Origin of the sequence: Staphylococcus sp. HMSC13A10, from assembly GCF_001808005.1 — a bacterium.
Classification (GTDB): domain Bacteria; phylum Bacillota; class Bacilli; order Staphylococcales; family Staphylococcaceae; genus Staphylococcus; species Staphylococcus pasteuri.
The window spans coordinates 99,913-157,583 of sequence record NZ_KV791856.1; the positions used below are offsets into that span (position 1 = coordinate 99,913).

The following is a 57,671-nucleotide window of genomic DNA, read 5'->3' on the forward strand; positions in this document are numbered from 1 at the left end:
TTAACTTGCTCAACTATATAATTAGCCTCTTGTTCAGTACCAGTTAAATCACTATCTTCAGAACTCGCTTCAACCATTGTACGTAATTCTACATTATGATTAACATCGTCAAATGGCGCACCATAATATAATTGTGCCGCTTCATCATAAGAAATTTCTCCTACTTCTTCATCCATCATGTGTTTAAATAGATAGTTTGTCGTTGATAATACTTCTTTTCGAGATCGGAAGTTTTGAGACAAATCTATACGCATACCTGCTCCTTGTCCTTCGGTATTAAAACGGTTATATTTTTCGATAAATAAACTTGGATCGGCCTGTCTGAATTTATAAATCGATTGTTTAACGTCACCAACCATAAATAAATTCCCATTAGATTCTTCACCTGTTTTGATACAAGATAAAATCTTCTCTTGAACACGGTTGGTATCTTGGTATTCATCAACCAATATTTCAGAAAAATGTTGACGATACATTTCAGCAATTTGTGAAGGTGAACCATCTTCATTAGTTAAAATTTGTAAGGCAAAATGTTCATAATCCGCAAAGTCTAATACATTTCTTTGGCGTTTGTGTTTCCCAAATTCATTGATAACATCTTTCACAATATCCGATAAATATGAAACTCTTGGCGCTAACAATTGCATATCATGTTTCAAATCTTCTGCAGTTCTTGAGAAATAATCACTTTTAACTTTAGTAATCATATCTTTATATTTAGTGTACGCAGCTTTCGCATCTTCTAATGCATCTACCATCATGGCATTTTCTTCTTTGATTTTTGCTGTTATAGCTGGAAATCTACTTGCAAATTGATGATTTATAAGCGTTTCAATTTGTAATGTATCATTTTCAAATAATTGACTCATAAATCGTCGTTCTGATTCTATGACTTCTAACTGCTTATCTACACTTTCCATCATTGAAAATAACTCATAACTTTTATCAAGTGATTCTTGTGCAGCATTTATAAAAATCATTGCCAAATCATTTAATAATTTTAATAACTCATCTTGCTGTGATTCATCCATATATGGTGTTGAAAGTTGATTTAACCATTCTTGAGGATTCGGGTTAGCAATACTAAAGAAATAAAGTTGTTTAATAATACTTCTAAATTGTGTATCACTACGGTCATTAGATAATTGTTCAGTTAAATCAATAAATTCTGGTTTCAAATAATCATAATGTCGCTCTAACACTTCATCAATCGTTTGTTCTAAAAGTAAGATATTTTCTGCTTCACTACTCGTTCTAAAATTAGGATCAATATCTAGTACGTCATAATGTTGTTGAATTAATTTCAAACAAAAACTGTGTAAAGTGGAAATCTGAGCTTGATGTATTTTGATACGCTGATTTTTCAAGTGTTCATTATTTGGATCTTCAATCGAAGCTTGTTGAATACGTTGGTCAACTCGATGTTTCATTTCTCTTGCACTTAAATTAGTAAATGTCACTACTAGTAAACGGTCTACATCAATTTCATCTCTTAAAATACGTTGAATAATTCTTTCAACCAGTACAGCTGTTTTACCAGAACCAGCAGCTGCAGCTACTAAAATATCTTGACCTTTGGCATAAATACTGCGCCATTGTGCATCTGTCCAAATAACATCTTGTGGTTTCGTAGGTATCATTCAGTTCCACCTCCATTTTCTTCCATTTGTTGAATCGCTTCTATTGGATTAATAAACTCATCAACAGTGCGATATCTTTTACTATCTATCATGCCATCTACATGACAAACAGATTGGTAACTACAATATTGGCATGGCAATGTTTGTTTATATTTGAGTGGTGCTACTTCTGTATGTCCATCCATAATATGACTTGCCGTTTCAATAAAATTCTTTTTATTATGTTCTATAAATTTGTAAATAGTGTTTTCATCTGCAACCTGACTACTAGCTTTATTTATTGTTCCTTTAGCAGTTAAACCAACTGGCACAATATCAGATTTGAATTTAGGTTCTAATCTAATATCTAAAGCATCTAACACATTTTCATCACTATTAACTAATCCACTCATCTTAAATTTATTAATGTGCTCTTTTTCTAATTTTTCTTGATCAATTTCTAACCAATTTTTCAATTTGAGTCTTGGTTCATGAACATGGAAGTATAGTAAGCCACCTGGTTTAACGATATCTGTTAAGCCTAATCTTTCTTTGTTTTGTAATACGATGTCCATATAAGTCATCATTTGCATTTGTAAACCATAGTAAACTTTTGTTAAATCAAGTGTTGCACTATTTTTTGATGATTTATAGTCAATGATATTAACGTAACTTTGATTTTCTTTTGTATAAGTATCTATTCGGTCAATTTGACCACGTATATTAATAGGAACACCTTGTGTAGTTGTTAATGATTTAGCCATCAATTCTTCATCAGATTTAGGTGATTTACGGAAGCCCGTTTCAAATTGTTGTGGTTTGAATTTCGTATAGTCTCCTTGATATTTCAAAGCACTTAAAGTTGTTTCAACAATTGCGCCTATTCTTCTGGATAAATAACGATAATAAGCTGATGAATTTAATAGATTAAATTGAACTTTAGGTAAAATTTGTTCAAGCGCTTCTGATGTTAATGTTTTGATTTTTTTCTGATCAAGATGTTTAAAGTCTCCATCTATACGATCAGATATATATTTCAATACAGAATGGAAAATATCACCTAAATCAAAGTTTTGTAGTTCATATTTTGTTCGCTCATTTAATCTTAAACCATGTGAAGCAAAATGTTTAAATGGACATTGTTGATACCCTTCGAATCTAGATACACTCGCATTAATCGTTTTACCGTATAAATCCTGTGCCAGTGTTTCACTAAGCTGCTTCGTCTCATTATCGTAAGTTAACGAAGTGATTAAATAATCCAATCCCTCATTAAGACGCTCATCGTCACTCATTACTTGATATGCATCAAGCCATGTATCTGCTACAATTTCTTCATCTAACCAAGCTCTTAGTGACTCAAATAAATTAATTTTTGTTTGATGAACATGCTCAATTAATGAAATAGGATGTTCTTGATGCATTTGATGAATATTTATTACATCTAAATTGTCATAAATATCTTTTATTTGTGCTAAAAATGGACTCATTTCTTTTTCATCACCTGATGATCCCATCAAGCTATATGAAAATGTAACTCTATTTGTTGCACGAGTCATAGCAATATAGCATACAAATGCTTCATCCATTTGTAAGATATCTGACGTTGGGCTTAATTCTATTTGAGCATTTTGTTCGAATAATTTTTTCTCATCATCACTAATTAAGCTTGAAGAAGAAATAGGTTGAGGCATAGAACCATCATTCATACCGACAAGATAGATATGCTTTTTATTATCTACTTTAGCTAAATCCATCGTACCAATGCTTATTTGATCAAGTGTTTGAGGAATCATCACAAATTCTAATTGTTCTAATCCAATATCAAATACTTCTAAAAAGCGAGTTAATGTCATGCTTTCATGTTCAAACACAGTTACCAAATCATCTAGTATTTGAATTAAACCATTCCAAATTTGATCAATTTCTTCAGCTTCTTCATGGTAACCATCATTATCTAAAATATCTCGTTGTGTCATTAACTGATTGGGTAATTCAAAATATTCCATACTTTCATAAAATGCAGTAGCAAACTCACGAACTGTGTTACCTTCATTCATTGCTTGTTCAAAATGAAGAATTTTATCAATCACATCATTTTTTAATTTAACAACTTGTTCGAATGTCTCTCTTTCTTCTTGTGTAAGTTGATGTTCTTTACGACCCATTTTTCTAAAATTATCTACATTAAATAAATCGTCATCTAACCATCTTTTTCCATAAATACCACGTTCTATAGCAAAATTTTCTAATAAATCTATTAGGTGTGTACTATTTTTATATTGGTTAGTCAGCACATCTGTTTTCAATAAACGCATCATTGCATTGATATGCCAATTAGTTTGGATTACTTCGATTAGTGAACGAATCATTTCCATAATAGGATGATGTGTCATTGAACGTTTTGTATCTATGTTAAAAGGAATTTGATATAGCGGTAAAATAGATTCAAATAAATCGGCATATGATACGTCTCGATATAAGATTGCAATATCTTGAAATCTCAATTGGTTATCACGTGTATCTTTAAGAATTTGTCTTGCAATTTCATTAATTTCTTCTCTCATACTAGAAGATTCAAGAATATCGATATGCCCCTGATTTTGTTGAGGCGTTAGTTGTAATGCGTCGAATTGGGATTCTAAAGCTTTTAGATCATTGTGATTAAATCGATAGACTTCATTGAAAAGACGCTTTTGAAGTTGGATATGTAAATCTTGAGCAATCTCTTCTAAATGATTTAAAACTTCAGATGGCTTTCTAAATAAACTGAAAGCATCTTGATTACCATCAGTAGTTAATAATACCGTTACTTTTTTAGCATTTCTTACTAATGCTTGAATCATTTCGTATTCAAGAGTTGAAAAGTTATGGAAACCGTCTATGTATATTTCTGAGCGTTTTAGCCATTCAGATTTATCCATTTGTTCGATAAATTTTCGTAACGAATCTTCAACTGTAATAAAATTGCCGTGAGTTCGAGACTCAAATTGTTTGTATATTAAAGAAATATCTTCTAATTTATGTTTAGTTCTGGTTTGAATATCGTGTGTATTTAGAAATTCATCAATATGTTCAGGTAAGACAGAATATTTTTTAAAATCTTGAATTTGTTCGGCTAATTTCTCACTAAACCCAAAGTATTTGGCTTGTGATTTATATAATTTCATATCTGATTGATATTGTTGTACTAAATGATAAATCATCATTTCAGTTGCCGCTTTAGATAATCGTTGTTCCGTAAATCCCCCAACTTCTTGGAACACTCTATGGCTTAATCTTTCAAAGTGAAGTACCTCTGTTCTCAAACTTCCATTTAATGTTGAATCATTAACAAATGCTTGTTCAAATTGAAAAGTACTTTGAGTTGGAGCGATTAAAATAATTGGATCACCAAGTGGGTCAGTTTTCATTTTATCTTTGATTTCATTAACCATAGCTGTAGACTTCCCTGTCCCAGCTCTCCCTATATATGCATTTAATTCCATAACAACCCTCACTCCTTTGACAACATTTTAACATGGGAGCGGGACAGAAATAACATTTTTACAAAATTTATTTCGTTGTCCCGCCCCGCCAAGGTTGACTAAGTTAGTAAAGTATCACTACTATTTATAATAGTTTAGTGATACTTACACATTAGCTTTAGCTAAGGTGTTCCACTAAGGATTACATGAGTTAACACTCATGCATAAGTAATTCTAATTTCTAAAGAAAAAGAATTACTTTATCAGTCAACTACTGCCAATTTGTAACTTATTTCTATTTTTTAAGTTCACTTCATTTTCACAGAATTACATTATTGAACCTAATAGCTATCACTATTAGGTAAGTCATACTAATTTGTTTTACAAAAAGTATGACTTTCCGTTATACATATTTATTCATTAATATATCTACACAATTTTACACACAAAAAGCGATAGACTTAGCGTCTATCGCTTTCAAAATTAATTTTTAGTATTATCTGGATTAAAGTTAGCTTTAAATTCATTTAATGGCCAGAATCTGAATGAAACTTTACCAACAATTTGATCTTTATTAATCAAACCAAATGAACGACTATCTTTACTTACTTCACGATTGTCCCCTAATACTAAGTATTTACCTTTAGGGATGACATTTGATTTAGGGTTAGCATTAGGTAAATCTTTCACTTGGAAAGTACCAGTAATATATTCAATCTGTTTTCGTTTCTCATTATAATTTAAATAAGGTTCATCCTGTTTCTTACCATTTATATATAATTGGTCTTTTTTATATTCTACCTTATCTCCTGGAGTACCAATAACACGTTTAACGTAGTCATCTTTTTTATTAGCATGGAAAACAATAACGTTACCTTTTTTCACATCGCCAATTTTATAACCCATAATGTTTACGCCAACACGTTCCCCATCTTTTAATGTTGGATCCATTGAGTCACCTTTAATTGTATAAGGTTGACCAACAAAATCCTTTATAAACCATACAAGCAAAACTGCTATTGCGATGGCGACAATCCATTCTATAATTTCCTTTTTCAAATTACACACCTCTTATATTCATTTAAAGTCTGTCGTAAATGCATCAAACGGATAATATTTTACACTTACATCACCAATAATATTACTTTTATCAATTAGACCATAACGTCTTGAGTCTGATTTTACACTATCGTTATCATTTAATACAAAATAGTGTTTGGGTGAAATGATATCTCCATCTGAATGTTTCATATTTCTTAACGAAACATTATTCAAATCTCTATTTTTAGCGTACTTATCTTGAACTACTCTATCGTCTCGATAAAGCTTGTTATTTCTAATTTCAATAGATTGTCCTGGTTTCCCAATTATTCTACTAAAATGGATTCGTCCATTATCTTTATACATCACTATATCACCAGTATCTAATAAATTAAATGTGACTTTAATTTTATTAACAATCAATCGGTCACCTTCATTTAATGTAGGTGCCATACTTTGATCCTGTACAACAGCACCTCTGATGATAAATGTTTGAATGAACATTACAATAATAATCGCAAATATTAAGGAAATCAAATATTTAATAACAGTTTTCAACTTTTCACTCCTTAGTAGAGCCCATAAAATGTTTTTCTACCTTTTTACTTACAAACCAAAGTAAGACAAATAATAATAACGTCACAATAGCTCTTATCGGATTAGTGAAAATCGTCGTTACCTCTCGACCCATTATCCCTAATACAGTTATGGAAATCAATTTAGATAATGTTAAAACGATAAAATAATACTTTGTTTTAATATGTGAAAGACTTGCTACCACATTAATCAATGTATTTGGCGTAAATGGAAAACATAATAAAATAAATAGTGGTATTAAGCCTTGTCTATCTATAAAACTAATTAATCTTTGTACTGACTTTTTAGTTTTGAATTGTTTCATTTTTTTAGTATTGACTAACCTTTTAAAGATTAAAAACATTGTAAATGTACCTGCTACAATGCCTAGCCAACAAATTATAATGCCTACGACCGCACCATATGTATGCATAATTAAAATGACATAAAGCGTTAAGGGTAAAATGGGGATGATTGCTCTAAAATATATTAGCACAAACCCAGGAATATATCCGAATTGCCGAAATAAATCAAACCATTCTTCTAATTGTTCAAACGACAAAACATCAAATCCTTTCTTGGTAAACATTACCTTATTTATTATAGTTGTAATTATAGTATTTTGAAATAGCAATCTTCTTTTAAAGCAATAAATACATCTGAAGTTTGAGAAAACAAAACCACTTTACAACATGAAAGGCTAGGACAAGTTAGTCCTAGCCTTGTAATTATAACATTTATTTATTATAAAATATATTTTTTATAGATTATAGACGTGCTTCAAGATCTTTTTTCATTTCTTCAAATCCTGGTTTACCTAATAATGCAAACATGTTTTGTTTATAAGCTTCAACACCAGGTTGATTAAATGGATTTACGCCTAATTGATATCCACTCATAGCACAAGCTAATTCGAAGAAGTAAACAACATATCCAAATGTTTCTTCATCTAATCGAGGAATATTAACAACGATATTAGGAACTCCACCATCAGTATGTGCTAATAATGTACCTTCAAATGCTTTAGTATTTACCTCATCAATTGTTTTACCAGCAAGATAATTTAATCCATCTAAATCATCACTATCTTCTTCAATTGTAAGATCATGTTTAGGATTATTAACTTTAACAACTGTTTCAAATAAGAAGCGACGGCCTTCTTGAACATATTGTCCTAATGAATGTAAATCTGTAGTATAGTTCGCGCTTGAAGGATAAATGCCTTTAAAGTCTTTACCTTCAGATTCACCGAATAATTGTTTCCACCATTCATTGAAATATTGCATAGAAGGTTCATAGTTAATTAACATTTCAGTAGTGTAGCCTTTGCTATATAAAAGGTTACGGATTGTAGCATATTGATAAGCAATATTCTCTTCTAATTTATCTGAAGATAATTCTTCACGTGCTTTTGCTGCACCAATCATCATTGCCTCAATATTAATACCTGCAGCTGCAATTGGTAATAAACCAACGGCTGTTAATACTGAATAACGTCCACCAACATCGTCTGGTACTACAAATGTTTCATAACCTTCATTTGTAGCTAATTGTTTTAAAGCACCTTTTTTCTTATCAGTAGTAGCGAAAATACGTTTTTTAGCTTCTTCTTTACCATATTTATTTTCTACTAATTGTTTAAATAAACGGAAAGCAACTGCTGGTTCAGTTGTTGTTCCTGATTTTGAAATGACGTTTACAGAAAAATCTTTATCTGCTAAATAATCAACTAATTCTTTTGTATAACTAGAAGATAAGTGATTACCTACAAATACAATTTCAGGATAGTCATTATTTGTTCTGAATGAAGAAGTAAGCATTTCAATAGCGGCACGTGCACCTAAATAAGAACCACCGATACCAATAACAACTAATACATCAGAATTGGCTTTAATACGTTTAGAAGCTTCTACAATTCTTGAAAACTCTTCTTTATCATAATCAACAGGAAGATCAACCCAACCAAGGAAATCTTTTCCAGCGCCAGTACCTTCATGTATCGTTTTGTGTAATGTTTTCACGATATCTTTTTGTTGTTCTAATTCATGTTCTCCAAAAAATTCTAAAGTCTTACCATAATCTAATTGAATATGAGTCATCTAAAAAGCCTCCTATGTTTTTACTACTTTAATTCTACTAAGTTTATATTTGCTATTCAATTCACAAGTCTCCTTTTTACTATTAAAAATGAACTTTCAGTGTCATTTCAGTTTCCAAATGTAATCTCTTATCAATACAATATGCATTTTTCTAAAAATTTAATAACTTTAAAAATTCTTTTATATCAGCATATATTAAAGATAATATTGAAAACATCTCATCTATTAAATGTATATTTATGTAGTTTTATGGTTTATTTTTCATTAGCAGTCTGTTATGATGAATTTATATTAAAATTCTGAAAATAATTTGAGGTGTAAATATGAAAGAGAAAATTGTTTTAGCATATTCTGGAGGATTAGACACAAGCGTAGCAGTACAATGGTTAATAGATAAGGGTTACGATGTTGTAGCATGTTGTTTAGATGTTGGAGAAGGAAAAGACTTAGATGTTGTACATGAAAAAGCGTTAAAAATGGGCGCAGTAGAATGTCATATTATTGATGCTACAAAGGAATTTAGTGATGATTATGTAAGTTATGCTATTAAAGGTAATTTAATGTATGAAAATGCATATCCATTAGTATCAGCATTATCACGTCCACTAATTTCTAAAAAGTTAGTAGAAATTGCTGAAAAAACAAATTCAGTCGGTATTGCTCATGGATGTACTGGTAAAGGTAATGACCAAGTACGTTTCGAAGTCGCAATTAAAGCACTTAATCCAAAACTAAAAGCATTTGCACCTGTAAGAGAATGGGCATGGAGTCGTGAAGAAGAAATTGATTATGCAATCAAACATAATATTCCAGTATCAATTAATCATGATTCTCCTTACTCAATTGATCAAAATTTATGGGGTAGAGCTAACGAGTGCGGTATCTTAGAAGATCCTTATGCTGCCCCACCTGAAGATGCATTTGATTTAACGAATGCACTTGAAAATACACCTGATGAATCCGACGAAATTATTCTTTCATTTAAAAATGGTATACCTGTTCAAATAGATGACAAAGATTATGATTTAGACGATTTAATCCTTTATTTAAATCAATTAGCTGGTAAACATGGTATTGGTAGAATTGACCATGTTGAAAATAGATTAGTCGGCATAAAATCAAGAGAGATTTATGAAACACCTGGTGCAGAAGTGATTTTAAAAGCTCATAAAGCACTTGAAACAATTACTTTAACTAAAGACGTTGCACACTTTAAACCAGTGATTGAAAAGCAATTTTCTGAACAAGTATATAATGGTTTATGGTTCTCACCTTTAACTGATAGCCTAAAACAATTTATTGACAGTACACAACAATATGTCGAAGGAGATGTAAGAGTTAAATTATTCAAAGGCAATGCTATCGTAAATGGTAGACAATCACCTTATACTTTATACGATGAAAAGTTAGCTACTTATACAAAAGAAGATGCGTTTAATCAAGAAGCAGCTGTCGGATTTATCGATATTTATGGTTTACCAACGCAAGTTAATTCTATGTTACATGGAGGCTACAGTAATGAGTAAAAAAGCTTGGGGAGGAAGATTCGAAGCTCAACCAGAAGATTGGGTTGATGACTTTAATGCATCAATTGATTTCGACAAAAATTTAATAGGCCAAGATATTCAAGGTAGCATTGCACATGCAACAATGCTCGCTAATCAACATATTATTAGTCAAGATGATGCCAAAACCATTATAGAAGGCTTAAAAGAAATCCAAGTAGATGCGCATCAAAATAAAATTGAATTTAAAGCATCGCTAGAAGACATTCATTTAAACATTGAACATGAGCTAATTCAACGTGTAGGAGAAGTTGGCGGTAAACTTCATACTGGTAGAAGCAGAAATGATCAAGTCGCTACTGATATGCATTTATACACTAAAGAAGAAGTTCTAGAAATTATTGAATTAATTAAATCATTGCAGCAAACGATATTAAAAATTGCTAATACCCATATAGACACAATTATGCCAGGTTATACGCACTTACAACGTGCTCAGCCGATATCTTTCGCGCATCATATTATGACTTATTTTTGGATGTTAGAGCGTGATAAATCTCGATTCCAAGATAGCATCAAAAGAATCGACATCTCCCCTCTTGGTGCTGCAGCATTAAGCGGAACAACACATCCTATTGATCGTCACGAAACACAATCACTGCTTAATTTTAGTGCTATATATGAAAATAGTTTAGATGCTGTCAGTGATCGTGACTATATTGTCGAAACACTGCATAATATTTCATTAACTATGGTTCATTTATCAAGATTTTCTGAAGAAATTATTTTCTGGTCCACTGATGAAGCAAAATTCATTACGTTATCAGACGCTTTTTCTACTGGTTCGTCTATTATGCCTCAAAAGAAAAATCCAGATATGGCAGAATTAATTAGAGGTAAGGTGGGTCGTACAACAGGTCATTTAATGAGTATGTTAGTTACACTTAAAGGCCTACCATTAGCTTATAATAAGGATATGCAAGAAGATAAAGAAGGTTTATTCGATGCTATCCATACAATTAAAGGTTCACTCAAAATTTTCGATGGCATGTTAGATACGATGACTGTTAATACTGATCGTCTTAATGAAACAGTTACAAAAGACTTTTCAAATGCAACAGAATTAGCTGATTATCTTGTAAGTAAAAATGTACCATTTAGAACTGCACATGAGATTGTTGGAAAAATTGTATTAGATTGTATTAATAACGGTATTTATTTACTCGATGTGCCTTTAACAGATTATCAATCCTATCACCAGAGTATAGAATCTGATATTTATGATTATCTAAAACCAGAAAATTGTTTAAAACGACGTAAAAGTTATGGTTCGACTGGTCAAGATGCAGTTAAACATCAACTATCAGTTGCTGAAAAATTATTAAAATCATAAGTTATTTTGTAGGAAGTCGTTCAGAATTATAAAGTTTTAGCCTGAGACATTGCTTTGTTTTAGGCTTTTTCATTTTGCGTAGACACCACTTTTTTTATATTTATACTTAATAGTTTACCAACTTTTAAAAATAAACATTATATTGTTATACAACTTATAGTATAATTGATAAGTATTTTAAAATTATTGGAAAGGTCATATTATGTATAAATTTCTAAAAGCTGTCTTATTATTTATTTTAGTATCTACAATTTGTGTATTTATTTATTCAAAGTTTCAACCAACAATTGATGCAAAAAGTTCTAAAAAACATTGGTTATCCAACCCTACAAACGAAAAATTTGTAACTATCGCTCATAGAGGTGCAAGTGGTTATGCACCTGAACATACTTTTAATTCTTACGATAAAAGCCATAAAGAAATTGGTGCTTCATATATCGAAATTGATTTACAAAGAACGAAAGATGGACAACTTATAGCTATGCATGATGACTCAGTAGATCGTACAACCAATGGGTATGGTAAAGTAAAAAATTTAAACTTATCTCAAATAAAGCAATTAGATGCTGGAAGTTGGTTTAATAAAGCAAATCCTAAATTAGCTAAATCAGAATATATAAATGCCAAAGTCCCTACTTTAAATGAGATACTTACTCGCTATGGTAACAAAGCAAATTATTACATCGAAACAAAATCTCCTGATGTTTATCCTGGAATGGAATCTCAACTATTACAAACACTTAAACAGCATGGTTTATTATCCAAGACATCTTTAAAAAACGGTCACGTTATGATTCAATCATTTTCTGAAGAAAGTTTGACAAAAATACACAAGTCTAATCAAAATGTTCCCCTAGTTAGATTAATCAAAAAGCATCAGCTACAACATTTAACAGATAAAGATCTTAAACATATTAAAAGTTATGCAACTGTAATTAGTCCTGAATTCAGTGACTTAACTCGTTCTAATACTTCTCACATCAAAGATTTAGGATTTCTTATCCACCCATTTACTGTTAATGAAACTGCAGATATGAAAAGATTAAATGGCTATGGTATTGACGGTGTTTTCACCAATTATCCAGATAAATACAAAAAGGTATCACATTAATTTATTACAAAGGGAGCGGGACAGAAATAATATTTTCTCAAAATTTATGTCGTTGTCCCACCCCGGCAAGGTTGACTATAATTGAAAAAAGCTTGATACAAGTGCATTTTCAATTCAGTCAACTACTGCCTATATATAATTGTAGCCTGAGACATTGATTTATGTCCCAGGCTGTTTTTATGTAAAATTACAGTTAAACTTTAATGATATTTTGAAGAATGTATTAATTTTTTTAGAGTTAATTAATTATTCAGTAAATTCTATTTCTAGTATTTGGAAATATTGTCATGATAGTGATAACACACTTATTGAAAGGATGTTATTACGATGAAAATAAACAAATGGGTTTTCGCAAGTGTTGCAACTGTATCTTTATTAGGTATAGCTAATCCTGTATATGCAAGCGGTAATGGACAAACTAATAATGGTCAATATGATCAGCAATCCACACAGTCCTCTTCAAATCAAAATCAATCAACAAATTGGCAAAAAAACCTAACCGGAGAAGCACATACTACAATTGCGCATAGAGGTGCAAGCGGATATGCACCCGAACATACATTCAATTCATATGATAAAAGTCATAGAGAATTAGGTGCTTCATACATAGAAATTGATTTACAAAGAACGAAAGATGGGCATCTTGTAGCTATGCATGATGAAACTGTTGATCGTACTACAAATGGACATGGTCGTGTTGAAGATTATACTTTAGACGAATTAAAGAAACTTGATGCTGGTAGTTGGTTCAATAAACAACACCCTAATTTAGCTAAATCAGAGTATAAAAATGCTAAAGTTCCTACTTTAGATGAAATTTTAAGTCGCTATGGTAAAAATGCTAATTATTATATAGAAACAAAATCACCAGATGTCTATCCAGGTATGGAAAATCAATTAATTCAATCATTAAATAAACATGGTATGCTGACAAATCAATCCCTTAAAAATGGTCACGTCATAGTTCAATCATTTTCTGAACCGAGTTTACAAAAAATGAAACAATTAAGTCCTAATATCCCATTAATTCGTTTATTAGATAAAGAAGAACTAACATCTCAAACTGAATCAGACTTAAAACGAATCAAATCATATGCTATTGGTGTAGGACCAGAATATACAGATTTAAACGAAAACAATACAAAACATTTAAAAGATTTAGGTTTCCTCATTCATCCATTTACTGTTAATAACGAAACAGATATGCAACGTCTAAATGATTATGGTGTTGATGGTGTGTTTACCAACTATGCTGATAAATATAAAAATATAAGTCACGAATGAAATATATGAAGAATATAGGGTATATATTAATAATATTCATATATTAAAAAGGCAGTGAAAAAATGGCAACAAGCGAAGAAACATTAAATCAATTTTTGGATCATTTAAAAGACGATCATATTACTACTCGTAAAATGATGGGAGAATATATTATATATTATGATAAGGCAGTCGTTGGCGGTTTGTATGACAATCGTTTACTAGTTAAAGCTACAAATTCTTCACTAAGTACATTACCTAATTATGAATTAGTAGAGCCTTATCCTAATGCCAAAAAAATGATACATTATCCTTTTACGGAAGATAGCGATATGATTTTAAAAGTTTTATCCCAAATTAAAAAGGATTTAACATAATTAATCAAAAAAACATTCACTCAATTGTCTTTGAGTGAATGTTTTAATTTAATTTAAAATTATAACAATTTGTGTTTATGCCCAACCACGGTAACGTGCAGCTTCAGCAGTACGTTTAATACCAACGATATAGGCTGCTAAACGCATATCAATTTTTCTATTTTGTGATAATTCATAAATAGTATCAAATGCTGTGATTAATTTTTCACGTAGTTTTTCATTAACTTCTTCTTCTGTCCAGTAATAACCTTGATTATTTTGAACCCATTCGAAGTAAGAAACTGTTACACCACCAGCACTTGCTAACACGTCTGGTACTAATAATACACCACGTTCAGTTAAAATACGTGTTGCTTCTGGAGTAGTTGGACCATTTGCTGCTTCAACTACGATACTTGCTTTAATGTCATTAGCATTATCTTCAGTAATTTGGTTTGAAATTGCAGCTGGAACTAAAATATCGCAATCTAATTCAAATAATTCTTTATTTGAGATTGTTTCTTCAAATAGATTAGTAACAGTACCGAAACTATCTCTTCTATCTAATAGATAATCTATATCTAAACCATTAGGGTCATGTAGCGCGCCATAAGCATCTGAAATACCTACTACTTTAGCACCTAAATCATATAAGAATTTTGCTAAGAAACTACCAGCATTACCAAAACCTTGGATAACAACTTTAGCATCTTTAATATCCATACCTTTACGTTTAGCTGCTTGTTCGATAGCTATAACTACGCCTAATGCAGTTGAGCGGTCACGACCTTCAGAGCCACCTAATACAATTGGTTTACCAGTGATAAATCCAGGTGAATTGAATTTATCTAACGCACTATATTCATCCATCATCCAAGCCATAATTTGTGAGTTTGTAAATACGTCTGGTGCTGGAATATCTTTGTTCGGCCCTACAAATTGTGAGATAGCTCTAACATAGCCGCGTGATAAGCGTTCTACTTCGTGAATACTCATTTGACGAGGGTCACAAACGATTCCGCCTTTACCACCGCCGTATGGTAAATTAACAATACCGCATTTTAATGTCATCCACATTGATAAAGCTTTAACTTCTTCTTCATCAACATCTGGGTGGAAACGTACGCCCCCTTTAGTTGGACCTACAGCATCATTGTGTTGTGCACGATATCCAGTAAATGTTTGAACAGTTCCATCGTCCATACGAACTGGTATACGTACTTGTAACATTCTTAGTGGTTCTTTGATAAGGTCGTACATACCCTCATCAAAACCTAATTTATGCAAAGCTTCTTTAATAATTCCTTGAGTAGAAGTCACTAAATTATTATTCTCAGTCATGATCCTTTTCGCCTCTTTTTTAACTAATGATTTCGCTTTCATTCATTATTGTAACACAACTTTATCCTTTTTAAAGGGGTTACAAAATGATTGTTACAACTTTTTGAACTTATTGAAATACTTGTTTAATTTTTTCAATAGCAATGTCTAATTCTTCTTTAGTAATCACAAGTGGTGGTGCAAATCGAATAACTGTTTCATGTGTTTCTTTACATAATAAACCTAATTCTTTCAATGATTCACAGTATGGTCTTGCATTTTCAGTTAACTCGATTCCGATAAATAATCCACGTCCGCGTACTTCTTTAATAGATGGATGTTCAATTTTTTGTAATTCTGATTTAAAGTATTCACCTAGTTCTAATGAACGACCAGGTAAGTCTTCATCTACAATGACATCTAAAGCTGCTAATGACACAGCACATGCTAATGGATTACCACCGAATGTTGATCCGTGAGAACCTGGTGTAAATACATCTAACACTTCTTTGTCAGCTAATACAACAGAGATTGGTAATACACCGCCGCCTAATGCTTTCCCTAAAATATAAACATCTGGTTTAACATTATCCCAATCAGTAGCAAATAGTTTACCAGAACGACCTAAGCCAGCTTGAATTTCGTCGGCAATAAATAAAATATTGTGTTCATCACAAAGTTCTCTTATAGCTTTTAAATAACCTTCTGGAGGAACATTAATACCAGCTTCACCTTGAATAGGTTCAACTAAAATAGCTGCAGTATTGTCAGTAATAGCTGCTTTTAATTTTTCAACATCACCAAAATCAACTTTGCGGAAACCATCAAGTAATGGACCATATCCTCTTTGATATTCTGCTTCAGATGATAATGATACTGGAGCCATTGTACGACCATGGAAATTACCATTAAATGCAATAATTTCAGCTTGGTTTGGTTCAATACCTTTTACATCGTAAGCCCAACGACGTGCTGCTTTTAATGCTGTTTCAACAGCTTCAGCACCTGTGTTCATTGGTAATGCTTTTTCTTTACCTGATAATTCACAAATTTTCTTATACCATTCGCCTAAATTATCACTGTGGAAAGCACGTGATACTAAAGTGACCTTTTCAGCTTGGTCTTTAAGTGCTTGAATAATTTTAGGATGTCTATGACCTTGGTTTACTGCTGAATAAGCAGATAACATGTCCATATATTTATTACCTTCAGGATCTGTCACCCATACACCTTCCGCTTCTGAAATTACAATCGGTAGTGGCACATAGTTGTGAGCTCCATAATGATTTGTTAATTCAATGATTTCTTCTGACTTAGTCATAATATCTCCCCTTTGTTTAATAAATATTAAAGCTAATTACCAATATCATAACTGATTTTTACCGGCTCTCAAACTGTTTATACAAATATATTTCAAAATTTTCTAATTATAAAGATTAGTTGAGATTTTCTATTAAAATGCTCAAGAAAATAGAATCAACTTTTAGTTTTGAAAGCCCTTACAAATATAATGACACAAGCCTACTATGTTGTACAAGTAAAAGTTTAAAAATTCATCATTATATATAATTTTAAGTTTTAAAAACATTGTGATAACAGTATTATTAGTACATTTTTCATCTGAAAAATTATGATAATTTTCTTTTTGTTTCTATATAAAAAACTAGGATGATATCAATTGGTTTTTGATATCATCCTAGTCATTTAAATATTATTTATCTTTTCTTGGTAATGGATAAAAGCCTTTATTAAATTGTTCCCATAAATTTGGTGGTAATTCATGATTATCTTCACGTTCAGGATCAAAGTTATTAATAATTTCTGATTCTCGACCTTCTTCAATTTTACTTACAAAGTTATAATCTAGAAGTATCTCACGACCTAGTGCAACTAATTCTACACCTACATCTTCAATAGCATTTAAAGCATCATCTGCTGTAAATACTGAACCTATTCCTATTAAAGGCATACGTCCATTAATCCATTTATGAATTAATTTAAGTCTATTTTGTCCTTCGTATTGACCTTCACGTGTTTTAGAATAAATGTCCATAAGAGATACATGTATATAATCAATATCTTTTTTAGTAATTGAATTAATTAATTCTTCTGTGATATCCATTGTAATACCAGGAGATTCTGCTTCTTCTGGTGATAAGCGATAACCTACGATAAAGTCATCTGAAGCATGTTCTTTTTTAGCTTTTAAAACTTCATCAATAACAGCATTAGGGAATTTTAAGTTTTCTGCCCAAACATCGTTTCTTCTATTATAGTAAGGAGAAACGAATTGATGAATTAAATAGTGGTTAGCACCATGTATTTCTACACCATCAAATCCTGCTTCAATAACACGTCTTGTTGCTTCACCAAAATCTTTAATAGTTTGTTCAATTTCCTCAGCGCTCATTTCTCTCGCGTCATGTTCTTCTTGTTGTCCAAAACTTTTTAATGAGATTGGGCTTGGTGCAACGACATCACCATTAGGTGTTAAATTAGGCAAAGCTTGTGCACCACCATGATGTATTTGAACTAATGCTTTTGCACCATTCTTTTTCATTGCTTGTGCTAATTGTTTTAGTCCTTCTATATCAGAGTCATGTGCTACTGAAGGTTGTCCAGGGAATGCTTTACCCACATCATTTACATTACTAGCTGCATTAATTGCAAGTCCTACATCTTTAGAACGTTTTTCAATATAAGGTAATTCAACATCAGAAATGGTTCCATCATCGTTTGAAGAAACATGTGTTAATGGCGCTAAAACAAAACGATTTTTTAGTTCTACACCATTACGTAATGTTACACTCTCAAACAATCGATTATATTTACTGTTCATATATTTAACCTCCACATTTAATAATACATGCGACTATATCACGAAATATATGTACGCTCTATTTTTTTGCTTACAGTCATACACAAAACTTTTCAGTTTATTCATACTATGATTTTTAAGTTGTACTATTTATCAAATACAAAATAAAAACGATAACTTCCAATATTTATTGGAAATTATCGTTTCTATAAGTTCTCTATACTTTTGAAATATAAAGAATTTAAATTACGTCAATTTAATCTTGACGTATAGTACGTTTAGACCGTTTGATCCAGACCGGTAAGCGTTCTTCAAGTGTTTGAAACCCATACTTTTCTGTTTCTTTTATCTCATCTAGCACCGACTGTTTTTCTTTCTTACGTTCATAATTTTTAAAGTAATCGTTATCTTTAAGTGACAAGTTAAGTTTGCCTTCATTATCAATAGATAAAATCTTTGCTTTTACTACTTGTCCCTCAGATAGAAATTTCTTCAAGTTATGGACATAATCATCCATGATTTCTGAAATATGGATAAGTCCTTCAGTATGGTCAGGGGCCTCAACAAATGCGCCATACGGTTGAATACCAGTCACACGTACCTTAATATGTTGACCTTCTTTATAGTGATTATTCAACTTGATAACCCCTTATTTCGTTTTCTTAACACTATTATCATAGCATAAAACAAATTAAGGGACTAACTATAACGTTGAATTTTTTGAATTATTTTGCAATAAATATAACAAAATATAAATCAATAGCTTTTCACATAGTAAAACAAATTATCCCTCAGAATTTTTAATATCGTTTAACTCCTAAGAATAACTATTAAAAAATCACGATAACAGGTAATCAACCTACTATCGTGATTTTTAATTTATATTTAATTCTCACGCGATACTTTTTGACTTTTTCAAAAAAACAATAAGAAGTATCTCGTATCAATTTTTATTCTTCAACGTCTATAGATTCAATAACTACATCGTGAACTGGTTTATCTTGTGGACCTACTTTAGTGTTAGCAATATCTTCTAACGTAGATTCCCCTTCAATAATTTGTCCGAATACTGTATGTTTTTGGTCCAACCATGGTGTTCCACCATTTTCACCATATGCTTTAACGATAGGTTCTGGCCAACCACCATCAGCTAGTTGACTTAACATATTTTGAGGAACTTCTTTCATTTGAACAATGAAAAATTGTGATCCATTTGTATTTGGACCAGCATTTGCCATTGATAAAGCACCATAAAGGTTAAATGCTTCTAATGAAAACTCGTCTTCGAATGCACCGCCATAAATACTTTCTCCACCCATACCAGTTGCTGTTGGGTCACCGCCTTGTACCATAAAGTCATTGATGACACGGTGGAAAGTCACACCATTGTAGTAACCATTTTTAGCATGTGTAACAAAGTTTTCAACTGTTTTAGGTGCAATGTTAGGGAATAACTTAAATGTCATATCACCTTTATTAGTATGCATTACAATTTTAATTTCATCTTCTTGAATCTCTTTATTTAACTGAGGATAGTTCGTCATTAAAATTCTCCATTCATGTTATGATATATGTATATATTAACATATTTGAAAGGAAGTAATATAGAATGTTATATCGATTTTCTCACAAGACTGGAAGTTATGGCGTTTCCATAAAAGAGGAAGATGATGATCAAGTCTTAGTTCAAGTCGAACAAGTGATCAAACATCCTAAACAGGGTGATTTACATTCACCAAATGAATCAGAAGATGTATTCTTTCATGAACGTAGAGCATTAAGTCACTTTGAAAAGAGATATGCTAAGCGTTCACAATTACGTGACTTTAATGTTGAAAAAATGTCATATGAGGAATCATTACAACAAGCCATTTCCAATTTAGAAGAACAACTTAAAGAAAAGAATGATGCCCACGCGAAACGTTCATTGCAAAATTTAGAGCAACTTAAACATGATTATTCAATTCAATACAAACAAAAATTTTATTAAAAATGACGTGTTTCTTCATATTTAAAAGCGATTGAAATACAGTGATTTCAAGCAGTATCACGTTTTCAGAATGATATGATTCATGTATAATAAATATCATAAACATTTTTAAAGGAGGACAATTTAGTGAGTTTGTTACATATTGCGGTACTATTACCGTTAATATTTGCACTCATTATCCCAATCTTATATAGATTCTTTAAAAGAATTCACATAGGTTGGTTCGTGTTACCTGTCCCCGTCGTCTTATTTATATATTTCTTAACTTTTATTACGACTACTATGTCAGGTAATACCGTAATGAAAATTTTTAAGTGGATGCCACATGTCGGTATGAATTTTAACCTTTATGTAGATGGATTAGGATTATTATTTAGTATACTGATAACAGGTGTCGGCAGTTTAGTTGTCTTATACTCCATTGGTTATTTAAGCCAATCAGAACAATTAGGGAATTTTTACTGTTATTTATTACTTTTCATGGGTGCAATGTTAGGCGTTGTACTTTCAGATAACCTTATCGTTTTATATTTATTCTGGGAGTTAACTTCGTTTTCAAGTTTTTTACTTATTTCATTTTGGAGAGACAAGCAAGCTTCCATTTATGGCGCTCAAAAGTCTTTAATCATTACTGTTTTTGGAGGACTAAGTTTACTAGGCGGTATTATTTTACTTTCTATTTCTGCAGATTCGCTAAGTATTCGTTATATTATTCAGCATGTAGCTGATATACAAAGTAGTCCTTTCTTTATCTTAGCAATGATTTTTGTACTAATTGGTGCGTTTACTAAATCAGCACAAGTTCCCTTTTACATATGGTTACCAGATGCAATGGAAGCACCTACACCTGTAAGTGCTTATTTACATTCTGCAACGATGGTAAAAGCTGGTTTATATTTAATAGCTAGAATGACTCCTATTTTCGCAGTGTCACAAGGATGGATTTGGACAGTTACTCTAGTTGGATTAATTACCTTGTTTTGGGCATCATTAAACGCTACGAAACAGCAAGATCTCAAAGGGATTTTAGCATTTTCTACTGTGTCACAACTGGGAATGATTATGTCTATGCTAGGTATTGGTGCTGTTAGCTATCACTTTGAAGGTCAGGATAGTCAATTATATATCGCGGCTTTCACAGCAGCTGCATTTCACTTAATTAACCATGCGACGTTTAAAGGTGCATTGTTTATGATAACTGGTGCAGTCGACCATAGTACGGGTACTCGTGATGTTAGAAAATTAGGCGGTTTATTAACGATTATGCCAATTTCATTCACAATTACAGTGATTACTTCTTTAAGTATGGCTGGCATACCCCCATTCAATGGCTTTTTATCAAAAGAAAAATTCATTGAATCCGTTATTGAATTAACGCATGCAAATACCATGAGTTTAAATACAATAGGTATTATCTTTCCAATATTAGCTATTGTTGGTAGTATCTTTACTTTTGTATATTCAATTAAATTTATTATGCATATATTCTTTGGACAATATAAACCAAATCAATTACCTCATAAAGCTCATGAAGCATCGATATTAATGCTTATTTCGCCTGCTATATTAGCAATATTAGTTATTGTATTTGGTTTATTCCCAGGAATTTTAACACAATCAATCATAGAACCAGCAACAGCTTCAATGAGTCAAACTTCTCAAGTGAGTGCTGAGTTCCATTTATTCCATGGTATAACTCCAGCATTTATCACTACAATTTGTATTTATATCGTAGGAATTTTATTAATTTTAACGTTTGCTTATTGGATTAAATTATTACAGGCACAACCTAAACAAATTACTTTTAATTATTGGTACGACGGTTTAGGAAAATATATCCCAACTTATTCTAAAAATATGACTAATAGTTATGTGACTGGCTCTGCTAGAAATAATCTGGTCATTATCTTTGGCTTATTAATATTATTAACAACTGTTGTATTACTTAGCGTGCCATTTACTATTAATTTCAAAAATGTTAGTCATATTAGAATTTTTGAAGTTGGAATTATCGCTTTACTTGTTATAGCAGCATTTTTAATTATATTTGCTAAATCTCGTTTGTTTAGCATTATTATGTTAAGTGCAGTGGGTTATTCAGTATCTGTGCTATTCATATTCTTTAAAGCACCTGACTTAGCCCTTACACAATTTGTCGTAGAATCAATTTCTACTGCATTATTTTTACTATGTTTTTATTTCTTACCTAATCTTAACCGTTACAACGAAACACGTTCATTTAAAGTAACAAATGCATTAATCTCAGCAGGAATTGGACTTGTCGTGATTATTTTAGGATTAATTGCATATGGTAACCGACACTTTGAATCTATTACTCATTACTATCAAGACCATGTCTATGATCTTGCTTCTGGTAAGAATATGGTCAATGTCATATTAGTCGATTTCCGTGGTATGGATACGTTATTTGAATCATCAGTATTAGGTATTGCAGGATTAGGCATTTATACAATGATTAAACTGCGCAAAAAGCATCAACGTCATACAGAAACGAGTGAGGTGAAACGTCATGAACAGACAGAAAAATGATTTAATGTTTCAATATACAGCTGTCATTATTTTCTTCATGATTATGATGTTTGGTTTTTCTTTATTCCTTGCAGGTCATTACACTCCTGGTGGCGGCTTTGTCGGTGGTTTATTATTTTCTAGTGCCTTAGTTATCATTACTATCGCATTTGATATTAAAACGATGCGAAAAATTTTCCCTATAGATTTTAAAATACTTATAGGTATTGGGTTATTATTTTGTGTTGGTACACCAATGGCTAGTTGGTTTATGTCTAATAACTTTTTCACACATGTTACTTTTGATATTCCGCTTCCATTGTTACAACCAATGCATATGACAACCGCTGTATTCTTTGACTTTGGTGTTTTATGTGCAGTCGTAGGAACTGTAATGACTATTATTTTATCGATTGGAGAGAACGAATAGTGGAGATTATTATGATATTTGTTAGTGGCATACTTACAGCAATCAGCGTCTATCTCGTTTTATCTAAAAGTTTGATACGAATCATTATGGGAACTACGCTACTAACACACGCAGCAAATTTATTTCTAATTACTATGGGTGGATTAAAACATGGCGCATCACCTATCCACGAAAAAGGAATTCATAGCTATGTTGATCCAATCCCTCAAGCACTTATATTAACAGCTATCGTTATCGCATTTGCTACTACGGCTTTCTTTTTAGTACTAGCCTTTAGAACATACAAAGAGTTAGGTACTGATAACGTGGAAAGTATGAAAGGAGTTCCAGAAGATGTCAGAGAGTAATATGCTAGCCCTTACTTTAGTTGTACCTATTCTAACGGCAATATTACTCGTCTTTATTGGAAAACGAACATATATAAAACGTTATGTCGCTTTAGCAGGTACAATGATTACTTTAGTTATATCTATTATTAATTTGTATAATGTATTTAAAAATGGACCTATTAAATTGGAATTAGGCTCATGGAAAGCACCTTACAGTATTGTATTTGTATTAGATACTTTTAGTGCATTACTAATCATTACAAGTATTATTATTACTGCACTCATCATTCTATATTCTTATAATTCGATTGGTGTTGACCGAGAAAGATTCTATTATTATTTCTCTTTAATGTTCATGCTTATAGGTATTATTGGTGCCTTTACAACAGGAGATATATTTAACTTATTTGTATTTTTTGAAGTATTCTTAATGTCTTCATATTGCCTTTTAGTTATTGGCACTACAAAAATACAACTACAAGAAACGATTAAATATGTATTAGTTAATGTTGTTTCTTCATCATTCTTTGTTATGGGTGTCGCTATTTTATATTCCGTTGTCGGAACTTTAAACTTGGCACACATCAGTCAACGTTTGAATGAATTATCAGCACATGAAAGTGGCTTAGTAAATATTGTATTTATACTATTCATTTTCGTCTTTGCTACTAAAGCTGGCGTCTTCCCAATGTATGTATGGTTACCTGGTGCTTACTATGCACCACCGTTTGCTATTATGGCATTCTTTGGTGCTTTACTTACAAAAGTAGGCGTATATGCCATTGCCAGAACATTAAGTTTATTCTTTAATAGTTCAGTAGGTTTTTCTAACTATGTCATATTATTCTTAGCGTTATTAACAATTATTTTTGGTTGTGTTGGCGCAGTATCCTACTATGATACGAAAAAAATCATTTTATATAATATCATGATTGCAGTAGGCGTTATTTTAGTCGGTGTTGCTATGATGAATGAAACGGGCATGATTGGTGCTATTTACTACACTATTCATGATATGTTAGTTAAAACATCCCTTTTCTTCTTAATAGGTGTCATGTATAAAATTACAAAAACTACGGATTTACGTCAATTTGGTGGACTAATTAAACGATATCCTGTTCTTGGGTGGACATTCTTTATAGCTTCGTTAAGTTTGGCAGGTATACCGCCACTTAGTGGTTTTTACGGTAAATTGTATATCGTAAAAGCTACATTTGAAAAAGGATTTTATTTAACAGGTATCGTAGTATTAATCTCTAGTTTAGTAGTTTTATATTCTGTTATAAGAATCTTCTTAAAAGGATTCTTCGGAACACCTAAAGGATATGATATATCAACTAAAGTAAATAGTTATGGTTTAATTACTGTTTCAGTGATTGCTGTTGCCATTACTGTATTATTTGGATTATCAGCGGATGTCCTATACCCAATTATTAAAGATGGCGCAGAAACATTCTATGATCCAAGCGTATATATTAATAGTGTATTGGGAGGTAAATAATGATGGCAGTCCAAATTGTTGTTAATTTATTAGTTTCAATTGTGTGGTTACTCATTTCAGATAGCTATACATTAAACAATTTCGTATTAGGTTATTTATTTGGTCTCATATTGGTTTATCTCCTTCATCGCGTAATGCCAGGAAAGTTTTACTTAATTCGTATATATAGAATGATTCGATTAGTCTTTATTTTCTTATTAGAATTAATAAAAGCTAATCTAGATGTCTTAAAAATCATCTTAAAGCCACAAATCACTAATAACCCGGGATTCTTTGTATATCCAACAGATTTGAAGACAGACTGGCAAATAGTGTTACTTTCCAATTTAATTACATTAACACCTGGGACTGTAGTTCTTGGTATTAGTGATGATCGTACCAAAATCTATATACATGCTATTGACTTTAGTACAACCGAAGAAGAAATTGAAGGAATAAAATCTTCTTTAGAAAAAGTTGTTAGAGAGGTGGGCGAAGAACAATGACAATTAAAACAATAATTATTATTGCATTAATCATAGTCGTTTTATCTATGTTGGCTATGCTAGTTAGAGTTATTTTAGGACCCTCTCTAGCAGATAGAGTAGTTGCATTAGATGCCTTGGGCCTACAACTAATGGCCGTTATTGCACTCTTCAGTATTTTAATGAATATTAAATATATGATTGTAGTTATTTTATTAGTAGGTATTTTAGCCTTCTTAGGTACAGCCGTTTTCTCAAAATTCATGGATAAAGGTAAGGTGATAGAACATGATAGAAACGATAGTCATTAGTATTTCTCTTATCTTAATCATTATTGGAGCAATCATCAGTGCTGTAGCTGCTATTGGTTTATTAAGACTTGAAGATATCTATTCTCGTGCACACGCTGCTGGTAAAGCCGCTACATTGGGAGCAATGAGTTTATTAATGGGAGCATTTTTATATTTTATTGGTACTGAAGGTTATACAAACATGCAATTAATCATTGGTATTATCTTCGTCTTAATTACTGGCCCCCTATCAAGTCACATGATAATGAAAGCAGCTTATAATACAAATACACCTTATAGTAAAAATACTAAAGTTGACGAAATTAAAGAAGATTTAAAAGATAAAAAATTATAAATATTATTTGAAAAGGACCAATCGATAAAATCATACTTCGATTGGTCTTTTTAATAATCATTGATACTATTCTAGATTTGGGTAACTTTATCATTCACTACATCTATATCGAATCCTAAATCCTTTAACATATCATAATCTAATTGATTAGGTTGACCACCTGTTATTAAGTAATCACCTACAAATATAGAATTAGCAGCTTGTAACGCTAATGGCTGTAATGAACGTAAGTTAACTTCTCTTCCACCTGCAATTCGTATTTCTTTAGTTGGATTAATTAATCTAAACATTGAAATGATACGCAAACATTTCATTGGTGTTAATTCGTCCATATTTCCAAATTTAGTTCCCTTTATTGGATGTAAAAAATTTATGGGAATACTATCTGCATCAATCGCTTTGAGTGCTAAAGCCATATCTATAATATCCTCATTCGTTTCACCCATACCGCATATAACTCCAGAACAAGGTGAAATCTGGTTTGCTTTCATAACCTCAATAGTATTAACTCGATCTTCATATGTATGTGTAGTTACCACGTTATCATGATAACGTTCACTTGTATTAATATTGTGATTATAGCGGTCTACGCCTGCTTCTTTTAATTGTGAAGCTTGCTCTTCATTGGTTAAACCTAAGCATGCACATATTTTAAGTTGTGGATGTATAGTTTTAATTTCTTGTACGGTATCACAAATATGTTTAACTTCTTTATCACTAGGACCTCTACCACTCATAACAATACAATACGTTCCTATCTGATTTTCATAAGCCACTTTTGCCCCTGCTTTTATTTTCTCCTTATCAACTAAACCATATCTTTGCTTTTGTTTCATTTCTCTAGATTGCCCACAATAACCACAATCTTCAGGACATATACCACTTTTAGCATTAAGTATCATATTTAATTTTACTTTTTTACCATAGTAATGTTTTCTAACGATATATGCTTCATGTAATAACTCCAATGTATCTATTCTGTCGCTTTCGAAGATACTTAGCCATTCTTTTTTAGTAAAATTGTCTTCTTTCATAACTCTTTCTGATAATTTCATTCAATTTTCCCCCTATTATCATAAAATAAATCTTCTTTATGTATATATGAGAATCTAAATACTATTCTATTATAATGTAAACTAATTTATTTTAAAAGTTTACATTATAGCTATGGATTATTATTGTCATGAAATTGTATTAGAAGTAGAAGTGTGCTATAATTTTTAAATCGTAATAATTACGTCTTATATAATAAATTAGAAAGCGAGTTGATAACATGCACTGGACAATTATTGGTGGTGGCATTCAAGGTACAACAATAGCTTTAAAACTAAGACAAGCCGGCTTATCATCTAACGAATTGACAATAATAGACCCTTATCCTTCATTATGTGAACAATTTAATACTTATACTCAACGTATTAGTATGCCATTTTTAAGATCTCCATTTGTACATCATATTCACCCTGAGCCATTTCATTTAAAACAATATGCTAAATTTAATCAATATACAGGTGCTACATACGGTCCTTATAAACGACCACAGCGTGATATGTTTATGCATCATACTCATGAACTTATCCATCAATATCATTTAAATGAGAGTCACATACAAGGATTTGTTAAACATATAAATCGAAAGCAACATCAATGGCAGTTAGAATTGGCAAACGGTCAAACCATTCAAACAGAATTTTTAATTATTGCACATGGTTGTAACCATCGCGCGAATATTCCACCTATGTTTCAGCAACAACCCGATGTCCAGCATATTTTCAACGAAGCGGAATCGCAAATAAATATTAATCAAACTTCTCATGTCGTGGGAAGCGGAATATCAGCCGCACATTTGACACTTAAATTAATTAATACTAATCATCAAAGAACAATTCATTTATGGTTAAATAAAGATATTGAAATTCATGATTTTGACGCCGACCCAGGTTGGCTTGGTCCTAAGAATATGAAACATTTCTTAAATATCGAATCTTCACAGGAACGAATGAGAATTATTAAGGCAGAACGTCATAAAGGATCAATGCCTCACGAACTATATCTTCGTATTAAAAAACATGTAAATAATGGTCGTTTAGTTCTTCATAAAAATGAAATTAAAGATATTAAAGATCATCATATCATTACAACTCACAAATCGATTTATTATGACCATATTTTATTAGCTACTGGATTTGAAAATACTGTCATGAATCAACCTATTATCCAAGATTTAATTACTCAATTGAACGCTCCATTAACAAAATGTGGTTTTCCTAACATATCATATGAGTTAGAATGGTTACCTAATTTATATGTAGCTGGTGGACTAGCAGATTTAGAACTTGGTCCCTTTGGTAGAAATATTATGGGCGGTCGAGAATCTTCTGAAAGAATCTGTCATGCATATAATCGCATACTAAAAGAAAAAGTAACCTAATAAACAACAAATTACCCCTATAATTGAAATTATATTTCAACTATAGGGGTATATATTATTTATAAATTTATGAGATATATTTTACTTCAAAGCTTTAATTGCCATTGTCCCTCTCATAATACTAATTAGGTTATCGTTTTCATCTTTAATTTCAATATTCCAAACTTGTGTTGATTTACCTTGGTGGATAATAGTAGCTATTGCAATAACCTTTCCTTCTTTTACTGAATGGACATGGTTAGCATTCATTTCTAAACCTAATGGAATATACTGAGTCGTATCTATTAAATTCGCTGCTCCAAGTGAACAGGCAGTTTCTCCTAGGGCCAAACTCGCACCGCCATGTAAATATCCAAATGGTTGTTTCACTTTATCTGTAACTGGCATTGAAATAACTACTTTGCCTTCTTCTTCAATTTCAACATTCATTTCAAATGTTTCTAACAAATTGGTCAACTTAGAACACCTCTTTTTATACTATAATACCATGGCTGCTATCGTACCAAAAATAATCAATGGTATATTATAGAATAAAAAGTTTGGAATACATGTATCTCTAATATGGTCATGTTGTCCATCCATATTAAGTCCTGCTGTTGGACCTAAAGTTGAATCACTAGCTGGTGAACCTGAATCACCTAATGCACTAGCTGTACCTATCAATGCAATTAAAGCCATTGTATCTAAACCAATTGATGAACCAAATGGAATAAATAATGAAGCAATAATTGGTATCGTCGCAAATGATGAACCGATACCTAGCGTAACGATTAAGCCTATAATATACATAATTACTATACTTAGTAATTTATGATCTCCTGTAATACTTGTTAAACTTTTTACTAAGTTATCTATATCTCCAGTAGCATTCATGACACCAGCAAAACCATTAGCCGTCAATATTACAACACCAATATATGCCATAATTTTGATACCATCTACAAATTGTTCGTCTAATTCGTGCCAACTATATGCACGTGAAATGAAGAATACAAGAACACCTGCTAAAGCACCAAAAATCATTGAATCTGTTAATGTTTGAACAATAAAAGTTGCTAAAATCGCAATGATAGTAACAACTAAAATATATGGTTTTACTTCAGTTACGGTTGCTCTATCATTAATATTTCGCTCTTCATATTTTCTTGGTTTGCGGTAAACAATTAAACCTAAAATTAAACCAACGATATAGCCCATTGAAGGAATTATCATCGCTTTCCAAATCATATTAAACTCGATAGGATGGTGTGCTTTTTGAAAACCACTTTGAATAATTTGATGATATATTTGACCAAAACCATAAGGTATTAAAACATAAGGCCAACATAATCCAAATCCAATGACTAAACCAATGACTCTTCTATCAATATTTAAATCATTGAATAAACTTAATAATGGTGGGATAACAATTGGAATAAATGCAATATGTACAGGTATTAAATTCTGACTCATAATACTCATTGCTAGTAACGCAACGATAATAATTATTTTTACTTTAATTCTTGAAAGTCGACTATTTTCAGAGTGAATTGCATTAATTATTTTTCCAACTAAATAGTCTGTAATACTACTATAGGAAATTAATGCAGCAAATCCTCCTAATAATGAGTAGCTCAATGCGACTTCAGCACCGTCAACAATATTCTTCCCAAATATACTTATAACTTTTTCAACACTCATACCAGACAGTATGCCGCCAACAAGTGCACTAATAAATAAACTTATAACGACATTCAATCTACACAAGCATAAGATAATCATTAATATAACAGCTATAACTACTGCATTTACCATAAGCAAAACCATCCTTTATCACTCTATCGAACTAAAGCGTTTATGGATAATATCATAGCAATTCAATAATATAAAGTCAATATAAAAATAAAACCAATTGCATATTATAATTAACAACAAGAAAGGAGGTTCAAACCTCCTCCCTTAATAAACTAATTCATTGTTTTCAACCATTCTATAATAGTAGGAATCATATAACCGGTTGGTCCCTTTGGTCCTTTATAAGACATTTTATTTATAGTAGCTGGTCCTGCGATATCAAAATGCATATGCGGAATTGATCCACTAAAATGACTAATAAAGGATGCTGCAAATAAAGCTTTTCCTTGTCCATTCGTATGATTAACTAAATCAGCTACGTCGCTATTTTTTATTAATTGTCTTTCAGTTTGAGTAATAGGCAGCTCAAATACTTGTTCATCAACATTTTTAGCCAATTTTAAAATTTCTTGTAGCTGATTAGAAGCATGTGATTCAAATGCAGCAGCTTTATCTTCACCTAAGGCTACAATAGCTGCACCTGTTAATGTTGCAAAATCTAATATAACTTGTGGCTTAAATTGGGTAGCAAAGGCTACAGCATCACCCAATACTAGTCGCCCTTCTGCATCGGTATTTAGAACTTCAACGGTTTCACCATTAAACGCTGTGTATACATCATCAGGTTTCATAGCTTTTTCATTTATCATGTTTTCAGCTGAAGCAATTACACCAATAATATTGATAGGAAGTGCTAATTGATGAGCAACCTTTATCATTGCAACAACATTAGCTGCACCACACATATCGTATTTCATTGTTTGCATGCCTGTTTTACTTTTAATGCTATAACCACCGGAATCATAAGTAATTCCTTTACCAACTAATGCGATTGGATCTGCATCATCTTGACGACCTTGATAACTTAACGTAATGAGTCTTGGACTATGAATAGAACCTTTTCCTACTGCATGTAATAATCCAAATCCTTCATCTTGTATAGTTTGTCCATCTTTAATCTCAACACTAACTGACGTATCTTTAAATAGCTTATCTACACTTTCGGCAAAATATTGTGGAGTTAAAATATTAGGTGGTATTTGGCTAAAGCCACGTGCTATATTAATTGATTCACCTAAAATTTTACCTTCTTTTATCATTGATTCTATGTCTTCATGTCTTTGATTTACGCTTATATATAAATTAGGTTGATATGGTGAGCGTTTATCAGATCTATAATTATCAAATTGATAAATAGATTGTTCACTTTGTAATCCCAGTGTTTTAGCTATAATACTGTCATTAATATACTTATTTAAAAATGATGATAATATTAACTCCGCTTCAGTAATAAATTCTTGTTTTAAATATTGAAATAAATTTCCCCATATTTTTAAAAAATCCGCATAATTCAATTGTTTGATATTACCTAAGCCTACTGTTATTAATCTTTTAGGTTGTTCTTGAATATATATGATTGAAGTCGCAATTTTTCCAATGCCACCTTGGATAATATGATTTTGCTTTAATGTTTGTAAATCTTCAATTAATGATTGACCATTATAATTTATATTTTCTAATTGATTTATATGTTCAGGGATGCCAACGATAATATTATGTATATCGTTGTGCGCTGTCGAATTAACGTGAATTTTCATAAGTGCGTCCTCCTTATTTATATTAATTCATTTATAAATCATTTTATATCATTTCAAAATATAAAAAATGATTATTATTGAAATGACTATTGAGTATTTTACTTACAAATCATCTTTTCTTAATAAGCATACAAAAAAGCCTCCAAACTATTAAGTAAGGAGGCTTACATTATTATAAAAAGTTAGAATTTACCTTTTTTGAATGCTAGACCTATGCCACCGATTTTGAATACGGCACGAGTGTCGATAACTTTTTTCATGAACGCTGCTTTTTTACCAGTAATATCTTTACCGTAAACAATACCTACACCGTCATGTGAACCTAATGAACATACTGTACCACGGTCAACATATTCAAATTCTTCTTTAGCTTCACCATTTAAGATATGTTTGATGTTTTTAGCAACATGTTCACCTTGTTGCATTGCAATTTGTGCTGTTGTTGGTAATGGACGTTCTTCACCAGCAGGAACGAATGCAGAACAGTCACCAATAACAAAGATATCGTCATGACCTGCAATTGTAAGATCTTGGTTAGTAACAATACGACCACGTTTAACGCCTTCGAAAGATTCTTCCATTAAGTGGCTTCCACGTACACCTGCAGCCCAAACTGAAGTGCCTGCTTCTAATTGTTGTTTTTCACCATTGATTTCAACAACAAATCCTTTTTCATTACATGCAACGATTGGTGTAGCGATTTTGAATTCAACGCCACGGTTTTCTAAGTAGTTTACTGCATGATTAACTAAGTCATCTGAGAACATTGGTAACATTTTAGGTGCCGCTTCAACACAAGTTACTTTAACTTTGCTTTGATCGATACCATATTTACTACATAATTCAGGGATTCTGTCAGTTAATTCACCTAAGAATTCGATTCCAGTGAATCCTGCACCACCAACTAAGATTGATAAATCATTTTCATCTTTCTCTTTAGAAGCTGCATAATTAGCAAATTTATCTTCGATATGACGAGATAATTGACGTGTAGTTAAAACGTTTTCGATTTGGAAAGCGTAATCTTTCATACCATCAATACCAAATGTTTCACTAACAAATCCTAATGCTACAACTAAAATGTCGAAGTCATAGATACCTTTGTCAGTTTCTACTTTTTTAGCATTACGGTCAATTTTAGTAACTTCTGCTTTTACAAAGTTAACTTTGTCTTTTTTCAATACACTTTCAACTGGGTATAATAAATCTTCATAATTAATTGTACCTGCTGAAGCTTCATGTAACCAAGTTGCTTCGTAGTGATAATCATTTTTGTTGATTAAAGTAATTTCTGCTTCTTCTGCAGAAACTTCTTTTTGTAATTTAGTAACAGCTTGTAAACCTGCATAACCTGCACCTAAAACTAATACTTTTTTACGTTCTTGAGCCATTATTTTCACCTAAGCTTTCATAATATTTTAACTCTAGTGTAGCATAACTAAAAATGATTAAACTTAAATAAGTAACACATTTTAAAACTACGACACACAATAATTATTACGTCTTTTTCATCAAGCTATTTCTCGTGAAGTTCACAGAAAAGACAATATTAAATCCAAGTTTAATTCTATAGCTTTTGTACAATATTTTCAAGCGACAATAGTGCACTTTGTGAAAAATTTAATTTATTAAATTAATTGCTGTATATCGCTTTAACAATCTTCCGGGTTTCCTGCAACTTTAGCTGTTCTAAATGAACTACCACAACCGCATGAAGCAATAGCGTTTGGATTATCAATTTGGAAACCGCCGCCCATTAATGATTGCTTAAAATCGATTGTCGTACCATTTAATACTGGGGCATCATGTTTATCTACTAACACTTTTAAACCAAAGAATTCTAATATTTCATCATTTTCGCCTGGTTCAGCTTCTGCTGACATGCCATATGTTAAACCCGTACATCCGCCACCATTAACTTTAATTTTTAAATAGCCATCGGGCATATCATTACTTTGTAACATATCTTTAACTTCATAAGCTGCTGCTTCAGTTAATATAACTGTTTGCATAATCATAACCTCCTATAATAAGTTCGTGAAATCATTTTCTTCTATATGTTTATATATATTATTTAACAAATCGTCCGGTGTATCTCCTTCAACAATATCACCATCGACAAGTGCGTACAAGCCGTCGGAACATATACCGCAGTTTTGTAAACATCCATATTCTAAAACATCTATATCAGGATCATTTTCTAATTTTTCATAAACTACATCCCCACCTTTAGCCATATTGGAAATGCAGAATTCAACTAACGGAAACATACGACACCCTCTCTAAAATAATAGTTATAATATTATAACAAACTACCAGTTGTTATGACTATCTTTGAGCTTAAAATGTTAAAAATAGAAATTTTTACAAATAAAACAATATATTCAATTTCATTCGATATATGTTTGTAGTCAATTTGAAAAACCGATATAATAATCATATAAATACATAGTCTTATAAATAAGATGTTAAGGGGTTATTCTTTTCATCATTTTAAGGGGCATAATTGCATAAAATGACATTAAATAAGTGTCTTTCTAAATCAATTGCACACTTATTTATAACAAGATTTTTAGGATAAAGGGGTATACTAAAATGAAAAATATTGTTTTATTAGGTGGGGGTTACGGTAATATGCGCATCATGTCTCGTATATTGCCTAATTCATTACCAGATGGTTATAGGTTAACATTAATCGATCGTATGCCATTTCATGGCTTAAAACCTGAATTTTATGCACTAGCTGCTGGAACAAAATCTGACAAAGATGTTCGTATGGAATTTCCTGGAGATTCTAAAATGAATACTGTCTATGGGGAAATTAATGAGATTAATTTAGATGAACAAATTATTTCAGTAGGTAATTCAAAAGTCGATTATGATGAGTTAGTGATTGGTTTAGGTTGTGAAGATAAATATCACAACGTTCCAGGTGCTGATACATACACACATAGTATTCAGACACTATCAAAGGCTCGCGAAACATTCCATAGTATTAGTGAATTACCTAATGGGGCTAAAGTTGCTATTGTCGGTGCTGGTTTAAGCGGCATTGAGTTAGCAAGTGAGCTAAGGGAAAGCCGTGTTGATTTGGAAATTTTATTATACGATAGAGGGTCTCGAATCCTAAGAAACTTCCCAGAAAAATTAAGTAATTATATTGCAAAATGGTTCTCTAAACATAATGTAACAGTTGTACCTAACTCAGTTATTGATAAAGTTGAACCAGGTAAAATATATAATAATGGTGTTCCTGAAGATGTAGATTTAGTTGTGTGGACAGCAGGTATTCAACCAGTTGAAGTTGTTAGAAATTTACCAATTGATATTAACAATAATGGTCGTGTTATTTTAAATCAGTATCATCAAATTCCAACATACAAAAACGTTTATGTAGTTGGGGATTGTGCAGATTTACCGCATGCACCAAGTGCTCAATTAGCAGAGTTACAAGGTGAACAAATTGCTGATGTCATGAAAAAACAATGGAATAATGAGCCATTACCTGAAAAAATGCCAGAACTTAAAGTTCAAGGCTTCTTAGGTTCACTTGGTGATAAACAAGGATTCGCTTATATCATGGATCGTACCGTTACAGGTAGACTTGCTTCCATCCTTAAATCAGGCGTACTTTGGTTATATAAATATCATAATGGTTAAAAATATAAATTAAGACAGCCTGGGACATAAATCAATGTCTCAGGCTAAAATTTTATATTGGCAGTAGTTGACTGAATTGAAAATGCACTTGTATCAAGCTTTTTTCAACTCTAGTCAACCTTGCCGGGGTGGGACAACGAAATAAATTTTGGAAAAATGTTATTTCTGTCCCACTCCCTCTTTTTCTATAGATAAAAATTAGACATTTTAATATTTAAAAATGTTGCTCCACAAATTGTGTTATTTGTTTCGTTTGAATATATCCATCTGCCACATACTCATCGTTCATAGTAATTAATGGATAAAATAATTCATCTTCTTGAATACGTTCAATAAATTGTTGATCATGATCTGTTAAATTTTCTGTATCTTTTTCAATATCGATATATGTAAATTCAAATTGATGTTGTGGAAATTTTCGCTTAAGTAATGGTTGTAACCAATCGAATGTATCTTTTGATGTCGGTGCATTAACACAACTCGCACATACAATATCTGCCCCATAAACAACAACACTTATTTTAGTCATTGAAATCCCTCGTTTTGATTTATAGATTTTTCGTTCTTAATCTATTATAATGTACTAATAATGATAATGAAATAATATACTTGAAAGGAGACATATCTCATGCCTACTGAGAATGCAACAATGTTTGATCAAGTAGCTGAAGTTATAGAACGTTTACGTCCATTTTTATTACGTGATGGCGGCGACTGTACATTAGTTGACGTTGAAGACGGAATTGTTAAATTACAACTACATGGTGCTTGTGGTACATGCCCAAGTTCTACAATTACTTTAAAAGCTGGTATTGAACGTGCTTTACACGAAGAAGTACCTGGTGTTATCGAAGTTGAACAAGTATTCTAATTTGTTTACAAGTAATTATTTACTTTGTTTTACAAATTATGAAAATCTTCATATATTATAGATATTTAAGACATAGTAACCACTCAGATGGATTGAATTCAATCATTTGAGTGGTATTTTTATGTCTCTGAAATTTTGGATTTGTTTTATTTTTATTAAAGTTAATAAAATCATTCTTTTTTCGTTTCATCATTATAATATTGGCATTCGAATAGATCTATGATAGCTTTTAAATTATTGTCCACGTATTTATCTTTGTGCTTAGTAAGGTAGAAATTACGAAACACGTCTAACTCGATAGAAGCAAGCACTTCTTTTGGTTCTTTTTCTAATACTGATTTAGAAATTACTGTAAATCCCTTACCTGCTTTTACCATATCTACTATCACTTGATTTGAATTAATTTCCACCAAATAAGGATGCAATTCTAATCTAGTTAATCCAATTTCCTGATACACCCTTGTTCCAGATCCTTGTTCTCTCACATAACATACTTGATTCTTATCAAAGCCTATTTGCCTATTATAAATTAAAACCATTTCATCTTGGGAAATACATGCTAAATCAAGTGTGTTATCTTGAATTTCACGTTCAATAATGCCAATATCAACAATATTATGTTTTACATTATCTATGACCGTATCTGAATTCATTAAATAAGCATTAACATGTAAGTCTGGATATTCATTAGCAACTTTAATTAATTTTTCAGATAAATATTGTTCGCCGTATGTGTAACTACTACCTATCGATATTGATCCAGCAATAATATTAAGGTCATTTTTTAGATCATGCCATAACTCTTGTTCAATATTTTCACGTTGCAACGCATAACGTAGAATCTTTTCTCCATCTGATGTTAAACATATTGTTGGCCGAGTAAACTCAAAAATTTTAACATTATATCTTGCTTCTAATCTTTTAATATCTCGACTAATCGATGGTTGAGATGTATATAGATTCTCGGCCGCTTTAGTAAAATTAGCTGTTTTGACCACTTCTATTAATACTTTGTAAGGATCCATGTACTTTCTCCTTGTTCTATACTCATTTATATTTTTAATATGATTATAACAAATTTGATATAGATAGTATGTTAAATATTTATTTAACGATATAATTATGTAATGCTAAACTTTTCGTAAAGGAGGAACATGTCATGAATAAAATTAAGGATAAGCACTTTATTATAGGTATCTTATTTACATTTATCATCGCAATCATAAGTCTTGTATTATCTAAATTACCTATCCTTAGTCAAATTGGCGGTTTATCAATCGCAATTCTTATTGCTATACTTTATCGACATTTCAAAGGATATCCAGAAGATTATAAAAGTGGAATAACATTTTCATCTAAATACTTATTAAAAATTGCGATTGTCTTTTATGGTCTCAAATTAAATATCGATGAAATATTAGGACATGGTGGTCAATTATTATTAATGGATGCGTGCGTTATTGTTTTCAGTATCCTATTCACCTATTTTATTAGTCGCATAGTAAAAGCAGATACTTCAATAACAACATTATTAGGCGTTGGTACTGGTATCTGTGGTGCAGCCGCTATCGCAGCAATAGCACCAATTATAAAATCAAGAGACAAAGATACAGCTATTAGTGTCGGCATCATTGCATTAGTAGGGACTGTCTTCTCATTAATTTATACATTTATTTATTCAATCATTCATATCTCCCCTGTACATTTTGGTATTTGGTCTGGAACTAGCCTTCATGAAATTGCACAAGTTGTTTTGGCTAGTAATTATGCTGGGGTAGAATCTCTTAAAATAGCTTTATTAGCAAAATTAGGACGTGTATTTTTATTAATTCCAGTTATATTAATATTTATTTTTATTGTGAAATTTAAGAATAAAAATGATAAACATGCACACCATATTGATTTTCCGTATTTTTTAATTGGATTTATATTAATGGCATTAATCAATACATATATTCCTATCCCTCACGCATTATTAAAAATAATAGAGGTAGTAACTAATATTTTCTTATTAATGGCAATGGTTGCATTAGGATTAAATGTATCATTCAAAGATTTAAAATCAAAAGCTTTAAAACCGTTATTCATAATTATTTTTGTATCTATTTGTTTATCAATTATAAGCTATTTTATTTCTACTTCTTTATTCTAAAAAATGCGCCTTTCAAGTATACTTCGATGAACTATTTGTCATCTTAGATTCTTGAAAGGCGTTAATTATTAATTTGATTCTTTTTGTTTGTGTTTGTCTTTATCAACTTGAGGTTGTTTTTTGTCATTCATATGTTTGGCAATTTGTTGATCTACATAGACCCAACCTTTCCAACCAATATGAACCGCGTCACTAATGACATATTTTTCATAATCTTTATCAGTCATATCGTATATTTTACCGCCATTATCAACGACAGTTGAATGAATTTTTTTGTACACTGCTTGGCGTCTATCACTATCGATACCAATATGATCATACCATTTACCATTTGATGGGATACTTACATATTGTACATCTGCGCCAGCTTTATTCATTGTTTGAACAAGTAATTTTAAATCTTGGAACTCTGGAGAATTAACGTTAAATTCATAATCACGATTTATTTTACGTTTATTTTCTTTGATCAGTTTCCAATATGGGTCTCTAATATGATAATCATTAGTTTTGGTATTATTTTTACCAATTACTTCTGCTTTGTCTTTCTTTTGGCCCCATGATGCTTTTTCATCAGTTGCAGGTTTAACATGAGATAAAGGTGGTTTAGTGATAGAGAATAATGATTTAATTGCTTCAATCTTAATTAATTGATTTTCTTTAAATGCTGAAATATAGTGACCTGATACATTATGTGGATCTTTAGCAACTTTTCTTAAATACGCTTTGTTATGTACATGCGGGAATTGCAATAAACGTTTGGCATAACGTTGTTTCAATTCAGCAGGCATATTTTTTTGATTAAACATCGTGTTAATTTGATTTTGAGACATACGAGCATCAAAGTTTTGGTTTGTTAATCCATGATTAGTAAACCATTGTGGTGAGATAATAAAAGTTAATTTTTTACCTTTTAAATTATCATACTGAGATGCAAGTTCTACTGCATTAATTAAATCTGTTGACCCACCAGTGCCTAGTAAAAATACTGGTTTATCTGAATTGTGCTTATTTAACGCAATTGCTGGATTAAATGGATCATCTTTACCTAATTCACTTGAACCATAAACTGGATAATATTTATCCGACTTATATAGTTGATTTTGAATGAGCGTGCCTTTTAATACTTGATCTGTTAATGAAATTCTATTATTAGCAAGCGTTTTATCATTAATTAGCCCTGTAAATAATTGTGCGGGTAACAGAACAAATATAATAAATATAACGCCGCTAATTAGAATGGGTAAAAAAGGTTTTAATTTCATCGTAGTTCTTCTAATGCTTCCACAATTTTATTTGGTGTAGCCCACTCATCACGATCAAAGTCCATAATAGAAACTTCGATATCTAATTTATTTTGAATTTCTAATAATAAACCTACTGTTTGGAAAGAATCAATAATACCTTCTTCGAAAATTTCTACATCTGGATTTTCTTTTACAATATCGTTTTCTGCAACCTCTGCTAATAAGTCTAATACTTGTTCTCTAAATTCCATAATTAATTACTCCTTTATTAAATAAATTTACCTGAGAAAATTAAAAAGCCGAACGTTACAAAATGGAATGTGATGACAACGCTTAACGCGTTAGTCCATTTATTTTGCCAACGTGGAGGATGATTTTTTCTCCATTTTTCATAATAACCATAACCTATAAATAATGCTGCATGGTATAAGCCATAAATAATATAATAAACTTCTAATCCGTGCCAAACTCCCATGATAAAGAAATTAAGGAAGAAAGCCATGTTTGACATAGCCAATTGACTCTTAAACATCTTCTTACGAGACATATAAAATAATGATCTCATATAAATACAGTCTCTAAACCAAAATGATAAAGTCATATGCCATCTATTCCAGAAATCTTTAATATTTTTAGATTGGAAAGGTTTATTAAAGTTTGGTGGTGTTTTAATGCCATATAAATAACTGAGTGCTATAGCAAATAAACTATAACCTGCAAAATCAAAGAATAGATAGAAACTGTATGCATACATATATAACCACATGTGTGTAAATCCATGTAAATTCATTTGCAGTGGGTTAATCGCATATACTTGAATGAAGTAAGCGATAATATATTTATACAAGAAACCTAACATAATCATGTGAATTGCTTTTAACACTAATTCTCTATATTCCCCACCAGTAGGTACCTTTTTATCATCTTTAACAAAACGTTTATATCTATCAATTGGTCCAGATGAGATAGTTGGGAAGAATGAGATAAATTGAATTAATTTGCCAATTTTGATTTCTTTAATTGAACCATCTCTGATTTCCATGATTAGTTGAACACTCTTAAAAGTAACGTATGAAATACCTAAGAAACCAACAAATTCAATTAATTTACTTTCATGGAAATGAATTTGATGCCCACCTAACCATGTACTTTGTAATACTTTAACTAGTGCTAATGGCAATATTGACAGAACCATGATAATCACAAATTTTGAAAAAGTATTATTCTTTTGTCTAGATTTATAATAAAACATGATTAAACCAACTTGCCAAATAACATATATGATAAAACTGATTAATTGAACACTTAAATACTTTTGACCAAACAAATTATGTTTATCTGATGAAAATATCAGTATAACCATTATTGCTGTCGTAATACCGTTATATATATAGCTTCGCTTACCTAAAAAGCCAAGAATTATAACAGGAATTAGTACAATGAATGAAATTAAGAAGAATGTAAACATGCCATAAGGTATCATCCGTTAACAACCTCTGCAATCTTCTTACGATCTAGTTTACCATTAGATGTAAGTGGTAATTGTTCCATCCAAACAAACTTTTGAGGAATCATATATTCTGGTAAGCGCGTTTTAAGTTCATCTTTGATGTTCTTTGTCATTTGTCTGTCATCTTCTACTTTTTCAGTTGCAACAACAGCTCCTATAAGATGAGTTACTTTGTCATTTTTATAAACAGGAACTACAATAGCTTCTCTAATTAGTTCAGAGTCTCGTAATTGTGATTCTATCTCTTCCAATTCCATACGGTAACCATTCAATTTGATTTGGAAGTCTATACGACCTTGAATAAACCATAAACCATCTTCTTCTTTAGCTTTATCTCCTGTGTGATATGTTCTCACTCTATCTTCAAAGTTAAACACGGCAGTTGTTTTTTCTTCATTTTTTAGGTAACCAACACTTACACTTTGACCTTGAATGACTAATTCACCTTCATCAGTTGTCGTTAATTTAGTGCCAGGTCTTGAAACGCCTACTGGAAGTGGATTATATTGCTTTAGAATCTCTGGCGTAATTTGTATACTAGTCACCGCTACAGTAGCTTCCGTAGGACCATAAGTATTATATATAACACCATTAGGGAATCTATCAACTAATGCTTTAGCTGTTCTGTGTCCAAGAATTTCTCCACAGAAGAAGAAATGATTTAAACTACCATATTGTTCTTCATTTAATGTTGGTAGTAATAAGCACATTTCAATAAATGATGGCGTAGAAACCCATATGTTAATCGGCGTAGCTAATAACATATCATTTAATAGTTTTGGTTTTTTAATCATGTCTTTATCAACAAGATTTAAAGTGCCACCAGAAACTAAACATGGGTAAATTGCCATAACTGATAAATCAAATGAAAATGGCGCTTGGTTCAACCATTCTTTCCCATTACCTAATTGATTCAATGAATTCATCCATTCAGCAAATTCAACAAGACTAGCGTATTCGATTTGAACACCTTTTGGCTCACCTGTAGAACCTGATGTGAAAATAGTATATACAACATCATTATCCTTCATTTGACTATCAAAAATAATTGAGTCTTGTGAATTAACAACATCTTCAATCGTAATCATCTGTACATGTTGATGATCTAATTCATAATCGGTTGTGTTAAAAATATATTCTGGTTGAACTTTATCGATTATCATCTTCACTCGCTCTTCTGGTACAGATGTATCGATAGGCACATAGCCGCAACCTGCTTTAATCGCACCAATCATACCTACAATCATATAAGGCGACATATGACCAAATAAAATCATAGGTTGTTGACTGCCTTGTAATTGATGTGCAAGCTTACTAGAAACTTCATCTAATTGCTTATATGTTATTTCATCAGTCGTATGTCTAACTGCTACTACATCTGGTTGTTCTTTACTCAATTGACTGAGAATATTAATAATATCTGTCATAGTTTTCTCCCTCATTAAAATTCATTATAAATGAAGTTATTATGTGTATCTCCACTACCATATATTAAATATAAAGCGATAAATATTGCTAAATATAATAAAGTTAAAAGATACGGCTTCATTGCTAGGTAATATTTATTCGTAGGTTCCTTACCTTTAGTTTTCATTGGGCAACTCTCCTAAAATTTACTTATCATAAACCAAAGTTCTTAATCGTCTGTATTCAATGTAAATAATTTTAATATATAATAGCCGTTTTATATTTTGTTTTTACAATTCATTATACTCATGTTTCGAATAAAATTCAAAATTATTTTTAGCATAAAAATTTAAGTTAATTACTCCAAGTTGCGTAAGCTATAAATATAGTATGAGCATATTACTTATTGAATAATATTATTTTAAATCTTACGTTGTAATTAAACAATTACAGACGGTATAACAAAATTGTTAGATTGAGCTATTTTAAACATAATAAAAAGCCTATCTATTTAATTAAACTAAATAGATAAGCTTAAATTATAATTAAAACTATGAATTTACTGGGGTAATTGCAGGTTTATCATTTAATACTGCTTTAATATTATCCACGCATAATTGAATCATATCATTCCGTGTATTTTCAGATGCACTACCAATGTGTGGAAGAATCACAGCATTAGGCATTTTTAATAGTGGATGATCCATATCAATTGGTTCTTGTTCTAACACGTCTAAACCGCATGCTAATAACTGTCCTGTGTTTAAAGCATTTACTAAATCTTCTTCATTTACAACGGCACCTCTACCAATATTGATAAATATTGAATCAGATTTCATTTTTTCAAATGCGGATGCATTAAATTTATGTTTGGTTTCATCTGTTAAAGGTGCAGTACATACCACAAAGTCACTTTTTTCAAGTAATTCATCAAATGAAACCCATGTAGCACCCAATTCGTTTTCAGTCGCTTCTTGTCTTGAACGATTATGATAAAAAATTTTAGTATTAAAGCCTTTCAAACGTTTAGCAAAATCCTTACCAATGTCTCCCATACCAAAAATACCAACAGTTGAACCATATACGTCTTTACCAGATAGTAAATATGGTCCCCAACTTTTCCATTGTCCTTCTTGAATATATTGTTCAGCTTCTACAATGCGACGAGCAGTTGCTAACATAAGTGTAAAACCTAATTCCGCAGTCGTTTCAGTTAAAACTTCTGGTGTATTAGTCACAGTGACACCTTTTTGTTTGGCAACATCAATATCTATATTATCGAAACCAACAGCCATATTGGCTACTACCTTTAAATTTGGTGCTTCATTTAAGCAGATTTCATCAATTTTTTCACTTAAAGTAACAAAACAAGCTGTTGCATCTTTGATAGATAATAAGAATTTTTCTCTAGGCATGGGTATAAATTCTTCATTCCATACTTCGACTTCTGCAATTTCTTCTAACTGTGCTATAAACTTTTGAGGAATTTGACGTGTTACAACAATTTTGCTCAATCTTTGAGCCCCTCTCACCAAGTTAATTTGTTAATTCAACAATTGTTTCATTTAAATCTTTAAAAGAATATGTTGGTGGAATATCTTTTGTCTGAATTTCTTCTAGTGTAGTCACACCTGTTTGAACATGAATAGTATCGATACCAACGTTTATACCAGACATAATATCTGTATCATACAAGTCTCCAACCATGGCCACTTCTTCTTTATTAAGTTGCAATAGTTCTAAAGATTTATTCATAATTATCGTTTCTGGTTTACCAATAAACTGTGGTTGTACTCCTGTAGATACTGATACCACACTTGTAATTGCACCATTACCTGGTAAGAAACCTCTTTCTTTTGGTATAGAAACATCAGGATTTGTTGAAATAAATGTTGCTCCTTTTCTGACAGCAAGTGTTGCTATAGCAAGCTTTTCATAAGTAACATTTTCATCAAGTCCGATAACAACATAATCAACATTTTCATCATTTTTAACTACTAGGCCCGCTTCAGTCAATGCAGAATGTAGACCTTCACCGCCTAACATATAGACAGATGCACCTGGAGATTGTTCAGAAATATAATCTGCTGTTGCTAAAGCTGATGTAACAATTTCATCAGGTGTTGCGTCGATATTCATTTCATGCAATTTATCTGCAACTTGATCTGGCGTCTTGGTAGAATTATTTGTTACATATAGATGTGGAATTTGATGTTCATTTAAATAATCGATAAATTGACTTGCACCATCAATTTCATCAGTTCCTTTATACATCGTCCCATCTAAATCTATTAAATATGCCTTGTATTGCTTCACTATTTGTTCTCTCCTTTGCCAAATGCAGTAATTGGAACATTTTCATTATTTAAAAATTGAATAACTTCATCAATAAATTGTTTGTAGTAAGGTATTGCTTGATCAAATAACGGTTCAATTTCATTAGTATCAAGTTGAATATAGTTATGTGCAAATTGCTTTCTTACATCTACAGTTTTATTAATATTTTCTTGAGTTTCTTTAGAAATAACATTTTCTAATTCTAAAATATCAATCACGTCTTTATAGTTACCTGGATCTCTTAGAATAAATCCATCAATAATCATATTTCCAATATCTACTGATGATTCAATTAACATTTGTGCGATTCTTTCAAAAGCATAATGATTATCTTTGTTTTGAGTATAATCCTCTGTTAATTGTCTTAAGTAATTTAGTTTTTCTGAAAGTTTATCTTTATCTACAAAATACATTTCCTAATCACCTCTTATTAACTTTATAATATCATAATTTTGCAGTACACTTCATTTCTCGTTATACTTAGGCGTAGTATATTTCGTTTAAAGGGGTTCTACAAATGATTGATATGTATTTATATGATGATGAAGAACAAAGCCAAGTTCAATTTGTTGGATTTGTTGGTGAACATAGTCGATATGACTTAATGCTCGTTCAAACAGACCGACATTATGGTAAAACTTTGGTATTGAATATGCAAACTAATAAATTTGGTATTATTGGATCTGATGATATTGAAGAAGAAGGTTATATCGCTCATATTTTAGGTGTATCTGAAGAAGAAGGCGATGAAATCATTGAATACCTTAATGAAGTGATTCAATAATAATTTTGATATAAATAAAAAGTAAATCTCCCTCCATGTACGTTAATGTATTTGAAGGGAGATTTTTTATATTTGTTATTATAAATTAAAATTGATAAATCACTTTTCAGTATCTTGGATAGTTGGTTGTATTTTGACATCATGTAATTTATCATCTTGATCAATAACGGTTAAGTCTTCTGCTTGTTGTTTCACTTCATTTTCTGATAAATGTTTAACTACAAAATAGGGACATCCAAAATTACAATATTCTAATAAATAATCTTGTATACTAGAGAATCTTTTACTAATTTCTGCTTTTTTATTAGTATCCTTAAAGAAACCTTTTAATCTTAATTGATCATAACCAAAATCTCCTACTACATAGTCATATTTATCTAAAATATCAGAGTATCTATTTGCGAATATTTCTTCATCAAAACAATCTCTATAATCTTCTATTAATTCAAAATACTGTTGCTCTACTTTTATCATAATTTCACCTAATCTATTTCACGATATATTATATCGCTATTTTAACAACACTATATATTTTCATTCAAATCTTTAAACTATTTAGTAAAAATAAGAACCACTTTATTTATTTTCATAAAAAAGTGGCTCTACAGATTGTATATTATTAACTATTTAATTGCTCTTCACCTTGACGTTGTCTTTCTTTGGCAGCTTCGTTAACTTGTTCATCTGCATGGTAAGAACTACGTACTAACGGTCCAGCTTGACAATGTTTGAAGCCTTTATCCATAGCTACTTTTCTCATTTTACCGAATTCTAATGGTGTGTAGTATTTTTCAACTTTTAAATGTTTACGAGATGGTTGTAAATATTGACCAATTGTTAAAATATCTACATCATTGGCACGTAAATCATCCATTGTTTCATAAATTTCTTCCATTGTTTCCCCTAAGCCAACCATTAAACTTGATTTTGTAGGAATATCTGGCTGTAATTCTTTAGAACGACGTAAGAATTCTAATGTTCTATCATAAGTTGCACGAGCACGAACTCTTGGTGTCAAACGACGAACTGTTTCAATATTATGATTTAAGATATCAGGTTTAGAAGCCATTAATGTTTCTAATGCTTCATAATCCCCACCCATGTCTGAAGGTAAAATTTCAATTGTAGTGAATGGGTTTCTTGCTCTAACTTTTCTAACTGTTTCAGCATAAACGTTTGAACCTGCATCACGTAAATCATCACGTGCAACTGCTGTAATAACAACGTGTTTTAAATTCATTAATTCAACTGATTCTGCTACACGTTCTGGTTCATTTAAATCTAATTCATTAGGTAAACCAGTTTTAACTGCACAGAAACGACATGCACGCGTACATACAGCACCTAAAATCATAAATGTAGCTGTACGTCTTTCTCCCCAACACTCATGTATATTTGGACACTTTGCTTCTTCGCAAACAGTGTGTAAATTCTTTTCACGCATCATTTTCTTAAGGCCAGTATAATTCTCGTTCGTGTTCAGCTTAATTTTCAACCAATCCGGTTTTCGTAGTATTTCCTCATTTTTAGTAGCCATAACAACGCATACCCTCCTGTTTAATCTCTCTTTATGTTATTATAACGAAATTAATCATAAAATAAAATCTAATCTACAGTTATTTTAAAATTGTAGTAACTTTTGTTCGAATATATCTCTTAAAAATTCTGGCATAATATATTCTGTTGGAAGTCCTTTTAACATTGGAAAATATCTACCAAACGTGTACATATCAACTGTACCTAATACGTATGATTGATTATCTTGAATTTCATTTCCATTTATAAAGTAGCGACCTTCTGATTCGATAAAACCTATGTTATATAATACATATCCTCCAAAGATATCCCCTCGAAATCCAAGACCTTGTGCATGTTCATGCATGTATTCTTGTTTCTGACTTTTAATAATTACTTTTTTTAATTCTTCACCTGTTAATTTAACTCTAACTACATTAATAGGATGAGGTAACATTTGATGAATATCAAATTCGGTAATTTCGTCAGAATCTAGTCCTTTAACTATTAAACCAGCATTTATAATTGTACAATCTGCATTCGTAAATTCATAGACACTTTCAGCTAATAAATAAGACGTTTTTGTGATAACATCTGTTTTATTTTCTAATTTGATAGGATGGTTGACTACTGGTTTACTCATTAATGCTTTGCCTTCACTATCAAAATCTGTTTCAACTTGAGGCAATTGTTCTAATGGATGCAAACAAGCCGTCTTACTAGTTACCTTTTTATCTTCAATATCTAAATTTACTTCACCTAAAAAATGTCCATATTTACCTGCTGCAGCCATTAATACTCCATTATTCATTTCTCCATGTTCAAAATAGTGATGCGTGTGACTTCCAAGTATTAAATCTATTTCAGGTATTTCCTGACATAATTTTTCATCAAAGAACACACCAACGTGGCTCATCACTATCAAAATATCATATTGATCTTTATGATCATTAATTTCATCTTTAATAGCTTCTAATGGATCAGTTACTACCCAATCTAATGCTCTATAAAACGGCGTAAATGGAGCTGTAGCAGCAACAAATAAAATTCGTACTCCGTTGATTTCCTTTATATAAGATGAAGACATGTGGTTAGGTAAATGTCCTTCTTCATCAAATAAATTTGCACAAATTACTTTAAATTGAGCATCGGTATATAAATTTTGTAAGGCTTCATGCGAAATGGTCATGCCTTCGTTGTTTCCAATTGTCGCAATATCACATTGCGCCTCATTAAGAAGTTCTATATTCTTTTTACCTAATGTAGCTTGGGTAATCGGTGCTGATAAATCAACATGATCACCTATATCTAAATATAGTGAGGGATGTTGAAGTTGGGAACGATGTTCTGCAATATAAGATTGGATACGTGCATATTCATTAAGATGACTATGAATATCATTTGTATGATAAATAGTTAACTTCACAGTACTTCCCCCTTTTCTATTTGTTTTGATAAGTCTATACGTAATCTATCGAGTAATAACTTTTATAGTAGATTATGCTATTAACAATTAATTTAAATAATTGATTTGATGATTAAGTAAGCACCTATGAATAACATCACTGTACGTAATAATGTTACCACTGTATCAGACTTGATTGAATGATTTACCTTAACACCTATTTTAGCACCTATATAACTTGAAATAATTAATACTATTGAATAATCCCAAGCAACATGTCCTTGTATAATATGTCCGATTGAACTCATGACACTTGAGAAAAATATCATCATCATACTTGTACCAACAGCAACATGTGGTGGAAATCTAAAAACAATTAACATTAACGGAGTCATTAATGCACCACCACCAATACCAAATAGTCCAGTAAGGATACCTATGAATAAAGTTTCGACAAATGCTATTAAAGGTGGAACACTATAATGATATGTTTTACCTTCTGCATCAATATAGGTCTTTTCATATTGTGGCTTATTAAAAACTTTAAAAGGTTTAATTTTGTTTCTTACTATTAATAAAATAGCAACCAAAATCATAAATATCCCAAAATAAAGGTTAAATGATTTTAATGTTAAAAACTGACTCAAAAAAGAACCTAATAATGAACCTGGTAATAAACCAAATAAAAAAATAGAGCCATTTTTAATATCTAGTTGTTTAGTTTTTAAATATCCTAAAGAAGATGATAAACCTGTAACAATAAGTATAACCGAAGAAGTACCTATTGCTATTTGAGTAGTAATACCGTGTAAAATATTATGATCTACTCCTAAATAGACAAGTGTAGGAACAATAATGATTCCGCCACCAATACCTACAATTGAACCAATAATAGCAGATAGACCACCAATAATAATTAATAAAATAATTGTCAATAACATACTTGTTTCGCCTCTTAAAATAGTTTTAATTGTTGTGGTGCTAAACCTTCATAGTCAATGTCAAGCATATCTTGATATGTTTTTGCATTTTGTGCGGCATGACCACCTGAATTGTTATTAAAAACAACATAAACCTTTTTAGCTTTTTGTTCTAAAATTTTAACCTTTTGTGCTAAGTCATATAATTCTTGGTCATTATAATTATATAAGTATCTTACATCTCGCCATTCTTGATCTGTCATATCTTTTTTAGTCCAACCATGTACGTTCCTACCATGATATCTTACAAAAGCAATATCGCTAGTTATTCTATTTACTAATGGGATACTTCCATCTTTGACTTGTGGTTCATCAACAACAGCATGAATAATTTGATGTTCAGTCAAAAATGTTAATGTCTCTTCTTTAAATCTTTCATTAAACCAAGATTGATGTCTAAATTCAACACATATAGGAAAATCTTTTAATTGTTGTTTCACATATAAAATATATTTAATGTTTTGACTTGAACAATCGAACCAAGGTGGAAATTGCACCAAAACCATAGCTAATTTTTCATTTTCTTGTAATGGCTTTAACATTTCTTTAAACTTATCAAACAATTCTTGACGTGTTTCTGCAAAATCTCTAAAATCTGCATGCAATGTTAATGCTTGATGAATTTTAACTACAAATTGAAATCGTTTTGGTGTTTCATTTATCCATTTTTGAATATTTCTTTCTGGTTGAATTGCATAATAAGATGCATCTAGTTCAACTATTGGAAAGTGACTTGCATATGTTTTAAGTTTATCGGTTTTTCTCTCTAAATCTTCGTATAACGTATCATGATCTCCCCAACCAGTTAGACCTATATTTATCATTTATATCACCAAACTTATGATACCACAGAATAAATTCGCAATTCACTTTATCAATACGAAATTTACAGATTCTTATTAATTGGTGTACCATAATAAAATTACAATCGAAAATTAAATAGCCTGCGACAATGATGTATGTCTCAGGCTATAATCGGTAGAACAACCTAGCTTAACTTAACGTGTATATGTCACTAGACTTATAAAATCGTAGTGATATTTTATTTTAAGTTCTTTGCTATTAGGTTTATTTGATTAATTATACGATCCATTAATTCTTCTGCTTTTTGTTTTTTAGCTAGACGTGGTGATTGTCCACTCCATATATGAGTTAATTCACTTTCGCCTTGCTGTACTGCAGTTTTACGAATTTGATTTGTCAGTTGATTTTGTATTGGATATTCATGAATTTCACTTTGATATTGACTCATTTCTTTAACGAATTGATTATTAATACCACGTGCATTTTTACCGCTAAACACATTGGTTACGATGGTATCTGTTTCTTTACTATTTAATATGGCTTCTTTTAGTAAATCATTAGCTCCGCTTTCATTAGAAGTTAAGAAGGCCGTACCCATTTGTGCACCTTGAGCACCTAACATAATACTTGCTAATAGACCTCTTTCATCCATTATACCTCCTGCAGCAACTACAGGTATCGACACGTGATCAACAACTTGAGGTACCAATGACATCGTTCCAATCATTGGCTCTTCACTATCCCCTAAACGTAAAAATGATCCTCGATGTCCTCCCGCTTCACTACCTTGGGCTATAACAATATCCATACCAGCTTTTTCATTTTCTATAGCTTCTTCTACTGTTGTAGCTGTACCAATTAATATTACATTATTTTCTTTTAGTTTCTCGATAATTTGATGATCAGGAATTCCAAAGGTAAAGCTACATACTGGAACTTTATATTCAATAACTTTATTTACAGCATCTTTAAATTTTTGGCTTTCCTCAATATTAACCACAGGTTCTTCTAAATGAAACGCTCTTCTATATGGTTTCAACCATGCATTCATATGTTCAATTTGGTCTGGGTTGACACCTGTGTTTTCTTTAGGTACAAATAGATTCACACCAAATGGTTGTTTTGTTAATGATTTAACTGTTTGAATTTCACTTTCTAACTTTTCAATACTAAAATAACCCGCACCAATCGTTCCTAATCCACCTTTTTCACTAACAGTTGCTACTAAAGATGGGGTCGTACTACCTGCCATACCAGCTTGAATAATAGGATATTGAATCTGTAATGTTCTCGTTAATTGATTATTATTCCACATTTGATTCACCAACTCTTACTAATTATTTTCTATTTCTATTTGGAAATGTTTGTTTCTTTAACTTTTCTTCTTCCTCTTTATCTAACTCATCTTCTATTTCCATACCTAGCAATGTCTCTATTAAATCTTCATGAGATACTATGCCATCAGTACCACCAAATTCATCTAATACTATAGCTAAATGCTTTCTTGATACTGTCATTTTTCTAAGTACCCATTCAGCTTTATTATGTTCATTCACGAATAATGGTTTTGATGAAAATTTTGTGATTGATTCATATTTTTTCTTACTCCATGCTAATAAATACTTAGAATGGAATACGCCTACAATATCATCTATATCTTCATCATATATTGGATACCTTGTATATGGTTCATTCATTACCGTTTCATATGCCTCATCAAATGACGTAGTTTTGGGAAATGCAACGACATTCACTCTAGGTGTCGTATCAACATCTTTGACCTTTAAGTTTTCAAAATCTAGTACACCTTTGAGTCGATTTTGTTCTGTTTCATTGAATGCACCCTCACGTCCTGCAATCATTAACATTGTTCTTATTTCTTCTTTAGAATACTTACTTTGTTCCTTTTGTCCTTTTGACAATAATTTATTAATACTATCTGTAATAGCATTTAATATTTTAGTTATTGGTTTAAGTATAATAACTAAAATATTAATAACTGGATAAACCAATCTTGATATTTTATCTGGAAATGTTGCTGCGATTGATTTAGGAATAACTTCAGATACCAAAATAATGACAACAGTAATTACAGCAGATGCTATACCCACATTGACGCCAATGTTAATTGCCAAAATTGTTACTAATGTAGGTAAAATGATATTTGCAACATTATTACCTATCAATATAGTAGTAATAAATTCAGTTGGTTTATCTAATAGTCGGGATAATCCCTGTGATTTTTTATCTCCATTTTTGGCTTCAGCTTGAAATTTTGTTCTATTTGCTGCAGTTAATGCAGTTTCACTTCCTGAAAAGAAAAATGATAATAAAATTAAAAATATGATAGCTATAATCATGAAGCATGCTCCCCGTTCATAATAATTATATAAATATTGAATTATAAATTTATTCCCCTGAACAAACTTTTGTAAACTATTACAATATGCTGCTTTAATTAATATAATATTCAACTTCTGTGAGTAACCATGAATCATAAAAAGTGGACAATAAATAGAGTTTAGTCAATTTATTATCCACTTCTATTTGCTATTTAATTTCATACTAAATTTAAACAAATCATAAATTAGTAACTAAAAAAACACCAAGCTATTATACCTATACGTAAAATAGCTTGATGTTAGTAGAGGAAGTTAGCCGATACTGCCTTCCATTTCGAATTTAATTAATCTATTCATTTCTACCGCATATTCCATTGGTAGTTCTTTAGTGAATGGTTCAATGAATCCCATAACAATCATTTCAGTCGCTTCTTCTTCTGAGATACCACGACTCATTAAGTAGAATAATTGTTCTTCTGAAACTTTAGATACTTTAGCTTCGTGCTCTAATGAAATATTGTCGTTAAATACTTCATTATAAGGGATTGTATCTGAAGTTGATTCATTATCTAAAATTAATGTGTCACATTCAATGTTTGAACGTGCACCTTTAGCTTTACGTCCAAAATGAACAATACCACGATAGATTACTTTACCACCGTTTTTAGAAATAGATTTAGAAACAATTGTTGAAGACGTATTTGGTGCTTTATGAATCATTTTAGCTCCAGCGTCTTGTACTTGTCCTTTACCAGCAAATGCGATAGATAATGTACTACCTTTCGCACCTTCACCTAATAATACACAGTTAGGGTATTTCATAGTTAATTTAGAACCTAAGTTACCATCAACCCATTCCATATTACCATTCTCATGAACAAATGTACGTTTAGTAACTAAGTTATAAACATTGTTTGCCCAGTTTTGAATTGTAGTATAACGGACGTGTGCATCTTTATGGACAATAATTTCAACTACAGCTGAGTGTAATGAACTTGTTGTATAAACTGGTGCAGTACAACCTTCAACGTAGTTTACTGAAGCACCTTCATCAGCAATGATTAAAGTACGTTCGAATTGACCCATATTTTCAGAGTTAATACGGAAGTATGCTTGTAATGGTGTATCTAATTTAACGTTTTTAGGAACATAAATGAATGATCCACCTGACCATACAGCTGAGTTTAATGCCGCAAATTTATTATCTGCAGCTGGAATAACAGAAGCAAAATATTCACGGAATAAATCTTCGTTCTCACGTAATGCACTGTCAGTATCTTTGAAGATAATTCCTTTTTCTTCTAATTCTTTTTCCATATTATGGTAAACAACTTCTGATTCATATTGTGCAGAAACACCTGCTAAATATTTTTGCTCAGCTTCAGGAATACCTAATTTATCAAATGTACGTTTGATTTCTTCAGGTACTTCATCCCATGAACGCTCAGTGTGTTCTGATGGTTTTACATAATAAGTAATATCATCAAAGTTTAATTCTGATAAGTCGCCACCCCATTGAGGCATTGGCGTTTTATAGAATAATTTTAAAGCTTTCAGACGGAAATCTAACATCCATTCTGGTTCATCTTTCATTTTAGAAATTTCTCTAACTATATTTTCAGTTAGACCTCGTTCTGATCTGAAAATGGAAACATCTTCGTCGTGGAAACCATATTTATAATCCCCAACATCAGGTGCTTTTTTAGCCATTTCAATCACTCCTTATATATATTTAAACGTCATGCGCGAGATTTTTAATTACAAGTATAAAATTGTCATCATATTATAACAATGATTATCGAAAGTAAAAAGCCAACATCATTGATATCTAGTTATTGTTTACCCGTTATGTCATTAAGAAACATAACTATTAATCTTCTGTTGTCCCTTCTGTCTTACCTTCTTTTTCGACTGTTCCTTTTTCGAGTGCTTTCCAAGCTAAAGTGGCACATTTTATTCTTGCAGGGAATTGAGAAACACCTTGTAATGCTTCAATGTCTCCCATTTCTTCAGTAATTTCGTAATCTTCACCTAGCATCATCTTAGTAAATTCTTGACTCATTTGCATAGCTTCAGCTAACGTATGACCTTTTACTGCTTCAGTCATCATAGAAGCACTAGACATAGAAATTGAACAACCTTCGCCTTCAAATTTAGCATCATTTATAACGCCATCTTCTATATCAAATGTAAGTCGAATACGATCACCACAAGTAGGGTTATTCATATCAACAGTCATCGAGCCATTATCTAATACGCCTTTGTTTCTAGGATTTTTATAATGATCCATAATTACAGATCGATAAAGTTGATCTAAATTATTAAAATTCATATGAGAAAAACTCCTTCGTTTGTTTCAATGCATATACTAATTGGTCGATGTCTTGCTTATTATTATAAATATAAAAACTTGCTCTAGCTGTAGAAGAAACGCCTAACCATTTCATTAATGGTTGTGCACAATGATGTCCAGCTCTCACTGCTACACCTTCAGTATCAACTGCTGTTGCTACATCGTGTGGGTGAATGTCTGTTAGATTAAACGTAATGACACCTGCACGTCGATCTTTAGGTGGCCCATAAATATCTAAGCCTTCAATATTAGACATTTGTTCGTAGGCGTATTCTGTTAATTCTTTTTCATGTTGATGAATTGCTTCGAATCCTAATTGTTGAATATAACGAATTGCTTCAGCTAAACCAATTGCTTGTGCAATTAATGGTGTACCAGCTTCAAATTTTGTTGGTAAATCAGCCCAAGTAGCATCATATTTACTTACAAAATCAATCATATCTCCACCAAACTCGACAGGTTCCATATCTTTTAATAAATCACGTTTGCCATATAAAACACCGATACCTGTAGGCCCTAACATTTTATGCCCACTAAAGCTATAAAAGTCAGCGTCAATATCTTGCATATCTAGAGCCATGTGAGGAGCTGCTTGAGCACCATCTACACTAATCACCGCACCATGTTGGTGAGCAATTTCGGCTATGGTTTTTACATCATTGATTGTACCTAGAACGTTAGATACATGGGCAATAGCTACAATTTTAGTTTTGTCGTTAATTGTGGCTTTAATGTCCTCGATATTTAATTCACCTTGTTCTGTCATAGGGATGAATTTTAATGATGCGTTTTTACGTTTAGCTAACTGTTGCCATGGAACAATATTAGCGTGATGTTCCATCTCAGTAACAACAATTTCATCGCCTTCATCGACATTAGCATCACCATAACTATGTGCAACAATATTAATAGAAGCCGTAGTTCCTCTTGTAAAAATGATTTCCTCAAAATATTTAGCATTAATAAAACGTCTAACTGTTTCACGTGCACTTTCATATCCGTCAGTTGCTAATGAACCCAACGTATGAACACCTCTATGAACGTTAGAGTTATAGCGTTTATAGTAATCATCTAACACATTTAAAACTTGTACTGGTGTTTGGCTTGTCGCTGTTGAATCAAGATATGCTAAACGTTTGCCATTAACTTGTTGTTCTAAAATCGGAAAATCTTTGATTATTTCATTAACGTCAAATGAATGTTCGGCCACTTTATTCACGACCCTTCTTTAATTAAAAATCTCTTACTTTAAATCTATTTAGAAACTTTAAGTTCGATAACTTCTCTTAATTGACGTTTTACGTCTTCAATTGGTAATTCTCTTACTACTGGATCTAAGAAACCATGTATAACTAAACGTTCAGCTTCTCTTCTAGAAATACCACGGCTCATTAAATAGTAAAGTTGTTCTGGATCAACACGTCCAACAGATGCTGCGTGACCTGCTTCTACGTCGTCTTCATCGATTAGTAAAATAGGGTTCGCATCTCCACGAGCATTTTCTGATAACATTAATACACGAGACTCTTGGTTAGCAATTGATTTAGTACCACCATGTTTGATATGACCGATACCATTAAATACTGATGATGCATTTTCTTTCATTACACCATGTTTTAAAATATAACCATCTGTTTCTTTACCATATTGAACAATTTTAGAAGTTAAGTTGATTTTTTGATCACCTGTACCGACTACAACTGATTTTAATTCACTTGTAGAACGATCACCTATTAAGTTAGTTGTATTATCAATAATTTGGCTACCTTCGTTCATTAAACCTAATGCCCAATTGATGGCAGCGTCTGCTTCAGTAGTACCTCTTCTAATGATATGTCCAGTGAAACCTTTATCTAAATAATCTACAGAACCATATGTGATATTAGAATTTGCCCCAGCAATTACTTCTGAAACAATATTAATTTGATTTCCTTCACCACTTGCATTAGATAAATAGTTTTCTACATAAGTTACTTCAGCACTTTGTTC

At 31.3% G+C, this 57,671-nt stretch carries 57 protein-coding genes (2 of these 57 only partly in view); 18 read left to right on the plus strand and 39 right to left on the minus strand.

Annotation, left to right across the window (positions count from 1 at the left end):
* The 6 genes from addA to HMPREF3125_RS04945 all read right to left on the minus strand — a co-directional run.
* On the minus strand, window positions 1-1,640 hold the start of the coding sequence (gene addA / locus HMPREF3125_RS04920) for a helicase-exonuclease AddAB subunit AddA (protein WP_070452302.1). Its footprint begins 2,020 nt before the window's first position; only the first 1,640 of its 3,660 coding nucleotides appear in the window; its start codon is at window positions 1,638-1,640; its stop codon lies beyond the left edge, outside the window.
* Entirely contained in the window at window positions 1,637-5,107 is a 3,471-nt protein-coding gene (gene addB / locus HMPREF3125_RS04925) for a helicase-exonuclease AddAB subunit AddB (protein WP_070452305.1), read from the minus strand. The genes addA and addB overlap by 4 nt, the downstream gene beginning before the upstream one ends.
* Window positions 5,108-5,569: 462 nt before the next feature.
* Entirely contained in the window at window positions 5,570-6,145 is a 576-nt protein-coding gene (gene lepB, locus HMPREF3125_RS04930; RefSeq protein ID WP_017637416.1) for a signal peptidase I, read from the minus strand.
* A gap of 18 nt (window positions 6,146-6,163) precedes the next feature.
* Complete coding sequence (gene lepB / locus HMPREF3125_RS04935) at window positions 6,164-6,685, minus strand: signal peptidase I (protein ID WP_017637417.1); 522 nt, start codon at window positions 6,683-6,685, stop codon at window positions 6,164-6,166.
* 4 nt (window positions 6,686-6,689) lie between these two features.
* Window positions 6,690-7,265 carry a TVP38/TMEM64 family protein gene (locus HMPREF3125_RS04940; RefSeq protein ID WP_017637418.1) on the minus strand — a complete coding sequence of 192 codons (576 nt, stop codon included), beginning with the start codon at window positions 7,263-7,265 and terminating at the stop codon, window positions 6,690-6,692.
* Between the two features lie 205 nt (window positions 7,266-7,470).
* Complete coding sequence (locus HMPREF3125_RS04945) at window positions 7,471-8,802, minus strand: glucose-6-phosphate isomerase (RefSeq protein WP_029055583.1); 1,332 nt, start codon at window positions 8,800-8,802, stop codon at window positions 7,471-7,473.
* A 323-nt stretch (window positions 8,803-9,125) separates the two neighbouring features.
* Between HMPREF3125_RS04945 and HMPREF3125_RS04950 the strand changes: the two genes are divergently transcribed.
* From HMPREF3125_RS04950 to HMPREF3125_RS04970, 5 genes are all read left to right on the plus strand, one after another.
* Window positions 9,126-10,328 (plus strand): argininosuccinate synthase, encoded by a 1,203-nt coding sequence (locus HMPREF3125_RS04950; RefSeq protein WP_070452308.1) that lies wholly within the window; start codon window positions 9,126-9,128, stop codon window positions 10,326-10,328.
* Window positions 10,321-11,700, plus strand: coding sequence for an argininosuccinate lyase (argH, locus tag HMPREF3125_RS04955; protein WP_070452312.1), 1,380 nt, complete (start codon window positions 10,321-10,323; stop codon window positions 11,698-11,700). Before HMPREF3125_RS04950 ends, argH begins: the two co-directional genes overlap by 8 nt.
* Window positions 11,701-11,902: 202 nt before the next feature.
* Window positions 11,903-12,811 (plus strand): glycerophosphodiester phosphodiesterase, encoded by a 909-nt coding sequence (locus tag HMPREF3125_RS04960; protein WP_070452315.1) that lies wholly within the window; start codon window positions 11,903-11,905, stop codon window positions 12,809-12,811.
* A 327-nt stretch (window positions 12,812-13,138) separates the two neighbouring features.
* On the plus strand, window positions 13,139-14,095 hold the full coding sequence (locus HMPREF3125_RS04965) for a glycerophosphodiester phosphodiesterase (RefSeq protein WP_070452318.1): 957 nt from the start codon (window positions 13,139-13,141) through the stop codon (window positions 14,093-14,095).
* A 62-nt stretch (window positions 14,096-14,157) separates the two neighbouring features.
* Window positions 14,158-14,451 carry a TfoX/Sxy family protein gene (locus HMPREF3125_RS04970; RefSeq protein ID WP_046466505.1) on the plus strand — a complete coding sequence of 98 codons (294 nt, stop codon included), beginning with the start codon at window positions 14,158-14,160 and terminating at the stop codon, window positions 14,449-14,451.
* Window positions 14,452-14,526: 75 nt separating this feature from the next.
* Here the strand turns inward: HMPREF3125_RS04970 and HMPREF3125_RS04975 are convergent, their stop codons facing one another.
* From HMPREF3125_RS04975 to HMPREF3125_RS04995, 5 genes are all read right to left on the minus strand, one after another.
* Window positions 14,527-15,771, minus strand: coding sequence for a Glu/Leu/Phe/Val family dehydrogenase (locus HMPREF3125_RS04975; RefSeq protein WP_029055589.1), 1,245 nt, complete (start codon window positions 15,769-15,771; stop codon window positions 14,527-14,529).
* Window positions 15,772-15,880: 109 nt separating this feature from the next.
* Window positions 15,881-17,071, minus strand: coding sequence for an ornithine--oxo-acid transaminase (locus tag HMPREF3125_RS04980; RefSeq protein ID WP_017637427.1), 1,191 nt, complete (start codon window positions 17,069-17,071; stop codon window positions 15,881-15,883).
* A gap of 390 nt (window positions 17,072-17,461) precedes the next feature.
* Window positions 17,462-18,589, minus strand: a complete 1,128-nt coding sequence (locus HMPREF3125_RS04985) for an NADH-dependent flavin oxidoreductase (RefSeq protein ID WP_070452322.1) — start codon at window positions 18,587-18,589, stop codon at window positions 17,462-17,464.
* Between the two features lie 235 nt (window positions 18,590-18,824).
* Complete coding sequence (ygs, locus tag HMPREF3125_RS04990) at window positions 18,825-19,205, minus strand: S1 domain-containing post-transcriptional regulator Ygs (protein WP_017637429.1); 381 nt, start codon at window positions 19,203-19,205, stop codon at window positions 18,825-18,827.
* Window positions 19,206-19,518: 313 nt separating this feature from the next.
* On the minus strand, window positions 19,519-20,112 hold the full coding sequence (locus HMPREF3125_RS04995) for a peptidylprolyl isomerase (protein WP_017637430.1): 594 nt from the start codon (window positions 20,110-20,112) through the stop codon (window positions 19,519-19,521).
* A gap of 65 nt (window positions 20,113-20,177) precedes the next feature.
* On the opposite strand from HMPREF3125_RS04995, the gene kapB reads away from it, so the two are divergent.
* From kapB to mnhG1, 8 genes are all read left to right on the plus strand, one after another.
* Window positions 20,178-20,558, plus strand: coding sequence for a sporulation phosphorelay system protein KapB (gene kapB / locus HMPREF3125_RS05000; RefSeq protein WP_029055592.1), 381 nt, complete (start codon window positions 20,178-20,180; stop codon window positions 20,556-20,558).
* Window positions 20,559-20,684: 126 nt separating this feature from the next.
* Window positions 20,685-23,108 (plus strand): Na+/H+ antiporter subunit A, encoded by a 2,424-nt coding sequence (locus tag HMPREF3125_RS05005; RefSeq protein ID WP_070452325.1) that lies wholly within the window; start codon window positions 20,685-20,687, stop codon window positions 23,106-23,108.
* Window positions 23,089-23,517, plus strand: a complete 429-nt coding sequence (mnhB1, locus tag HMPREF3125_RS05010) for a Na+/H+ antiporter Mnh1 subunit B (RefSeq protein ID WP_017637433.1) — start codon at window positions 23,089-23,091, stop codon at window positions 23,515-23,517. The genes HMPREF3125_RS05005 and mnhB1 overlap by 20 nt, the downstream gene beginning before the upstream one ends.
* Window positions 23,517-23,864 (plus strand): Na+/H+ antiporter Mnh1 subunit C, encoded by a 348-nt coding sequence (gene mnhC1 / locus HMPREF3125_RS05015; RefSeq protein ID WP_017637434.1) that lies wholly within the window; start codon window positions 23,517-23,519, stop codon window positions 23,862-23,864. The genes mnhB1 and mnhC1 overlap by 1 nt, the downstream gene beginning before the upstream one ends.
* A complete protein-coding gene (gene mnhD1, locus HMPREF3125_RS05020; protein ID WP_070452327.1) occupies window positions 23,851-25,347 on the plus strand; it encodes a Na+/H+ antiporter Mnh1 subunit D in 1,497 nt (498 codons plus the stop codon). Before mnhC1 ends, mnhD1 begins: the two co-directional genes overlap by 14 nt.
* A gap of 2 nt (window positions 25,348-25,349) precedes the next feature.
* Complete coding sequence (gene mnhE1, locus HMPREF3125_RS05025; RefSeq protein WP_070452698.1) at window positions 25,350-25,832, plus strand: Na+/H+ antiporter Mnh1 subunit E; 483 nt, start codon at window positions 25,350-25,352, stop codon at window positions 25,830-25,832.
* Entirely contained in the window at window positions 25,829-26,122 is a 294-nt protein-coding gene (gene mnhF1, locus HMPREF3125_RS05030) for a Na+/H+ antiporter Mnh1 subunit F (protein ID WP_070452330.1), read from the plus strand. Before mnhE1 ends, mnhF1 begins: the two co-directional genes overlap by 4 nt.
* Window positions 26,100-26,456 (plus strand): Na+/H+ antiporter Mnh1 subunit G, encoded by a 357-nt coding sequence (mnhG1, locus tag HMPREF3125_RS05035; protein ID WP_017637438.1) that lies wholly within the window; start codon window positions 26,100-26,102, stop codon window positions 26,454-26,456. The genes mnhF1 and mnhG1 overlap by 23 nt, the downstream gene beginning before the upstream one ends.
* Window positions 26,457-26,527: 71 nt before the next feature.
* On the opposite strand, the gene bioB is transcribed toward mnhG1, so the two are convergent.
* Window positions 26,528-27,511 carry a biotin synthase BioB gene (gene bioB, locus HMPREF3125_RS05040; RefSeq protein ID WP_017637439.1) on the minus strand — a complete coding sequence of 328 codons (984 nt, stop codon included), beginning with the start codon at window positions 27,509-27,511 and terminating at the stop codon, window positions 26,528-26,530.
* A 218-nt stretch (window positions 27,512-27,729) separates the two neighbouring features.
* Here bioB and HMPREF3125_RS05045 point away from each other — a divergent pair, with 218 nt between their 5' ends.
* A complete protein-coding gene (locus HMPREF3125_RS05045; protein ID WP_070452333.1) occupies window positions 27,730-28,887 on the plus strand; it encodes an NAD(P)-binding domain-containing protein in 1,158 nt (385 codons plus the stop codon).
* Window positions 28,888-28,968: 81 nt separating this feature from the next.
* On the opposite strand, the gene HMPREF3125_RS05050 is transcribed toward HMPREF3125_RS05045, so the two are convergent.
* The 6 genes from HMPREF3125_RS05050 to HMPREF3125_RS05075 all read right to left on the minus strand — a co-directional run bounded on the left by HMPREF3125_RS05050 (window position 28,969) and on the right by HMPREF3125_RS05075 (window position 34,588).
* Window positions 28,969-29,343 carry a PaaI family thioesterase gene (locus tag HMPREF3125_RS05050; RefSeq protein ID WP_017637441.1) on the minus strand — a complete coding sequence of 125 codons (375 nt, stop codon included), beginning with the start codon at window positions 29,341-29,343 and terminating at the stop codon, window positions 28,969-28,971.
* Window positions 29,344-29,364: 21 nt separating this feature from the next.
* Entirely contained in the window at window positions 29,365-30,681 is a 1,317-nt protein-coding gene (locus HMPREF3125_RS05055) for a Na+/H+ antiporter family protein (protein WP_070452336.1), read from the minus strand.
* Between the two features lie 152 nt (window positions 30,682-30,833).
* Entirely contained in the window at window positions 30,834-32,318 is a 1,485-nt protein-coding gene (locus HMPREF3125_RS05060; RefSeq protein ID WP_070452339.1) for a M17 family metallopeptidase, read from the minus strand.
* A gap of 182 nt (window positions 32,319-32,500) precedes the next feature.
* A complete protein-coding gene (locus HMPREF3125_RS05065; RefSeq protein WP_017637444.1) occupies window positions 32,501-33,709 on the minus strand; it encodes an NAD(P)/FAD-dependent oxidoreductase in 1,209 nt (402 codons plus the stop codon).
* Window positions 33,710-33,970: 261 nt separating this feature from the next.
* Window positions 33,971-34,330, minus strand: coding sequence for a HesB/IscA family protein (locus tag HMPREF3125_RS05070; protein ID WP_017637445.1), 360 nt, complete (start codon window positions 34,328-34,330; stop codon window positions 33,971-33,973).
* Window positions 34,331-34,342: 12 nt separating this feature from the next.
* Window positions 34,343-34,588, minus strand: a complete 246-nt coding sequence (locus HMPREF3125_RS05075) for a YuzB family protein (protein ID WP_017637446.1) — start codon at window positions 34,586-34,588, stop codon at window positions 34,343-34,345.
* Window positions 34,589-34,913: 325 nt separating this feature from the next.
* On the opposite strand from HMPREF3125_RS05075, the gene HMPREF3125_RS05080 reads away from it, so the two are divergent.
* Window positions 34,914-35,978, plus strand: a complete 1,065-nt coding sequence (locus HMPREF3125_RS05080; RefSeq protein ID WP_070452342.1) for an NAD(P)/FAD-dependent oxidoreductase — start codon at window positions 34,914-34,916, stop codon at window positions 35,976-35,978.
* A gap of 214 nt (window positions 35,979-36,192) precedes the next feature.
* Here HMPREF3125_RS05080 and HMPREF3125_RS05085 read toward each other — a convergent pair whose 3' ends face one another.
* Window positions 36,193-36,507: a YuzD family protein gene (locus tag HMPREF3125_RS05085; RefSeq protein ID WP_046466500.1), complete on the minus strand. Its 315-nt coding sequence runs from the start codon at window positions 36,505-36,507 to the stop codon at window positions 36,193-36,195.
* Between the two features lie 99 nt (window positions 36,508-36,606).
* On the opposite strand from HMPREF3125_RS05085, the gene HMPREF3125_RS05090 reads away from it, so the two are divergent.
* Window positions 36,607-36,849, plus strand: a complete 243-nt coding sequence (locus HMPREF3125_RS05090) for a NifU family protein (RefSeq protein ID WP_002433501.1) — start codon at window positions 36,607-36,609, stop codon at window positions 36,847-36,849.
* Between the two features lie 170 nt (window positions 36,850-37,019).
* Here the strand turns inward: HMPREF3125_RS05090 and HMPREF3125_RS05095 are convergent, their stop codons facing one another.
* Complete coding sequence (locus HMPREF3125_RS05095; RefSeq protein WP_046466499.1) at window positions 37,020-37,874, minus strand: LysR family transcriptional regulator; 855 nt, start codon at window positions 37,872-37,874, stop codon at window positions 37,020-37,022.
* A 134-nt stretch (window positions 37,875-38,008) separates the two neighbouring features.
* On the opposite strand from HMPREF3125_RS05095, the gene HMPREF3125_RS05100 reads away from it, so the two are divergent.
* Window positions 38,009-39,001 (plus strand): YeiH family protein, encoded by a 993-nt coding sequence (locus tag HMPREF3125_RS05100; RefSeq protein WP_070452345.1) that lies wholly within the window; start codon window positions 38,009-38,011, stop codon window positions 38,999-39,001.
* A 68-nt stretch (window positions 39,002-39,069) separates the two neighbouring features.
* On the opposite strand, the gene dltD is transcribed toward HMPREF3125_RS05100, so the two are convergent.
* From dltD to HMPREF3125_RS05140, 8 genes are all read right to left on the minus strand, one after another.
* Window positions 39,070-40,263 (minus strand): D-alanyl-lipoteichoic acid biosynthesis protein DltD, encoded by a 1,194-nt coding sequence (dltD, locus tag HMPREF3125_RS05105; RefSeq protein ID WP_070452348.1) that lies wholly within the window; start codon window positions 40,261-40,263, stop codon window positions 39,070-39,072.
* Window positions 40,260-40,496: a D-alanine--poly(phosphoribitol) ligase subunit 2 gene (gene dltC, locus HMPREF3125_RS05110; RefSeq protein WP_017637452.1), complete on the minus strand. Its 237-nt coding sequence runs from the start codon at window positions 40,494-40,496 to the stop codon at window positions 40,260-40,262. The genes dltD and dltC overlap by 4 nt, the downstream gene beginning before the upstream one ends.
* A 17-nt stretch (window positions 40,497-40,513) precedes the next feature.
* On the minus strand, window positions 40,514-41,728 hold the full coding sequence (gene dltB, locus HMPREF3125_RS05115) for a D-alanyl-lipoteichoic acid biosynthesis protein DltB (protein ID WP_070452351.1): 1,215 nt from the start codon (window positions 41,726-41,728) through the stop codon (window positions 40,514-40,516).
* Window positions 41,725-43,182 (minus strand): D-alanine--poly(phosphoribitol) ligase subunit DltA, encoded by a 1,458-nt coding sequence (gene dltA / locus HMPREF3125_RS05120; protein WP_070452354.1) that lies wholly within the window; start codon window positions 43,180-43,182, stop codon window positions 41,725-41,727. Before dltA ends, dltB begins: the two co-directional genes overlap by 4 nt.
* A 14-nt stretch (window positions 43,183-43,196) precedes the next feature.
* Complete coding sequence (locus HMPREF3125_RS05125) at window positions 43,197-43,349, minus strand: teichoic acid D-Ala incorporation-associated protein DltX (protein WP_017637455.1); 153 nt, start codon at window positions 43,347-43,349, stop codon at window positions 43,197-43,199.
* 364 nt (window positions 43,350-43,713) lie between these two features.
* Window positions 43,714-44,676, minus strand: a complete 963-nt coding sequence (locus HMPREF3125_RS05130) for a 2-hydroxyacid dehydrogenase (RefSeq protein ID WP_070452357.1) — start codon at window positions 44,674-44,676, stop codon at window positions 43,714-43,716.
* 22 nt (window positions 44,677-44,698) lie between these two features.
* Window positions 44,699-45,478 carry a TIGR01457 family HAD-type hydrolase gene (locus HMPREF3125_RS05135; RefSeq protein WP_017637457.1) on the minus strand — a complete coding sequence of 260 codons (780 nt, stop codon included), beginning with the start codon at window positions 45,476-45,478 and terminating at the stop codon, window positions 44,699-44,701.
* Complete coding sequence (locus HMPREF3125_RS05140) at window positions 45,478-45,912, minus strand: DUF86 domain-containing protein (protein WP_017637458.1); 435 nt, start codon at window positions 45,910-45,912, stop codon at window positions 45,478-45,480. Before HMPREF3125_RS05140 ends, HMPREF3125_RS05135 begins: the two co-directional genes overlap by 1 nt.
* A gap of 104 nt (window positions 45,913-46,016) precedes the next feature.
* Between HMPREF3125_RS05140 and HMPREF3125_RS05145 the strand changes: the two genes are divergently transcribed.
* The gene (locus HMPREF3125_RS05145; RefSeq protein WP_017637459.1) at window positions 46,017-46,283 is read left to right on the plus strand and encodes a DUF3055 domain-containing protein; all 267 of its coding nucleotides are present in this window, start codon (window positions 46,017-46,019) and stop codon (window positions 46,281-46,283) included.
* Window positions 46,284-46,382: 99 nt separating this feature from the next.
* Here HMPREF3125_RS05145 and HMPREF3125_RS05150 read toward each other — a convergent pair whose 3' ends face one another.
* The 11 genes from HMPREF3125_RS05150 to sufD all read right to left on the minus strand — a co-directional run.
* On the minus strand, window positions 46,383-46,757 hold the full coding sequence (locus HMPREF3125_RS05150; RefSeq protein ID WP_017637460.1) for a YutD family protein: 375 nt from the start codon (window positions 46,755-46,757) through the stop codon (window positions 46,383-46,385).
* 145 nt (window positions 46,758-46,902) lie between these two features.
* On the minus strand, window positions 46,903-47,820 hold the full coding sequence (lipA, locus tag HMPREF3125_RS05155; RefSeq protein ID WP_017637461.1) for a lipoyl synthase: 918 nt from the start codon (window positions 47,818-47,820) through the stop codon (window positions 46,903-46,905).
* A gap of 84 nt (window positions 47,821-47,904) precedes the next feature.
* Entirely contained in the window at window positions 47,905-49,224 is a 1,320-nt protein-coding gene (locus tag HMPREF3125_RS05160) for a bifunctional metallophosphatase/5'-nucleotidase (RefSeq protein WP_070452360.1), read from the minus strand.
* A 92-nt stretch (window positions 49,225-49,316) separates the two neighbouring features.
* Window positions 49,317-50,144 (minus strand): sulfite exporter TauE/SafE family protein, encoded by an 828-nt coding sequence (locus HMPREF3125_RS05165; protein WP_070452362.1) that lies wholly within the window; start codon window positions 50,142-50,144, stop codon window positions 49,317-49,319.
* A gap of 14 nt (window positions 50,145-50,158) precedes the next feature.
* The gene (locus HMPREF3125_RS05170) at window positions 50,159-51,007 is read right to left on the minus strand and encodes a DUF72 domain-containing protein (RefSeq protein WP_029055607.1); all 849 of its coding nucleotides are present in this window, start codon (window positions 51,005-51,007) and stop codon (window positions 50,159-50,161) included.
* A 218-nt stretch (window positions 51,008-51,225) separates the two neighbouring features.
* Entirely contained in the window at window positions 51,226-52,302 is a 1,077-nt protein-coding gene (locus HMPREF3125_RS05175) for an NAD(P)H-dependent flavin oxidoreductase (RefSeq protein WP_070452365.1), read from the minus strand.
* Between the two features lie 22 nt (window positions 52,303-52,324).
* A complete protein-coding gene (locus HMPREF3125_RS05180; RefSeq protein ID WP_017637465.1) occupies window positions 52,325-53,347 on the minus strand; it encodes a hemolysin family protein in 1,023 nt (340 codons plus the stop codon).
* 294 nt (window positions 53,348-53,641) lie between these two features.
* Window positions 53,642-55,039: a Fe-S cluster assembly protein SufB gene (sufB, locus tag HMPREF3125_RS05185; protein ID WP_070452368.1), complete on the minus strand. Its 1,398-nt coding sequence runs from the start codon at window positions 55,037-55,039 to the stop codon at window positions 53,642-53,644.
* Window positions 55,040-55,199: 160 nt separating this feature from the next.
* The gene (gene sufU, locus HMPREF3125_RS05190) at window positions 55,200-55,661 is read right to left on the minus strand and encodes a Fe-S cluster assembly sulfur transfer protein SufU (RefSeq protein ID WP_017637467.1); all 462 of its coding nucleotides are present in this window, start codon (window positions 55,659-55,661) and stop codon (window positions 55,200-55,202) included.
* Window positions 55,651-56,901 (minus strand): cysteine desulfurase, encoded by a 1,251-nt coding sequence (locus HMPREF3125_RS05195; protein ID WP_176745282.1) that lies wholly within the window; start codon window positions 56,899-56,901, stop codon window positions 55,651-55,653. Before HMPREF3125_RS05195 ends, sufU begins: the two co-directional genes overlap by 11 nt.
* 35 nt (window positions 56,902-56,936) lie before the next feature.
* Window positions 56,937-57,671, minus strand: the 3' portion of a protein-coding gene (gene sufD, locus HMPREF3125_RS05200) for a Fe-S cluster assembly protein SufD (protein ID WP_017637469.1). It continues 573 nt past the right edge of the window; 735 of the gene's 1,308 nt are visible here — the last part of the coding sequence; its start codon lies beyond the right edge, outside the window — the gene reads right to left on this strand; it ends in the stop codon at window positions 56,937-56,939.

Coding starts and splice junctions, on each gene's coding strand:
- addB (WP_070452305.1), bottom strand. CDS start 5,107: ATGGAATTAAATGCATATATAGGGAGAGCTGGGACAGGGAAGTCTACA.
- HMPREF3125_RS04945 (WP_029055583.1), bottom strand. CDS start 8,802: ATGACTCATATTCAATTAGATTATGGTAAGACTTTAGAATTTTTTGGA.
- HMPREF3125_RS04950 (WP_070452308.1), top strand. CDS start 9,126: ATGAAAGAGAAAATTGTTTTAGCATATTCTGGAGGATTAGACACAAGC.
- argH (WP_070452312.1), top strand. CDS start 10,321: ATGAGTAAAAAAGCTTGGGGAGGAAGATTCGAAGCTCAACCAGAAGAT.
- HMPREF3125_RS04960 (WP_070452315.1), top strand. CDS start 11,903: ATGTATAAATTTCTAAAAGCTGTCTTATTATTTATTTTAGTATCTACA.
- HMPREF3125_RS04965 (WP_070452318.1), top strand. CDS start 13,139: ATGAAAATAAACAAATGGGTTTTCGCAAGTGTTGCAACTGTATCTTTA.
- HMPREF3125_RS04970 (WP_046466505.1), top strand. CDS start 14,158: ATGGCAACAAGCGAAGAAACATTAAATCAATTTTTGGATCATTTAAAA.
- HMPREF3125_RS04975 (WP_029055589.1), bottom strand. CDS start 15,771: ATGACTGAGAATAATAATTTAGTGACTTCTACTCAAGGAATTATTAAA.
- HMPREF3125_RS04980 (WP_017637427.1), bottom strand. CDS start 17,071: ATGACTAAGTCAGAAGAAATCATTGAATTAACAAATCATTATGGAGCT.
- HMPREF3125_RS04985 (WP_070452322.1), bottom strand. CDS start 18,589: ATGAACAGTAAATATAATCGATTGTTTGAGAGTGTAACATTACGTAAT.
- HMPREF3125_RS04995 (WP_017637430.1), bottom strand. CDS start 20,112: ATGACGAACTATCCTCAGTTAAATAAAGAGATTCAAGAAGATGAAATT.
- kapB (WP_029055592.1), top strand. CDS start 20,178: ATGTTATATCGATTTTCTCACAAGACTGGAAGTTATGGCGTTTCCATA.
- mnhB1 (WP_017637433.1), top strand. CDS start 23,089: ATGAACAGACAGAAAAATGATTTAATGTTTCAATATACAGCTGTCATT.
- mnhD1 (WP_070452327.1), top strand. CDS start 23,851: ATGTCAGAGAGTAATATGCTAGCCCTTACTTTAGTTGTACCTATTCTA.
- mnhE1 (WP_070452698.1), top strand. CDS start 25,350: ATGGCAGTCCAAATTGTTGTTAATTTATTAGTTTCAATTGTGTGGTTA.
- mnhF1 (WP_070452330.1), top strand. CDS start 25,829: ATGACAATTAAAACAATAATTATTATTGCATTAATCATAGTCGTTTTA.
- mnhG1 (WP_017637438.1), top strand. CDS start 26,100: ATGATAGAAACGATAGTCATTAGTATTTCTCTTATCTTAATCATTATT.
- bioB (WP_017637439.1), bottom strand. CDS start 27,511: ATGAAATTATCAGAAAGAGTTATGAAAGAAGACAATTTTACTAAAAAA.
- HMPREF3125_RS05045 (WP_070452333.1), top strand. CDS start 27,730: ATGCACTGGACAATTATTGGTGGTGGCATTCAAGGTACAACAATAGCT.
- HMPREF3125_RS05055 (WP_070452336.1), bottom strand. CDS start 30,681: ATGGTAAATGCAGTAGTTATAGCTGTTATATTAATGATTATCTTATGC.
- HMPREF3125_RS05060 (WP_070452339.1), bottom strand. CDS start 32,318: ATGAAAATTCACGTTAATTCGACAGCGCACAACGATATACATAATATT.
- HMPREF3125_RS05065 (WP_017637444.1), bottom strand. CDS start 33,709: ATGGCTCAAGAACGTAAAAAAGTATTAGTTTTAGGTGCAGGTTATGCA.
- HMPREF3125_RS05070 (WP_017637445.1), bottom strand. CDS start 34,330: ATGCAAACAGTTATATTAACTGAAGCAGCAGCTTATGAAGTTAAAGAT.
- HMPREF3125_RS05075 (WP_017637446.1), bottom strand. CDS start 34,588: ATGTTTCCGTTAGTTGAATTCTGCATTTCCAATATGGCTAAAGGTGGG.
- HMPREF3125_RS05080 (WP_070452342.1), top strand. CDS start 34,914: ATGAAAAATATTGTTTTATTAGGTGGGGGTTACGGTAATATGCGCATC.
- HMPREF3125_RS05085 (WP_046466500.1), bottom strand. CDS start 36,507: ATGACTAAAATAAGTGTTGTTGTTTATGGGGCAGATATTGTATGTGCG.
- HMPREF3125_RS05090 (WP_002433501.1), top strand. CDS start 36,607: ATGCCTACTGAGAATGCAACAATGTTTGATCAAGTAGCTGAAGTTATA.
- HMPREF3125_RS05095 (WP_046466499.1), bottom strand. CDS start 37,874: ATGGATCCTTACAAAGTATTAATAGAAGTGGTCAAAACAGCTAATTTT.
- HMPREF3125_RS05100 (WP_070452345.1), top strand. CDS start 38,009: ATGAATAAAATTAAGGATAAGCACTTTATTATAGGTATCTTATTTACA.
- dltD (WP_070452348.1), bottom strand. CDS start 40,263: ATGAAATTAAAACCTTTTTTACCCATTCTAATTAGCGGCGTTATATTT.
- dltC (WP_017637452.1), bottom strand. CDS start 40,496: ATGGAATTTAGAGAACAAGTATTAGACTTATTAGCAGAGGTTGCAGAA.
- dltB (WP_070452351.1), bottom strand. CDS start 41,728: ATGATACCTTATGGCATGTTTACATTCTTCTTAATTTCATTCATTGTA.
- dltA (WP_070452354.1), bottom strand. CDS start 43,182: ATGACAGATATTATTAATATTCTCAGTCAATTGAGTAAAGAACAACCA.
- HMPREF3125_RS05125 (WP_017637455.1), bottom strand. CDS start 43,349: ATGAAAACTAAAGGTAAGGAACCTACGAATAAATATTACCTAGCAATG.
- HMPREF3125_RS05140 (WP_017637458.1), bottom strand. CDS start 45,912: ATGTATTTTGTAGATAAAGATAAACTTTCAGAAAAACTAAATTACTTA.
- HMPREF3125_RS05145 (WP_017637459.1), top strand. CDS start 46,017: ATGATTGATATGTATTTATATGATGATGAAGAACAAAGCCAAGTTCAA.
- HMPREF3125_RS05150 (WP_017637460.1), bottom strand. CDS start 46,757: ATGATAAAAGTAGAGCAACAGTATTTTGAATTAATAGAAGATTATAGA.
- lipA (WP_017637461.1), bottom strand. CDS start 47,820: ATGGCTACTAAAAATGAGGAAATACTACGAAAACCGGATTGGTTGAAA.
- HMPREF3125_RS05165 (WP_070452362.1), bottom strand. CDS start 50,144: ATGTTATTGACAATTATTTTATTAATTATTATTGGTGGTCTATCTGCT.
- HMPREF3125_RS05170 (WP_029055607.1), bottom strand. CDS start 51,007: ATGATAAATATAGGTCTAACTGGTTGGGGAGATCATGATACGTTATAC.
- HMPREF3125_RS05175 (WP_070452365.1), bottom strand. CDS start 52,302: ATGTGGAATAATAATCAATTAACGAGAACATTACAGATTCAATATCCT.
- HMPREF3125_RS05180 (WP_017637465.1), bottom strand. CDS start 53,347: ATGATTATAGCTATCATATTTTTAATTTTATTATCATTTTTCTTTTCA.
- sufB (WP_070452368.1), bottom strand. CDS start 55,039: ATGGCTAAAAAAGCACCTGATGTTGGGGATTATAAATATGGTTTCCAC.
- sufU (WP_017637467.1), bottom strand. CDS start 55,661: ATGAATTTTAATAATTTAGATCAACTTTATCGATCTGTAATTATGGAT.